General features: G+C 41.2%; 51 protein-coding genes and 1 riboswitch (1 of these 52 cut by a window edge). Of the genes, 9 read left to right on the top strand and 42 right to left on the bottom strand.

Features of this window, described 5'->3' with window-relative positions; genetic code table 11:
- The 4 genes from LI074_RS00755 to LI074_RS00770 all read right to left on the bottom strand — a co-directional run.
- A protein-coding gene (locus LI074_RS00755) for an MATE family efflux transporter (protein ID WP_173697594.1) crosses the window boundary here: on the bottom strand, positions 1-320 show its 5' end (the start). Its footprint begins 982 nt before the window's first position; the window shows 320 of its 1,302 coding nt (coding positions 1-320); it begins with the start codon at positions 318-320; its stop codon lies beyond the left edge, outside the window.
- A gap of 189 nt (positions 321-509) precedes the next feature.
- Positions 510-1,874 carry an MFS transporter gene (locus tag LI074_RS00760; RefSeq protein WP_173697612.1) on the bottom strand — a complete coding sequence of 455 codons (1,365 nt, stop codon included), beginning with the start codon at positions 1,872-1,874 and terminating at the stop codon, positions 510-512.
- Between the two features lie 113 nt (positions 1,875-1,987).
- Positions 1,988-3,016, bottom strand: a complete 1,029-nt coding sequence (locus tag LI074_RS00765) for a zinc-dependent alcohol dehydrogenase (protein WP_008706353.1) — start codon at positions 3,014-3,016, stop codon at positions 1,988-1,990.
- A 341-nt stretch (positions 3,017-3,357) separates the two neighbouring features.
- Positions 3,358-4,470 (bottom strand): ROK family transcriptional regulator, encoded by a 1,113-nt coding sequence (locus LI074_RS00770; RefSeq protein WP_173697595.1) that lies wholly within the window; start codon positions 4,468-4,470, stop codon positions 3,358-3,360.
- A 606-nt stretch (positions 4,471-5,076) separates the two neighbouring features.
- Here LI074_RS00770 and LI074_RS00775 point away from each other — a divergent pair.
- Positions 5,077-6,417 (top strand): MATE family efflux transporter, encoded by a 1,341-nt coding sequence (locus LI074_RS00775; protein WP_020993640.1) that lies wholly within the window; start codon positions 5,077-5,079, stop codon positions 6,415-6,417.
- 168 nt (positions 6,418-6,585) lie between these two features.
- Here the strand turns inward: LI074_RS00775 and LI074_RS00785 are convergent, their stop codons facing one another.
- The 6 genes from LI074_RS00785 to LI074_RS00810 form a co-directional block, all read right to left on the bottom strand.
- Positions 6,586-6,768: a hypothetical protein gene (locus tag LI074_RS00785; protein ID WP_173697596.1), complete on the bottom strand. Its 183-nt coding sequence runs from the start codon at positions 6,766-6,768 to the stop codon at positions 6,586-6,588.
- 39 nt (positions 6,769-6,807) lie between these two features.
- The gene (locus LI074_RS00790) at positions 6,808-9,228 is read right to left on the bottom strand and encodes a glycoside hydrolase family 3 protein (protein WP_173697597.1); all 2,421 of its coding nucleotides are present in this window, start codon (positions 9,226-9,228) and stop codon (positions 6,808-6,810) included.
- Between the two features lie 72 nt (positions 9,229-9,300).
- The gene (locus tag LI074_RS00795) at positions 9,301-9,915 is read right to left on the bottom strand and encodes an NUDIX hydrolase (protein WP_008706341.1); all 615 of its coding nucleotides are present in this window, start codon (positions 9,913-9,915) and stop codon (positions 9,301-9,303) included.
- Positions 9,916-9,955: 40 nt separating this feature from the next.
- The gene (locus LI074_RS00800; RefSeq protein WP_008706340.1) at positions 9,956-10,345 is read right to left on the bottom strand and encodes an HI0074 family nucleotidyltransferase substrate-binding subunit; all 390 of its coding nucleotides are present in this window, start codon (positions 10,343-10,345) and stop codon (positions 9,956-9,958) included.
- Positions 10,332-10,625 carry a nucleotidyltransferase family protein gene (locus LI074_RS00805; RefSeq protein ID WP_008706339.1) on the bottom strand — a complete coding sequence of 98 codons (294 nt, stop codon included), beginning with the start codon at positions 10,623-10,625 and terminating at the stop codon, positions 10,332-10,334. Before LI074_RS00805 ends, LI074_RS00800 begins: the two co-directional genes overlap by 14 nt.
- 201 nt (positions 10,626-10,826) lie before the next feature.
- Positions 10,827-11,462, bottom strand: a complete 636-nt coding sequence (locus tag LI074_RS00810; RefSeq protein ID WP_055058216.1) for an ECF transporter S component — start codon at positions 11,460-11,462, stop codon at positions 10,827-10,829.
- Between the two features lie 137 nt (positions 11,463-11,599).
- Positions 11,600-11,733: riboswitch (FMN riboswitch) on the bottom strand.
- Between the two features lie 131 nt (positions 11,734-11,864).
- Between LI074_RS00810 and LI074_RS00815 the strand changes: the two genes are divergently transcribed.
- The gene (locus tag LI074_RS00815) at positions 11,865-12,344 is read left to right on the top strand and encodes a hypothetical protein (RefSeq protein ID WP_055059016.1); all 480 of its coding nucleotides are present in this window, start codon (positions 11,865-11,867) and stop codon (positions 12,342-12,344) included.
- A 508-nt stretch (positions 12,345-12,852) separates the two neighbouring features.
- A complete protein-coding gene (locus LI074_RS00820) occupies positions 12,853-13,302 on the top strand; it encodes a DUF5684 domain-containing protein (RefSeq protein WP_055059015.1) in 450 nt (149 codons plus the stop codon).
- A gap of 129 nt (positions 13,303-13,431) precedes the next feature.
- Here LI074_RS00820 and LI074_RS00825 read toward each other — a convergent pair whose 3' ends face one another.
- From LI074_RS00825 to LI074_RS00845, 5 genes are all read right to left on the bottom strand, one after another.
- Positions 13,432-14,328, bottom strand: coding sequence for an SH3 domain-containing protein (locus LI074_RS00825; protein ID WP_022380035.1), 897 nt, complete (start codon positions 14,326-14,328; stop codon positions 13,432-13,434).
- Between the two features lie 815 nt (positions 14,329-15,143).
- A complete protein-coding gene (locus LI074_RS00830) occupies positions 15,144-15,737 on the bottom strand; it encodes a transposase (RefSeq protein WP_243282920.1) in 594 nt (197 codons plus the stop codon).
- Entirely contained in the window at positions 15,698-16,192 is a 495-nt protein-coding gene (locus tag LI074_RS00835) for a hypothetical protein (RefSeq protein ID WP_022380033.1), read from the bottom strand. Before LI074_RS00835 ends, LI074_RS00830 begins: the two co-directional genes overlap by 40 nt.
- Before the next feature lie 396 nt (positions 16,193-16,588).
- Positions 16,589-17,875: a GntP family permease gene (locus LI074_RS00840; RefSeq protein ID WP_008706328.1), complete on the bottom strand. Its 1,287-nt coding sequence runs from the start codon at positions 17,873-17,875 to the stop codon at positions 16,589-16,591.
- A 12-nt stretch (positions 17,876-17,887) separates the two neighbouring features.
- Positions 17,888-19,312, bottom strand: coding sequence for a serine hydrolase domain-containing protein (locus LI074_RS00845; protein WP_008706325.1), 1,425 nt, complete (start codon positions 19,310-19,312; stop codon positions 17,888-17,890).
- A 265-nt stretch (positions 19,313-19,577) separates the two neighbouring features.
- On the opposite strand from LI074_RS00845, the gene LI074_RS00850 reads away from it, so the two are divergent.
- Positions 19,578-20,411, top strand: coding sequence for a MurR/RpiR family transcriptional regulator (locus LI074_RS00850; protein ID WP_020993643.1), 834 nt, complete (start codon positions 19,578-19,580; stop codon positions 20,409-20,411).
- A 449-nt stretch (positions 20,412-20,860) separates the two neighbouring features.
- Here the strand turns inward: LI074_RS00850 and LI074_RS00855 are convergent, their stop codons facing one another.
- From LI074_RS00855 to yedE, 3 genes are all read right to left on the bottom strand, one after another.
- Positions 20,861-21,103 (bottom strand): DUF3343 domain-containing protein, encoded by a 243-nt coding sequence (locus LI074_RS00855; RefSeq protein ID WP_008706323.1) that lies wholly within the window; start codon positions 21,101-21,103, stop codon positions 20,861-20,863.
- Positions 21,100-21,306, bottom strand: coding sequence for a sulfurtransferase TusA family protein (locus tag LI074_RS00860; protein ID WP_022380030.1), 207 nt, complete (start codon positions 21,304-21,306; stop codon positions 21,100-21,102). Before LI074_RS00860 ends, LI074_RS00855 begins: the two co-directional genes overlap by 4 nt.
- Positions 21,307-21,394: 88 nt before the next feature.
- The gene (gene yedE, locus LI074_RS00865; protein ID WP_022380029.1) at positions 21,395-22,477 is read right to left on the bottom strand and encodes a YedE family putative selenium transporter; all 1,083 of its coding nucleotides are present in this window, start codon (positions 22,475-22,477) and stop codon (positions 21,395-21,397) included.
- Positions 22,478-22,769: 292 nt separating this feature from the next.
- On the opposite strand from yedE, the gene LI074_RS00870 reads away from it, so the two are divergent.
- Both LI074_RS00870 and LI074_RS00875 read left to right on the top strand, forming a co-directional pair.
- Positions 22,770-23,933 carry an aminotransferase class V-fold PLP-dependent enzyme gene (locus LI074_RS00870; protein WP_173697598.1) on the top strand — a complete coding sequence of 388 codons (1,164 nt, stop codon included), beginning with the start codon at positions 22,770-22,772 and terminating at the stop codon, positions 23,931-23,933.
- A gap of 204 nt (positions 23,934-24,137) precedes the next feature.
- Complete coding sequence (locus tag LI074_RS00875) at positions 24,138-25,034, top strand: selenium metabolism-associated LysR family transcriptional regulator (protein ID WP_055060097.1); 897 nt, start codon at positions 24,138-24,140, stop codon at positions 25,032-25,034.
- 3 nt (positions 25,035-25,037) lie between these two features.
- Here LI074_RS00875 and LI074_RS00880 read toward each other — a convergent pair whose 3' ends face one another.
- From LI074_RS00880 to cobI, 4 genes are all read right to left on the bottom strand, one after another.
- On the bottom strand, positions 25,038-27,839 hold the full coding sequence (locus LI074_RS00880; protein ID WP_172679317.1) for a two-component system response regulator: 2,802 nt from the start codon (positions 27,837-27,839) through the stop codon (positions 25,038-25,040).
- 269 nt (positions 27,840-28,108) lie between these two features.
- Positions 28,109-28,840, bottom strand: coding sequence for an ABC transporter permease (locus LI074_RS00885; protein WP_008706312.1), 732 nt, complete (start codon positions 28,838-28,840; stop codon positions 28,109-28,111).
- A gap of 73 nt (positions 28,841-28,913) precedes the next feature.
- Positions 28,914-29,756: an ABC transporter ATP-binding protein gene (locus LI074_RS00890; RefSeq protein ID WP_008706310.1), complete on the bottom strand. Its 843-nt coding sequence runs from the start codon at positions 29,754-29,756 to the stop codon at positions 28,914-28,916.
- Positions 29,753-30,448 carry a precorrin-2 C(20)-methyltransferase gene (gene cobI, locus LI074_RS00895; protein WP_008706308.1) on the bottom strand — a complete coding sequence of 232 codons (696 nt, stop codon included), beginning with the start codon at positions 30,446-30,448 and terminating at the stop codon, positions 29,753-29,755. The genes LI074_RS00890 and cobI overlap by 4 nt, the downstream gene beginning before the upstream one ends.
- 245 nt (positions 30,449-30,693) lie before the next feature.
- On the opposite strand from cobI, the gene LI074_RS00900 reads away from it, so the two are divergent.
- Positions 30,694-31,212 (top strand): hypothetical protein, encoded by a 519-nt coding sequence (locus tag LI074_RS00900; protein ID WP_022380025.1) that lies wholly within the window; start codon positions 30,694-30,696, stop codon positions 31,210-31,212.
- A gap of 81 nt (positions 31,213-31,293) precedes the next feature.
- Here LI074_RS00900 and LI074_RS00905 read toward each other — a convergent pair whose 3' ends face one another.
- The 12 genes from LI074_RS00905 to LI074_RS00960 all read right to left on the bottom strand — a co-directional run bounded on the left by LI074_RS00905 (position 31,294) and on the right by LI074_RS00960 (position 44,691).
- Entirely contained in the window at positions 31,294-32,604 is a 1,311-nt protein-coding gene (locus tag LI074_RS00905) for an alpha-L-fucosidase (RefSeq protein ID WP_173697599.1), read from the bottom strand.
- A 127-nt stretch (positions 32,605-32,731) separates the two neighbouring features.
- Positions 32,732-35,233: a transglutaminase domain-containing protein gene (locus LI074_RS00910; protein WP_173697600.1), complete on the bottom strand. Its 2,502-nt coding sequence runs from the start codon at positions 35,231-35,233 to the stop codon at positions 32,732-32,734.
- Entirely contained in the window at positions 35,233-35,979 is a 747-nt protein-coding gene (locus tag LI074_RS00915) for a copper homeostasis protein CutC (RefSeq protein WP_119243228.1), read from the bottom strand. Before LI074_RS00915 ends, LI074_RS00910 begins: the two co-directional genes overlap by 1 nt.
- A gap of 97 nt (positions 35,980-36,076) precedes the next feature.
- Positions 36,077-36,838: a DeoR/GlpR family DNA-binding transcription regulator gene (locus LI074_RS00920; protein ID WP_173697601.1), complete on the bottom strand. Its 762-nt coding sequence runs from the start codon at positions 36,836-36,838 to the stop codon at positions 36,077-36,079.
- A gap of 101 nt (positions 36,839-36,939) precedes the next feature.
- Positions 36,940-37,914 carry an ABC transporter ATP-binding protein gene (locus LI074_RS00925; RefSeq protein WP_173697602.1) on the bottom strand — a complete coding sequence of 325 codons (975 nt, stop codon included), beginning with the start codon at positions 37,912-37,914 and terminating at the stop codon, positions 36,940-36,942.
- Positions 37,915-37,917: 3 nt separating this feature from the next.
- On the bottom strand, positions 37,918-38,907 hold the full coding sequence (locus LI074_RS00930) for an ABC transporter ATP-binding protein (RefSeq protein WP_022380021.1): 990 nt from the start codon (positions 38,905-38,907) through the stop codon (positions 37,918-37,920).
- Positions 38,908-38,919: 12 nt separating this feature from the next.
- Positions 38,920-39,819, bottom strand: coding sequence for an ABC transporter permease (locus LI074_RS00935; protein ID WP_020993648.1), 900 nt, complete (start codon positions 39,817-39,819; stop codon positions 38,920-38,922).
- 13 nt (positions 39,820-39,832) lie between these two features.
- On the bottom strand, positions 39,833-40,753 hold the full coding sequence (locus LI074_RS00940; protein ID WP_022380019.1) for an ABC transporter permease: 921 nt from the start codon (positions 40,751-40,753) through the stop codon (positions 39,833-39,835).
- Between the two features lie 212 nt (positions 40,754-40,965).
- The gene (locus LI074_RS00945) at positions 40,966-42,576 is read right to left on the bottom strand and encodes a glutathione ABC transporter substrate-binding protein (protein WP_020993649.1); all 1,611 of its coding nucleotides are present in this window, start codon (positions 42,574-42,576) and stop codon (positions 40,966-40,968) included.
- A gap of 391 nt (positions 42,577-42,967) precedes the next feature.
- A complete protein-coding gene (locus LI074_RS00950) occupies positions 42,968-43,828 on the bottom strand; it encodes a mechanosensitive ion channel family protein (protein ID WP_055060087.1) in 861 nt (286 codons plus the stop codon).
- A 307-nt stretch (positions 43,829-44,135) separates the two neighbouring features.
- The gene (locus tag LI074_RS00955; protein ID WP_020993650.1) at positions 44,136-44,429 is read right to left on the bottom strand and encodes a DUF1294 domain-containing protein; all 294 of its coding nucleotides are present in this window, start codon (positions 44,427-44,429) and stop codon (positions 44,136-44,138) included.
- Between the two features lie 28 nt (positions 44,430-44,457).
- Complete coding sequence (locus LI074_RS00960) at positions 44,458-44,691, bottom strand: HPr family phosphocarrier protein (protein ID WP_020993651.1); 234 nt, start codon at positions 44,689-44,691, stop codon at positions 44,458-44,460.
- A 163-nt stretch (positions 44,692-44,854) separates the two neighbouring features.
- Between LI074_RS00960 and LI074_RS00965 the strand changes: the two genes are divergently transcribed.
- On the top strand, positions 44,855-45,748 hold the full coding sequence (locus LI074_RS00965) for a LysR family transcriptional regulator (protein WP_008706289.1): 894 nt from the start codon (positions 44,855-44,857) through the stop codon (positions 45,746-45,748).
- 87 nt (positions 45,749-45,835) lie between these two features.
- On the opposite strand, the gene LI074_RS00970 is transcribed toward LI074_RS00965, so the two are convergent.
- From LI074_RS00970 to dapF, 8 genes are all read right to left on the bottom strand, one after another.
- Positions 45,836-47,995: a Tex family protein gene (locus LI074_RS00970; protein WP_173697603.1), complete on the bottom strand. Its 2,160-nt coding sequence runs from the start codon at positions 47,993-47,995 to the stop codon at positions 45,836-45,838.
- A 179-nt stretch (positions 47,996-48,174) separates the two neighbouring features.
- Positions 48,175-49,455, bottom strand: a complete 1,281-nt coding sequence (locus LI074_RS00975) for a M28 family metallopeptidase (RefSeq protein WP_173697604.1) — start codon at positions 49,453-49,455, stop codon at positions 48,175-48,177.
- A 185-nt stretch (positions 49,456-49,640) separates the two neighbouring features.
- Entirely contained in the window at positions 49,641-50,723 is a 1,083-nt protein-coding gene (locus LI074_RS00980) for a DUF975 family protein (protein ID WP_173697605.1), read from the bottom strand.
- A 14-nt stretch (positions 50,724-50,737) separates the two neighbouring features.
- Positions 50,738-51,946: an aspartate kinase gene (locus tag LI074_RS00985; protein ID WP_062808119.1), complete on the bottom strand. Its 1,209-nt coding sequence runs from the start codon at positions 51,944-51,946 to the stop codon at positions 50,738-50,740.
- Positions 51,947-52,109: 163 nt separating this feature from the next.
- Entirely contained in the window at positions 52,110-53,324 is a 1,215-nt protein-coding gene (locus LI074_RS00990) for a homoserine dehydrogenase (protein ID WP_161233615.1), read from the bottom strand.
- Positions 53,325-53,330: 6 nt separating this feature from the next.
- Positions 53,331-53,786 (bottom strand): ACT domain-containing protein, encoded by a 456-nt coding sequence (locus LI074_RS00995; protein ID WP_008706279.1) that lies wholly within the window; start codon positions 53,784-53,786, stop codon positions 53,331-53,333.
- Between the two features lie 168 nt (positions 53,787-53,954).
- A protein-coding gene (prfB, locus tag LI074_RS01000) for a peptide chain release factor 2 (protein WP_096788358.1) occupies positions 53,955-55,065 on the bottom strand; the annotation gives its coding sequence in 2 pieces (ribosomal slippage) (positions 53,955-54,989 and positions 54,991-55,065; 1,110 coding nt in all).
- A gap of 237 nt (positions 55,066-55,302) precedes the next feature.
- Positions 55,303-56,151: a diaminopimelate epimerase gene (gene dapF, locus LI074_RS01005; protein ID WP_055054012.1), complete on the bottom strand. Its 849-nt coding sequence runs from the start codon at positions 56,149-56,151 to the stop codon at positions 55,303-55,305.
- Positions 56,152-56,768: 617 nt separating this feature from the next.
- Here dapF and LI074_RS01010 point away from each other — a divergent pair.
- Positions 56,769-57,629 (top strand): helix-turn-helix domain-containing protein, encoded by an 861-nt coding sequence (locus tag LI074_RS01010; RefSeq protein WP_008706276.1) that lies wholly within the window; start codon positions 56,769-56,771, stop codon positions 57,627-57,629.
- The last annotated feature ends 42 nt before the right edge of the window (positions 57,630-57,671 follow it).

Here is a 57,671-nt window from a genome sequence, read left to right on the forward strand (position 1 = left end):
AATGCTTTGTCCGGAATAAAGATTCCGATCAGCATAAATGGAACTGCAGCCAGTATGCTCCAGGTTACTGACTGTACAAAATAATGTTCTGTATTTTTTCCTTTTGCCCTGCTTATGGCATACCTGGTAGCGGAACCAATCCCGATCATAGCCCCAATCGCATAGATCAGTCCATAAACCGGCAGGATCAAATTGAGAACTGCCAGTCCGTCAGCACCGGAATATACAGATATAAAGAAAGTATCTGCCAGAACATAAACGGAAATCCCGATCATTCCGGCAACACTCTGGGTTACATATCTGGTGAATCTTTTCAGCATAATACTCCGCTCCTTCGTTATATTGTCAGCATTGTCTTTCTTTCATCTGCAGACTTATCTCACCATTATACCCATATAAAACAAAAATGCAACCACAAAAACTCCAGACATAAAAATCTCCTTAAGCAGATTTTTTAATGCTGTTCAAGGAGACTCTGTTGATATTCGCAATTCACTTCACGACACTCTTTATTTTACCCGATTTTTTTTCAGGTCTTCTACAATTTCATTGTAACGTTTTTTATTCAGGCGATAGAAAAACAGTACAATTGCTGTCACTATCCATAAAACTCCCGGAATTGTAGTAAAGGAATGTCTCATAATACTGAGGACAGCCGGATTCTGTACCTGATTTGCCACATATCCATATTTTCCAAGAAGTGCTGCAAGTAGCGCAGTTCCTATTGCCATGCCAATTTTATTTCCCAGTGACACAAATGCATATTGAAAACCATCATTCCTTAAGCCCGTTTTCCACTCTCCGTATTCTACGCAGTCGGGAATGATCGCATAGATTGCAGTGTTAAATCCAGAAAAAAAGAATTGTGTAATTCCTGCAAGTGTATAGAACGCTGCCGGTGTTTCTTTTACATTGAAGAAGAACATACAGAGCATGGAAATTCCGGTAAAAAGGGCAAAAATAGATGCAGTTCTTCCTTTATTATTCAATTTTCGGAATACCGGCTGGAAACATGCAGCACCGATAATGGATGGAATGATAATACACATGGAATATGTAGTATAGTAGGATGCATTTCCCTCTACATAAGTGAAATAGTATAAAACATCTGCATTTCTTCCATAAAGTGTAAATCCGAATAACACCTGTCCGATTAATGCCAGAATATATGGGCGGTTCTGCATCACTGCTCTTAACTGCACTTTTATGGATATTTTGTCTTTTTCCGGCATAATCACCTGCTCTTTTGTTTTTGCGAAACAGAAGAAATGACAGGCTGCAAAAATACATCCGTATATGATTGCTACCAGTAGGTATCCGATTTTAGCACTTTGACTGCCAAGTTTTCCAATCAGTGGAACTGTAATGATATTGATAATTCCAATTGCAACCATTGCAGATACTGAACGTGATGTATTAATCTTTGCACGTTCATCGATATCCTGTGTCATTGCTCCACAAAGGGTGCCATACGGGATATTTACACAAGTATATCCAAGTACCAGCAGACAGTATGTAATTACCATATAGATAACCTTTGATCTGTCCGACCAATCCGGATGTGCCCAGAATGTCATAATCAGAAGCACGGCCGTGATCGGAGCTGCAATGAGAAGCCATGGACGATAACGTCCCCATTTTGTTTTGGTTTTATCTGTCAGTCCACCCACGATCGGATCATTGATCGCATCCCAAAATCTCGAAAACAGCATCAGGGCAGAGACTGCTGCCATACTAATTCCAAATACGTCTGTGTAAAAAATCATGAGAAAATTACTGACGAACATCCAGCTGAAATTACATCCTACATCGCCAAATCCATATGCGATTTTACTGATCAACGGAACTTTTGCATTTTCGTTTTTACTCTCCATAATTCCTCCTGCCTGCTGCCATCTTCCGTCTTTCCGTTTACTCATGTCTTCTCTACAGCAGTCTTTTTTATTATATCTTTGTCTTACATAATACTTATGATCAGCAGGGTATTTTATTTTTCCTGCACATTGATAATCACTTTCATTGTAGTCTCACGGTTATCGTCAATGTACTGGTATGCTTTCAGATAATCTTTAAATGCAAACGTCTTAGAGATCAGCGGTCTTAAATGCACTTTTCCTTCATTCACCAGTCTGATTCCGTCTACATAATCATCATGTCTGTACATCATTGTGCTCTTGATATCAAGCTCATGATCATTTGCAACTGCCAGATCGATCTCAGCCATTCCTGCAAAAACTGCAACCAGCACAATCACGCTTCCTTTTCTTGCATATTTGATCGCCTGTCCCATTGTAATGTTATTTCCTGCACAATCATAGATAACATCTGCCTTATCCGGTCCAAAGGCTTCTACCATTGCTTCCCCAAAATTTTTATTTCTTGTGTTGACACATACGTCAATTCCACACTCTTTTGCTTTTTCCAGACGGAGATCACTGACATCTGTGATCATAACTTTAGCTGCTCCCATCCCTTTTGCAGACTGCGCTACCAGATTTCCGATCGGACCGGCTCCTATCACCACAATATTCATTCCTGTTACATCGCCCATCTGTTTAACACCATGAACAGCTACTGCCAGAGGCTCAATCATTGCGCCCTCTTCATATGACATATCTTCCGGTATCGGTGTTACTTTTGATGCATCAACTGCAAAATATTCGGATGCAGTTCCTGTTGTCTGGAATCCCATTACTTTCAGCTCTTCGCAGAGATTGTATTTTCCGTGACGGCATGGATAACAATGTCCACAATATACCTGTGGCTCAATTGTTACTTTCTGTCCCACATGAAATTCTGTTACTGCATCACCTGTTTTTACCACTTCTCCTGATACTTCATGTCCCTGGGTTACCGGATATTTTGTAAAAGGATGTTTTCCGTGATATACATGGATATCAGAACCACAGATACCAATATTCATAATCTTAACCAAAACCTGGTTGTCTTTAATCTCTGGTACGGGAACCTCTCTGAAAATAATTTCTCCTGGATTTGTCATAACCTGCTGTAACATAATATTTTCCTCCTTATTTGTTGAATGTACTTTGAACCTCTAGTTGTTTATTAACTTTTATTAAATGTTTTATTAAAGTAATTACATTATTATTCAAATATATAACTTTGTCAATAAATATTTAATAATATTTCTCATTTCTACCAGTTGCACAAAGTATAGATTTTATTTTTATGCAGATGTTACTATAACACTCCTCATAATTATCTGCTGAATTCCCGCACAACAACAAAATACCCTGATCACAACCTTTCTTTGTTGTAATCAGGGTATTTTTATATCCAGATATTTGTTTACTATGGTATATCAGCAGATCATCAGTGATTCAATAATGCCATCGGCTATATCTTTCCGATAAAATCCTGCAGGAAATGCTTTGCTGCACCTACAGCTGATGCTTCTTTCTTATAAGAACAGTTTTTCAGATATCTCAGATCATGATCAAATCCATTATACTTCATTACTTTTTCCCCAAGAGGTATCATATAATCTGAGAGATATCCACCCATTTCACCTCCAAGAATGATATCCATATCATATGCCATGCGCAGATTTGAAATCAGAACTGCAAGATAATCAAGATACTCTTCCCATTTTTTCTCTGCCTTTTCATCATTGTTTTGAAGCAGCTGCATAAACTGTTCCACAGAATCCTTTGACTCACCAACAAGTGCGCCTGCAGCGCAATAAGCATCTGCACAACCTGATTTTCCACAATAACACTTGCGGCCCTGAGGTACAAGTATCATATGTCCAAATTCTCCGGCCTTCTGATTTTCTCCGGAAAACAAATTTCCCCCTATGCAAAATGCACCGCCAAGAGTCTGATTCAACGAAAGGTAAATTGCATTCTGATAGATGTTCATATCTTCTGCCATCATTGCCGCATTGGCATCATTTGAAAAATAAACCGGGACAGAAAATGCCTGTTCCAGGAAACTGAGACTATAGTTTTCAAGTTTCAGTGCGTGGGATTTTATCACCAGTTTCTGCTCCTGATTAATGATTCCCGGAATAGAGATTCCAACACCCAGAAGCTTTTCTTTCTGTTCTACATCATTCATATGATCCAGAAATTTTGCCGCAAAATCTGCCACCTGACTGCAATATGACATATCAGGTACAAATTTCAGACGGATCCGCTCTGATTTTACAATCTCATACTTCAGATTTACCAGCACCATTCCCAGATGATTTGCAGTAATCACAATTCCCATTGCATAACGATAGGATGGATTGATTCCAATACTTTTAGCCTTTCTTCCTCCTGTGGATTCATATTCTCCAGTTTCTATTATGATACCTTTTTCCAATAAATCTTTTACATTAGACAGAACTGTTGGCATACTCAGATTCAGTTCTTTGGATATTTCCACTTTTGATGTGGATTCTCTATTTATAATATAATTTACGATTTTTGATTTCGTAGCAAATTTCTTTTCCAGTCCGCTCATTCTGTTTCTACCTTCTTTTATTAATGTATTTATAAAAGAATGATACCTGTTATTGTCATATTTGTAAATAGCCATTGTCTCTGCAGAATATGTTGCTTTTTGCAATTGAGGCAGGGGACTTAACTTATTCAGCTGATTCAGTTAATATATCTACAATAACAGAGTTACTGTTCGCTCCGTTCTCAGTAACACGCTTCGCGATGCACAGAATTTATGCTAATCGCATAAATTCGCGCTGTATGTCTCGGGATTTTGGCATGTTCATGCCAAAACACCTCGCGGGATAGTGGCGTGTGAACAGTAACATAACAGATAAATTTATATCATTCTGATGAAATATTATATTTCATTTTTCACGTTAATGATATAAAATTATCGTAACTGTTCAGTACCTTCACAGTTACGAGCCAAAATGCATTAAAAATCACTTGCGGTGATGGCATTTTGGCTTGTATGTCTCGGGATTTTGGTACTTACGTGCCAAAACACCTCGCGGGATAGCAGACTACTGAATAGTTACAAATTATTAATGTAAATATCAGGGCATATTCGAATAATCATTTCTAAACTTTTTCAAATATGCTCAGGAAAGGAACTTTTATACTAATGAAAACCAAGATTCAGGATATGACCTCCGGTTCACCGGGACGGTTGATCATTCTTTTCGCAATTCCCCTGATGCTGGGAAATATCTGTCAGCAGCTTTATACAATGGTGGATACCATGGTTGTTGGCCAGGTTGCAGGTGTGGAGGCTCTTGCCGCACTGGGTGCTGTTGACTTTCTGATGTGGGTTGTCACAGGAATATCCACAGGACTCACTCAGGGATTTTCTATTCAACTCTCCCAGTATTATGGGGCAAAGGATTTCGAAAATCTGCGTAAATCTCTGGCTCACAGTTACCGGCTGACCGCATTCATCGCAGCCGGAGTATTGATTCTCAGCCAGTCATTTGCCTCGCTGGTATTAACAGGGCTGCATACACCTTCCAATATTATCGGAATGTCCCTGTTATATCTGCGCATCATTTTCTGTGGAATCCCCGCCACAGCAGCCTATAATATGTTTGCCTCTGCCCTAAGGGCTATGGGAAACAGTAAAACACCGCTGACCGCAATGATCATCGCATCTGTGCTGAATGTCTCACTGGACATCCTTTTTGTGGCAGGCTTCGGATGGGGTGTGGCAGGAGCAGCAATCGCAACTGTGATCGCACAGAGCTTCTCCGCTGTTTACTGTTTCCTGATTTTACGCAGAATTGATATCGTTCATCTGACCAGAGCAGATTTTATGCCTGCCTCCGGCATGAATGCCCGCCTGATGAAGCTTGGTATTCCTGTTGTATTTCAGAATATCATCATCGGTGTGGGCGGTCTGGTAGTCCAGTATGTGATCAATGGCTACGGTTTCCTTTTTGTGGCAGGATTTACAGCTACAAACAAGCTTTATGGTCTGCTGGAAATGGCTGCTATTTCCTATGGATATGCCATCGTTACCTATGTGGGTCAGAATCTGGGAGCCAGAAAGATTGACAGGATCAGAAAAGGCGTCCGCAGCAGTATGCTGCTTTCCCTGCTTACCTCACTGATCATTTCTGCTGCCATGTTTTTATTTGGAAAAAATATTCTCTCACTTTTCATCTCAGGTGAACCGCAACAGACACAGCAGGTACTTGCAATTGCTTTTAAATACCTCTCTATTATGGCTGCCATGCTCTGGGTTTTGTACTTCCTGTACGTGTACAGATCTGCACTTCAGGGGCTGGGAGATACCTTAATGCCTATGGTAAGTGGTATGGCTGAATTTGTCATGCGTATCAGTGCTGCACTGATCCTTCCCCATTTTATCGGACAGGACGGTATTTTCTTTGCAGAGATCGCAGCATGGAGCGGAGCCACTGTGATCTTATGCATCAGCTATTATGTACGGATGCATAAATATCATTAAAACAAAACAGGCACATAGTCCCGGATATCCAGTATATGTGCCTGTGAAGCGTGTAAAATTATGTAAGATTCTTAATCCATTTATATTTCTTATAATGTTTATAGACCACCGGCAGTTTAATGATCTCGTCCAGATTGAGTACAAAGTAGACAACCATAACCGGCAGTTTCAGGATAAATGCGCAGATGCATCCCAGAGGAACAGTGATACGGCTGACATGGCATCCTGGCTTAACTTTCCCAGCATGATCGCATCACATGCTCCGACCAGGGCTGTCATGAACTGCTGAAGTGCGATCGGAAGTGCCAGCCTGACTATTTCTTTTCGTAAACTTCGTTTACGCTCATCCATTATCTTTTTTGCTCCTGTTTAAAATATTAGTGATACTCATCAGTCAATTTTCAGAATCATATTCAGGATTCTTCTTGCGCTGAGACGGATCTCTCCTTCGGTAATAAAGCCTTTTTCGTATGCTTCTTTTATGCGTTCCGGATATCCTGCTGCCATCTTGATATCGTTTCCTGCTTTTGTCTCACGGTAGTGTTCTCCAAATGTCCACCAGTCTGTTGTAACCAGTCCGTCGAATCCCCATTCATCCCGGAGAATACCTGTCAGGAGTTCTTTGTTCTCTGAAGCGTGGATGCCGTTGATCAGGTTATAGGAGGACATAATTGTATATGGATGAGCCTCTTTTACAATGATCTCAAACTGTTTCAGATAAATCTCACGGAGTGCTCTCTCTGATACTCTGGAATCAGAATCCTTACGGTTTGTCTCCTTATTATTGGCTGCAAAATGCTTCACACTTGCTCCGATATGCTGAGACTGGATGCCTCTTACCATAGCTGCACCTGTCTTTCCTGCAAGGTACGGATCTTCAGAATAATACTCAAAGTTACGGCCACAGAGCGGGCTTCTGTGAATGTTGCAGGCAGGAGTAAGCCAGATACTGATATTATTTTCTTTTACTTCTTCCGCTCCTGCTTTACCAACTTTCTCTACCAGTTCTTCATCCCAGGTGCTGGCAAGAAGTGTGGCACATGGCCAGGCAGTTGTGTTCACTCCGCATTTCGGAAGAATACGAAGTCCGGCTGGTCCGTCTGCAGTCATCACATTCGGGACTCCGTATTCCGGAAGATTTCCCATTCCAAATGTATTGGCACATCCTGTGTTTGGCTGTCCGCCAAGGAGATTGATACAGTCATCCAATGTCAGGACATCCATAAACTCATCCAATGTCATTTTACCATCTGCTACATCAGAGAAGCGAACTCCCTTGGAATCAAGAAAATCAAGAAAGTCTATTCCTTTTTGTCCTCTTGTATCAGGGCATGGAAGACCGATGGCATATTTATCCTGTCTCGGAAGTCCTTCTTCTTCCACATATTCACGCTGTGGAAGTTCCTCATAAGAACCGTCCGCAAGCATACGTTTCTGAAGATGATATGGTGCTGCCTTCCGGCTTAACTGCTCAGTTACTGTATCTTCTTTTACTACATATGTAAAGTCAATCTTCGCTGCATCTCTTACGTTTGTACCAATATAGATTGCATATTCTCCTGCTTCCAGAACATATGCAGACTTGCATACTTTGCCCAGATCATCGTAAGACGCCATCTGATTTACAGGAAGTTTCAGGGTAAGAATCTGTCGTTCACCCGGCTGAAGAATGCTGGTCTTTTTGAATGCTCCCAGCACTTTCGCAGGCTTTCCGAGTTTACCCTGTGGTGCTCCGTAATAGAGCTGGATAACTTCTTTTCCCGCTTTTTTTCCGGTATTGGTTACTTCAGTAAGAACTGTGATCACACCGTTTTCTTCGGAAGCACCAGTCACCTTCCAGTCAAAATCTGTGTAGGAAAGTCCAAATCCAAACGGATAATTTACTCTCTTTGCTGCACCCGGAATTGTCTCAAAGTAACGGTATCCTACATAAATATCTTCTGTGTAATCCACATAGAATGCAGACTCATGGAAGTTTGCTGTGGATGGATAATCTTCCAGATCTTTTGCATAAGTATCGGATAATTTACCGGATGGATTAACATCACCACAAAGTATATCTGCTGTTGCAAGACCACCTTCCATACCGCCCTGCCATGCCATCAGTACTGACTGGATCTCATCACAGTCTCTGAACCATTTCGTGTCCACGATACCGCCAACATTCATCACTACGATTACATGTGGGAATGCTTTCTTTACTTTCTCTACCATGGCATTCTCTGCATTTGTCAGGCAGAAATCACCGTTTTCAAAAATCTTCGCTGACAACTCGGAGTTTCTTTTTTCCTCTCCGTCAAGAACGTATCCATCCTGTGCTGCTTCACATTTTCTGTCCCATCCTTCGCCTGAAAAACGGCAAATGGTAATTACTGCAGTATCTGTATATTCTCGCGCTTCATTCAGAAGTTCATCCGGAAGCTCCGGCTCAACTGTCATACCTGGTACTGCACCATCTGCGTATTGTTTCTGAATATCTTTTTCATAATATTTCGCAAGTTTATCGAAAACTTCTACTTTTCCCTCATCCTCTTTAATCTTCATGCCCTCATAAAGATTACGGATATATTCTACAGTTACATCGCCACTTCCTCCGCCGCCTTTTACGTAGTCTACAGTACCCTTACCAAAGAGTGCGACTTTCGTCCCTCTCCGAATCGGAAGTGCATTTTTCTCATTTTTCAGAAGGACCATTCCCTCTCCTGCTGCCATTCTGGAAAGTGCAATGTGTTCTTTACTTCCTGTAACTCTCCGTCCATCTTCTCCCAGCGGAAGCACAGGCTGGAAGAAGCTTCTCTGCCATTTTGCCATTATCTTAATTCTCCTTTAATTCTCCTTAGTCAAGCAGATAAAATCATCCGCTTCGCTACTTGCTTGATTTGGTTAAAGTTCTTCCTTCAAAAATGCAAAAGGTTCTTCATCCTGAAGGAAATGCATAAGCTGATATGCACACATGATCGCTACATTTTCTTCACGCAGAATCCTCTTTACTTCTTCTCTGTCAGCAAGTACAACTTCAATTTCCTCTGTGTCTTCCTGTGCATCTTTACTGATTTCACCTTCCGCATATCCATAAACAGTTGCGCAGGATTCATCTGTCATGCCAACCGTTGTGAAATAAGGTTTCTCAAATGCAGGATCTACTTTCAGAGGTGTGAATTTCAGTCCTGTTTCCTCGTACATTTCTCTTACTGCACCCTCATGGAATTCTTCGTTCGATTCTACCAGACCTGCCGGGAATTCGTAGATATATCCGCCAATTGCGTATCTGTACTGACGTACTAATACAACTCTGTCTCTCTTTTCCCCATAAAGACTGTAAATGATCACGCCATCCGGAGTGTTTTTACCTGTTTTTATCTTTAATTCGTTAATACTCTTCGCACGGGATGCCACGAAATATGACACAGGAGTGTTGTGAATGCTTGTTGCATTTAAATGGTACAAATTTAAAAATTTACAATCTGTCAGTTTTTCAATATTGTGTATCTGTCCCATAATGGATACTTCCTTTCGCTTTCTATACCTTCGCTGATTATTACAGCCAATTTTCTTCTATCTCTGTTTTTAGTTCGCAAAACATCTGATAAAACTCTTCTTTTGCATCAGCTATAATTCCTAACGCAATTTTCTGATTGTAAGAATGTGTAACATTATTTCTTGCCTGCAATGCACGAAGCCACTGCTCCTCATCTCTTATCATTCCTGCTTTATAGGCAGTCTTCAGAATGATTTTCGGTGAACCTGTTGCTCCCTCTGCATATCCATGAATCTCCAGTATTTCTTTCATCATTTTCCATGACTGCTCAAAACAAATTTCATACAATCCTACGAGTCCGGTAATCACTACATTATCATATGGTTCTTCATAATTATAAATATCTTTCATGTTAGACAGTGCATTGCAGAAATTCTCATATTTTCTCATACAAAATCCTCCCTTCCTTCTCTATAGATTCTCTTAATTCATCCTGCATGTCACGATCAAGATTTACAATATCATACTCCAGAAGAGTACTTGTCTCTTCATCCACATCTAACGCAAACCTTGCAAAATCTCCTCCTGTGACTGCAATATCTATATCACTTGTTCTTCTGAAATCCCCTCTTGCTCTCGAACCAAAAAGAATTACTTTTTCAATATCATATTTTTGCGCAAGGTTTCGGATTTCTTCTATAACTTCCGGTCTGATTCCTGTATCATTCATTTTATAAACCTCACATTCCGATGTTTATATCGTCTGTTTTATCTTACCATATTATCGTATCTTTTTTAAGTCTGTCTGACAATTTCCGTAATTATTTTTTACACATAAAAAGAAGAACAGCCGCAGATTTTTCATCATACGGCTGTTCTTCTTTTTTATTTATTGTACTGCCAATTTATTTATTCTTTATCAGATATAAAATCAATCTCCCTTGAGCACCACGCGGATTCTCTTATAAATCAGGAATACGATCAGGGATGTCAGAGCATATTTGAATATGTTGAATGGGAAAATGATCATTGCTGCAAATGTAAGAAGATTATTTACAGAACTGTGTACTGCACTTCCCATTTCGATAAATGCTTCTACCGGCATTCCAAAAGCCTTTCCGTATGCCGGAAGTAACACGAATGCATTGATAAAGCATGCAACTACTGCTGTAAGTACGGTTCCAACTGCCATTCCGATCACTGCATGTTTTCTGCTCTTAACAGATTTATAACGGTAGATCAGACCTGCCGGGACTGCAAATGTACATCCAAAAATGAAGTTTGCCACATCGCCTACACCTGCTGTCATAGAGCCCTTTGTTACCAGATGCACAAGAATTTTCACCAGCTCGATCAGTACACCTGCGATCGGTCCCATTGCAAATGAGCCAACCAGTACCGGGATTTCTGAAAAATCCAGCTGATAAAAAGTCGGTGCCAGGAAAGGAAGCGGAAACTCCAGATTCATTAAAATTCCTGCGATAGCGCCAAGCATGGCTATCTGTGTAACGGTTCTCGTCTTACTCCTTGCCATCGCATTTCCATTTCTTAATACCTGTTCACTCATACTGTTTCTCTCCTTTGAAATTATTCTTTGTTTAAAAGAAAATTCCACAAGCTTTTTATATAATGAAGATTTTCTTCAACATATAAAAAAACCCCGGATCATATATCCGGGGTAATGAGCACGTATGGTAAATATCGCGTGTTCTTCTCTCATCCAGACTATACTGTCGGTCCTGGAATTCCACCAGATCAGCCGCCGAAGCGGGTCGCGGACTATAACCGCCGGTAGGGAATCTCAGCTGATGCTGATCACCACAACCCCGAAGAATTTTCTTTTATTTGCGTCTGATTATACTACATACAGATATCTATTGTCAATACAACTATTCCATTACGCTCCTCTATTGACTTTGCTTTTCCAGGCTATTATAATAAATCCAGAAAACGAAAGGAGGTTTTCAATATGAAAACATGGACAAAGAAGTTCCAGAAAATGTTAACACTGATACTTGCCATCTGCCTCGTTACCGGCTGCATGGGATTCTCAAATGTGCAGGCAGCTACCGGAAAGTCAGGTACAACCTACTATGATACCTGCATAAATGGAAAAAAAGGCGGAACAATAACAACCAATGGCACAAAATACTATATGTCAGGCACAAGAAAGGCTATATGTAAGGGGAACACTCTGACAATGTATGCGTCATTTAATACTTCCAAAAACGGAATATTAAACAGCCAAAACAAAAAAGCATATATAAAATACGGAAAACATACATTTAAACTTACTTCCAAGACCAAATACTATTTTTCCGGAGGTGAAGCTCCCAACGATTATTGCTCAAAATCCGCTTTCATGTCTACCATGAGAAGCATGAATGGATTAGGTCTGCGCATTAAGGTAACCAATGGAAAAGTTGTTGAGATGTCTTTCAATTCATGATACCACAAAACCCGCAAAGCTGGAAATTCCCACTTTACGGCTTTTGTTTAACTTGTCATTATTTTTTCCGAAACCATTCTTTTTTCTCTGTTCTCACAACCCATCCCTGAGAAGATTTTCATCTTATCAGGCACTTTTCATAAGTCAGACGAATATTTGTAATATTAAAGCAGGAGACTCACTTCATTGATAAAATTTTACTCTGCCTGATCAATATTATCAACCCTACAGCCCGCTAATACAACCATTCCAGGATTAGAAAAACAGGAAATCACTGCCAGACAAATGAAAAATATATAATATCCCGGTATTTTGTAGTTCATAAGTATTGCTGCCATAGTTTTCACCTCGCTTATGTACAATCTTCTTTGATAATTGACGAACTACTGAGAATATGCTTTAATGGATTTAGCATAAATACTTCAGGAGAACAAACATAGTTCTCAACTATGCTTCTACACCAACGATACATGTATCATATCTCACAGAAAGAAATGGGGGAACACAAATGGGACTTATAGCTATCAGCAGCATGGTATTCTTAGGTGGTATGTATCTGATGATTGCATTCGCATGGTGGCTTCTGCAGATTATTGCCAACTGGAGAATCTTTACCAAAGCAGGGGAGGCCGGATGGAAAAGTATTATTCCAATATATGGCGATTATATTTCTTATAAAATCGCATGGCAACCTGCATATTTCTGGCTGACATTGGTTCTTGGAATCGTATCTTCCTGCTTACAGGGAACTCTTGAAACAAACGACAGTTTAATGATCTCCATGATCATCGTACTGATCAAAATCATACTTGCCATAATCAGCATTATGTACAGTGTTAAGCTTGCAAGAGCCTTCGGCAGAGGCACAGGATTCGCCATTGGTCTTATCTTCTTACCGCCAATCTTCATGCTGATCCTTGGCTTCGGCGATGACAGATATTATGGGGCAGATAAATAAGTATATATTAAATGGAAAATCCCCGGAACTTACGTTCCGAGGATTTTTACATATATACAGATTACAGTTTATTATAGAATTCTGTTGTCAAAATATTCTTTTACCGTTTCACAGCAAAAATCAGAATTGTCAGTCCACTGGAGCAGACAGATAACTTGCCAGACAATATCCAGATGAACCTTGATAATACACAGAAATAAATCCGTTTCCGGCATCTCCGAATGTAGCAACGGCTGTTCCCAACGGAATCTGACAAATTTCAGCAGCATTTACATCTGGATTTGTACGAAGAGTAATACTCTCATTACAGTTAATTACATATCTGGTATGTGGAATAGGTGCTCCTTCCGTCGGTTCCTGATATCTGGTGACCTGCGTCAGTGCAATCCATCCGTATGTACCATTATAATTTGTATAGCCCCATGAATTTCCATTGGAAGCCACTGCTTCCTGAGTTACAGTCAGAACTGTTCCGTTTGGAATCATGTCTGGAAGAACTTTGTCATACTCCACTCCTGCGCCACAGCGCATGTTTACACCGCCATCAGGAGCTGTTACTTCTACATCATAAGAATTTCCATGGGTTGGAATATCTCCCGGTGCAAGTAGTGCTATCTTATTAGCAAATTCTGTATAGTTTTCATTTGCATTAAGCTCCCTTGATTCTAGCAATGTTTGCACAATATCTTTTCCACTCTTTGTAATTCGTGTTATCTCCTGATATCCTTGATATCCATACAAAAAATACATTCCATTTCCATCTGGGGCTGTATAAAATAGTCCCTGTCTGCCTACATTTCCAATATAGCTCACATATTTTCCATCTTCCAATGTATAAATATCATTTACCCAATCAGCAAGGCAGGTGCCATGTGATATAAGCAACTCTCTTATTCCGTCCTGATCAATATCATATAAAGCCACGGAAATGCTAAAATCTCCGGAAATGGCTCCTGCATCTGCTATTACATTTTCGTATGCTGCGTACTCTGTCATATCTTTGTAATTCGTTGGATTTGATGCCATTACCTCGACATTTTGTCCTAATATTGAACTGGTTGTAATCAACAAACTGGCAACAATTGATATTTTAACTAAATTTCTATTCTTTTTCATAGCTATACCCCACTTTCACTCGTATACAATTCTGTTATTTACATCAAATTCATTACATTTTCAAGATGATCTGTAGTTCCATCACTTTCCCTTCTATTTGTTATCTTTTCTACACCCAAAACAGCATTAATATATCCATGTTTACATCTTATACTCTTTATTATACTTTTTCTTTTTCAAATACTCAATCATTAATCACCATTGAATAACTAATTGTTTTTTTCTTTCGTTACTGTTCAGACCCAATGTCATTAACTTAAGCAATTTGCTAATACTGCATTGATGAAAATATCAGCAGAAGGATTTGATTATGATAAAAAAGGGGATATTGAGGGATTAAGATACAATGTTTTACTGAAATTTGGGTATAACAAAAAGACAAAATCAATATTTAACATTGAAATTTGTCTAAAGATGAAATATAGTAATATATGAGTTAATGCTAATGTCTATAACAAAAACTCATCGGAAGTTTAAACCTATGCTGGCGGGCAAAGGTTCTTCCAGGTCTGATCGGCTCAATATTTCGAGCGATCAGACCTTTTACATTTATCTTTGTTATCCCATCGTGAATCCTAAAAAAATCCCTGCATGTTTTAAGCGCGGATGAATAATTCGCCTGATATTCATAAGCACGATCTTCCCGATCAATAGTTACATTTATGATTATGCTGGAACTGAAATTATATAGAATAACTCTTGCCCATACTTCCTGCACAATATAATCATATTTTTTTTGAGTGAAACGTTTTCAGACACATGGAATATTTTAAATCTCGGAAAGAGTTTTCCTCCTGCCATCTCAGATGATAAAGAGCTTTGAAATCTTCAGCTTTAAACTCTTCTTCTGGAAGATTCGTAGCAATGTTTTCATAAGAGCCATCATCAAGCTGTATGCGTAACAAACGTAAAGCAAGGTCATATTCCGTTCTTTGATCATTGAGATAATCCATCGGAGCATTCTGATAAATGTATCGGTATGAAGAGAATAGTTCAGGTCTGGAATATTTGCTTACAGCTTTAGACCTCGTCAGTATAAGAGAGATATCTTCATCAAAAGCTGGCAGGGTATCAACCGGATATCCCATCATTCCGGAAGCTCTTTTATCGTTACATCGGATAAGGAAGTACTGCCCCTTTTCAATCACATGGGCAAAGTTGTTGTAAGAAGTATAACCTCTGTCCCCAAAGAAAATGACTTTGTAGTGTTCAGGGATATCTGCAGAATCAACCATGGAACAAAAAGCAGAATACTCATTTCGCTTTCGGGCAGGCTGGACTAAAATATCAGTAAAACGCTTATCAAGTAAAGAAAACATAGCATTGATATGGATCTGATATGGATCTGGTTAAATCCTCTGGTAGATTTACCATTTGGTTCAAAATAGGTATCCTTATCTTCAGGGTTAAGGAAAATATCACAGGAAGAACCATCGCAGGCCCAGAATTCATATTTACCGTTATATAGTTTTTTAGGAAGTTTCCTGTTAAAAGCAAGAAGAAGATTCCGAAAAGCATCTTCCCTGATCTTTTTACGCTGTCTGTAAAAAGCCGCTTTGGAAGGTGCATCGATAGTACGTCCGAAAAAACGGTACAGTTCTTCCCTGATACAGTCAGCTTCCATAGTCAGAAACATCAGCATATAATCTTTAAAACCAAGTTTTCTGTTTCTGATAAAATCAACTCCGGGTTTGACAGCATATTTTTCCGGTGTTTTGGAAAGATCATTGATAGCAGCAAGTAAAATAGCTTTGATAGAATCTGAATAGTTCATAAATAAATACTCCTTTGATTAAGTAATTAAAAATAACAGTGCCTAATCAAAGGGCGTTATTACTGATTGATCAGTAATAACGCCGCATATTGAGGAGTATTTGTCAAGTAATATTTTAGGAAATATCAAGCAGGTATCAGAGAGAGCATTGCCCGTTTAACAAGCAACAATCTCTTAAGTTAATGACATTGCCTTTGAACAGTAACAAAAATATCGTACAGGGCTTTCTAATATATAATGTGTTTGCTGAATCCATTACAAGATAAGGTTGTGATATGCAAGAGACAAATCATCCTCATTTGCGCAGGAACAGTCGCTACTACCTATATCTTACCTTTCCACTCTCTGTGGAATTTTAATGACTCTTTTGCATACTCTATAGTAATCTGTTACTTCTTAATAAAATGCAATTCCAAGAAATACTGCAAATGCCAGTCCAATCAATGTAATACATACAGATGTGATAAAGATCGGTTTGTAGCTTTCTTTATGTGTCATACCACAGGCAGCCAGGCAGGTAATCACCATACTGTTATGCGGCAGTGTATCCAGACCATTGCATGCAATTGCAGCTATACGGTGTAAAACTTCAGGATTTACTCCCAAGTCCATATATTTTTGTGCAAATACTTCCATAGCGATTCCGATACCACCAGAACCGGAACCAGTTGCTCCAGCAATCAATGTGGTAGCACTTGCAAAAGAAATCAGTGGGTTTCCACCAAGGTTTGACAGCATATCTATCAGATTCTGGAATCCCACAGTTGATTTAACAACATAACCAAATCCAACAACTGCTGCAGTATTCATAATTACCATGCTGGCACGTTTTACACCGTCATCGATCAAATTCAGTTTTTTCGGAGTAGTATTCCAATATAAAATCACACAACAGAAAGAAGCTAAAATAATTGCAATATTTACATTTACCTTAAATACATTTAACAGAACAAATAACAGAACCATCGGAACCACAGATCTCCATGGTTTTACAGTCTCCAATTCTTCAAATGCTTTCATTTTTTCTGCAATATCAGGTGTAATTACAAATCCGTCATTATTTTTCTTTGCTTTTCTGAATTCATACTCCAGATAAATAATACACAGAATACTGCTGAAGACACCAGTTGCAATACCAAGACCGGAAGCTGCCATAGTATCTGTACCAAGATACTGTGTTGGAAGCACATTCAATATAGAAGGAGAACCCGGGAACATGGAACTGTTATACGCCAGAGAAGTATAAATAACACCCGGAATCAACCATCTTGGCAGATTTTCCTGTTTAAATACGCACAGGAAGATCGGATAAGCGATAAACATCAATGCCCATCCATTCACACCTATATATCCTAAGATCAGCACTGCAAGCATACAACCATAAATTGCTCCACGTCCACCCACTTTAGAATAGATCATTTTTGCAAATGCTGCTGCAGCTCCAGATCCTTCCATTATAGATGCAAATACGGTTCCGGTTGCAAAAAGCAAAAAGTTATTCTTCAGGAAATCAGAAAATCCTGTAAAATATGTATCTGTAATTGTATCCAACACAGACAAACCACTGAATATTGCTAAAATTGCAACACATATTAATGTTCCCACAACTGGGTTAAATTTACGATAGCAAATAATAATCAACACAACAAGTGCAACAATAATTCCCAATAAACTCATATCCATAGTTTTATCCCCCTACTGTATGTTTCCTGAAAGTTCAACCGGTACAGCTCCGCCAAGTTTTACGCTTGTGATAATCATTCCGTTTACACTGCCATCCTGGAAATGCAGCGTATAGGTATCGTAACCTGACATATTTAACCAGTACTGCTTTATAACCAATGTCTTATCATCTTTGAATGCATAAGAAAAGCTATTAAGAAAATGATGCGGATCATCAAATACAGCTTCCTGTGTAATCCAGTTTTCAAATCCAGCCTCTACACTTACCTGCTTGTCCTTCAGGTAAAAATTAATCAGCAGTACATTTTCTGTTTTTCTATTAATCTTTATGCTTTGAATTTCCCGGTCATTTTCTTCAAAGGAGAGTGTTTTATCAAACCATTTTCCTTCCAAACAGGAATTTTTTGCTCCTTCCGGATATGGAAGACACAAGTCATCCAGATATTTTTTCAGTTTTTTCTCTCCATCTACATCTGTTTCCAATGTTCCTCTCTCTGTCGGTATAAACAACTTTTCATTTACGATTTTGCTAATCAAACGGTTCGGATTTCCATTCGTATCACTTGCTCCTGCTGTGATTGCAACTGCCAGTTTTTTCTCTGGATTAACCACGATCACATTTCCGAAAGCTCCATAAACGCCGAAGGAATGATCAGCAGTGATCCAATACTGATATCCGTATCCACAGACTGGATATTTTTCTTCTGGAGTATCAATTTGTTTTCTGGTTGCTTCTTTAAGATATTCTTCCGGAATAAGTGTTTTTCCGTTCCATTTTCCCATATTGGCAAGTAATATTGCAATTTTCGCGATGTCGGGTGTTTTCAAATACAACCCCCATCCTCCGACTGTATTGCCTTCTGGGCTTTCCAACCATTCGATATCGGTAATACCCATTGGTTTCAAAACACGTTCTTTCATCAGTGCAAGCACATTTTTATGCATGGTTTTTGTAACCAGTGAAGACAACATATAGCTTGCTCCTGTATCATACTGAAAGACAGTTCCCGGATCATGAGGTAATTTGTATGTAAAATAATGTGTGATCCAGGAATCTGTCACTCCACGAAAACAGGTGCTTAATCTGCAGGAATTTGCTGCCATTGTTAACAGATTACGAACTGTCAGCTGATCGATTCGTTTATCATATTCTTCCGGCAAATACTCTTTAAAATAATCTATCACCAGATCATCCAGATGTAATTTTCCCTCGTCGATTGCAATCCCTACTGCAATACTGTTCATACTTTTCGAAAATGAATGAAGCATCTGCATAGGTTCTTCCGTATATGGTTGAATGCATTTTGAAAAAATCACATCGTTATCGCATACTACAGATATAGAATGAATATCTTCGACGAATGTCTCCAGTTCCTGTACCATACACAACAGATTATCTGAAGATATTCCATAGGCTTCTGGTTTATTTTTTATCATTTTGTGCTCCTTCTTTTAATATTATTGTATTAAATTCTTTCTAAACATTCACGTGAAGTATTTTCCACTATACTATCACAAGTTGTTTCTGGAAACAATTGATAGAATCGTCAAAAATTAATGTTCTGTTTTGGTAGAATTAAACAATTTATTTGTTTTGTTTTATGAATCATTTGATTCTTTTTCGAATTATAACATTCTCCATTGAATTAAAAAAATTTTTTTGCTATACTTGTCATATGATATTTTATTTATGGAGGTTACAATGAGCCTGGATCAACTAATCTATGAAAAAATCCCTTCACTATCGGCAGGACAACGAAAAGTTGCAGAATATATTTTAAATAATAAAGATGAATTCAGCTATGCAACACTAGCTAAACTCAGTAAGGATATTTCTGTCAGTGAAACAACTGTTATTCGTTTTGCTTATTCTCTTGGCTTTGACAGTTTTTCTGCCATGCAGCAAAAACTTCGTGAAGAAATTCTTTCTGTACCACAGCGCAATGTAGAGGGACAAATTCAAAATCAGACATTTTATCAAAAAGTTTTTTCCAGAGAAACGCAGGCACTGCAAGACTGGATCTCACATATAAATGAAGAGCTTCTGGACAAGACCGTAGAAGCTCTTCTGAATGCAGATCATATTCTGGTAACCGGAGCACGCTCTTCTTATCATGCTGCCAACTGGTTTGGGAATCGTCTGAACCTTTTACTTGGTAATACTCACATTATCCAAGAATTTTACGATCCTCGTTTTGATTTATTAAATCATATCACAGATAAAACTGTTGTCATCAGTATAGCATTTGCCAGATATACCAAATGGACGTATCGTTATGCGGATTCTGCAAAAAAAATGGGTGCAACCCTTGTCTCCATTACAGACAGTGTTTCCTCTCCTTTTTTTAATATTTCCCATTATACGATTCTTGCTGCTCCGGTAAAAGACAGTATGGGATTTAGTTCACCTATTTGTATGTATTGCTTATTTGATGCGATTATATCTAAAATCCATGATGAGCGAAAAGATATGATAGTAGAACGTTTAAAACAATATGAAGATACCTATCGGGATTTTGATATGTATTATGAGTAAAACAAAAGATGCTATAAAATTAATAGCTGGATACGTGCTAATTGTCTTGGCAATCTTGATGAAGTTTATTGCATAAAAAGCAAAAGACAGCAAATTAAAATAGGATATCATCTTTTTCTACAGAACCCTACATGACAGCAGACAGGACTTTTACCAATATCTTGTAAATAAAAACCGTCCATGGAAATACTATAGCAATCCTCGTAAATAATGCATTTAAGACAGTTCAGCAGAGTGCGAAAGACAAGGAAGATCTCTGCAGGCGTGCTGACGCACGGCTAAGATATCTGACGCAGAATTTCACACTCTGATGGGCTGGATTAAGATGCATTATTTTAGAGGATTGCTATAGTACAGGATTGAAATAAAATTGCGCGTCAAACTCTCATCATTGAAAAATAACGAAAATGCGACGCGCAGTTATTCAAAGGATGAACTGAATGGTACTTTTATTCTTCATCCGCATGATAAATCCCCACATAGCCCTGCGGTTCTACTCTGACAATCTGCTCGACTTCCTCTGTTTTCTCCGGGAAGTCCGCTTCTGTATGAAATCTCACACAGGTTCCGCAGGAAGAGCTTAAATCTCTTGGGACAGGCATGACTTCTGCACTCAGATTCATTGCCTGGCAGTTTCTTCGAAACTGAATAGCTCCATAATGGGAATAGAAGGTTGCTATATATGTGATCATTTTGTAAGTTTCAGCAGGATATCATCTCCCTGCTCTGTTGCCTGTACCTGATATCCCTGATGTGTTGCAAATCTGGATACATTTTCTTTTGCAACTACGTTATCAACCAGGATCTCATATTCTTTATCTCCGGATTCCATTGCATTCTTTGCACGGATCACTGGTTCCGGACAGGATAAACCTCTTGCATCTACTTTCTTCATTCGTCTCTCTCCTTTTAGAGTGTGTCTAAAAAATACTTTCCACAAAGTGAGCGTATTGATTGCTGAAATAATGTCTGCATTCCAACAATCAGGCTTCTTCTTTTCTCATGGAGTTCACTGCCGCAATTACAGCAACTACCACAATCCCAATAATAACTGCGATCTTTCCGTTTGCTGTAGGACCTTCACCGGAAGATGCCAGTCCGAAGTTATGGGCAAAGGCAGCACCTGCCATCAGACCGAGAACGGTCACAGCGGAGTCTGTATTTCCCTCGCCTGCAAGGATCAGCTGACGAAGCGGGCATCCACCGAGGAGAATACATCCAAAGCCTGCCAGATACATTCCCAGTGCGTTCCACAGTCCGTCTGTATGTGCGATCGGCTGTCCCGCAAATCCCGGATTGAAATAGGATGTTCCTGTAACTGCACCGAGGATCAGATTCATTACCAATGCTGTCACAAGAATTGCAGCAAAACCGAACAGTAATTTATATTCTTTGAAAAGTACCGCATCACGGATACCGCCGACCATACACAGACGTGTTCTCTGAGCCAGGATACCAACAATAATTCCTGCTGCCAGTGCAATAATGATTGCAGCATGTTTTGCTCCAGGTCCACCTTCCGGTTCTGTGAAATGGATAAATGCAGGTGCAGCTGCCAGTAACAGCAGCATCACGATCTGGAATGCCGGATAAATACTGCCTTCCAGCTTCGGCATCTTATAAGAACGTTTCAGTGTGTAACCTTTCTTCAGGAAAACAGTTCCTGTAAGAATACCGGCTACAAATCCAACAAGTCCAAACAATGCATTTCCGTCTCCGCCTGCCAGACGCAGGATCATACGGAATGGACATCCGAGGAACATCAAACATCCGATCATAACAAATGCACCAAGTGTAAATCTGGTCACAGGTGCAGAACCGCCTCTTGGACTGAACTCTTTCTTAGCAAGTGAAATGATACATGCTCCAAGCACCAGACCAATGATCTCCGGACGGATATACTGAACTGCTGCCGCTGAATGAAGTCCCAGCGCACCTGTGGTATCTCTCAGGAAGCAGGCAATACAAAATCCCATATTTGCCGGATTTCCAAAAAACACCAGAATTGCAGCGATCAGACCGATCACGCCTCCTGCCAGAACTATGGTTCCCTTTTCGTTTTTCATTTATTTCTTTCCTCCTTTTACACTATTTACTCTCAGCGTCTTTATTGCACTTGCTTTTGTGAGAGTACATCACTGACTTTTTTTGTTGTCAGCGCAATTTCTTTGTATCTATTTTATCATTTTTATGCTGAAATCACTAATTCATTATAATCGTATTTTATAGTTATTTATAGAAATCATTTATAAGTTGTGCTATACTACAGATAAGATATGATGTTAGGGTCAAAAAGTATTTTTTTCCTGACTTGATATCCACGAATTGCTATATATAAAAATCGGGGGATTTGTTGCTATGAATAAAATATATCTGGATCAGGCCAGTACGTCTTTTCCAAAAGCACCATCTGTGGCACAGACAGTTTATGATTATCTGTCAGGCTCTGCTGTGAATGTGAATCGTGGAGGATACCGGGCAGCTTATTCTGTGGAGGAACAGATTTTTGAAACAAGAGAACAGCTTCTGAGGCTCTTTCACTTTACTTCCGGAAAGGGTAAGAATGTTATTTTTACAGAAAATATCACTGCCAGTCTGAATGTTCTTCTGAAAGGACTTCTGAAACCCGGCGATCATGTACTTGTAACTGCCATGGAGCATAATGCAGTGATGCGTCCCCTTGTACAGCTGGAGAAACATGGAATTTCTTTTGACAGGATCCCATGCGCTTCTGACGGCAGTCTTCTGCTTGATAAAGCGACCGCACTCCTTCGTCCTGAGACTAAGCTTGTGGTCTGTCTTCATGCTTCTAATGTATGCGGAACTGTCATGCCAGCACAGGAAATCGGAGATTTCTGCAAAGAACATGGGCTTCTTTTTATTCTGGACACTGCACAGACGGCAGGAACCATTAACATTGATATGGAGAAATGTCACATAGACGCACTGGCATTTACAGGTCACAAGGGACTCAGAGGGCCACAGGGAACAGGTGGCTTTCTGATCCGCAATAAACTGGCAGCGCAGATTGAGCCTCTTATCAGCGGTGGAACAGGAAGCGCCTCTCATTCTGAAGAAGTACCGGCATTTCTTCCTGATCGTTTCGAGCCCGGAACTCCCAATATACCTGGGATTCTGGGACTTCATGCCGCACTCTGTGATCTGGAGAAACAGTCCATGGAAGAAATCCGCCAACATGAATTAATGCTGACACAATACTTTATAGATGGTATCCTGAATCTGGATCCTGAAGAAAAATTTCTGCGTATTATCGGTAAAAAAAATATTGAAAACCGTTGTGCAGTTGTATCCGTCCAGACCTTACATATGGACATGGCTCAGGCCGCCTTTGAGCTGGACAGTACTTATGGAATTATGACAAGAGTCGGCCTTCACTGTGCACCAAACGCACATAAAACTCTTGGAACATACCCGGAGGGTACTCTCCGTTTTTCTTTCGGACCTGAGAATACAAAGCAGGAACTGGATATTGCTTTAGATGCATTATCCGCATTACTATAACAATCCTAGTGTACCAACAAGTTGATTTCTTGAACAATCTTACGTCTAAATTTCTTATTTCCGCGTTGTCGTCAGTCGCCGTAGCCACCGCTAGCCTCTCTCCTCCGCCTTGAAATAAGAAAATTTATCCTGCAAGATTGTTTCAAGAATCAACTTGTCGGTACACTCGTACATCGTTTTCGTACATAAAAGGAGATTTTCACAATGGAATTTAAACAGTTAGAAGCATTCGTCGCTGTCGTGGACTACGGCAGCTTCTCAGAGGCGGCCCGCCGCCTCTATCTGACACAGCCTACGATCAGTGCGCATATACGTTCCCTGGAAGATGAACTGCATATGAAACTGATCATCCGTACTACAAAGAAAACAACGATCACAGCCAAAGGCTACCAGCTTTATGACAGTGCAGTCCGTATGCTGGAAATCAGAAATAACCTGCTTGAAAATTTTACAGGTGCCCACAAACATATGATAGATCTGGCTGCATCTACCATTCCTTCTTCTTATCTTTTGCCGGAACTGCTTGCTGCTTTCGGAAAAACGCACCCTGATGTTTATTTTCACTCCATACAGTCAGACAGTTCTGAATCCATCAGCCGGGTACTGGACGGAACTGTAGATCTGGCTCTGGTAGGCCAGAATACACGTGATGAGAGCTGCGTGTTTATTCCTTTCTGCCATGATGAGCTGGTTATTGCAACTCCTGTAACAGATCACTATCTTGCACTCAAGGACAGAGAAACACCCGCTGTTTTTCATGATTTCCTGAAAGATCCTATTATCCTCAGGGAAAAGGGCTCCGGCACAAAAAAAGAAATGGACCTTTTTCTGGAGCGCACAGGCATCACAACAGGCAATCTGAATGTGATTGCCCGCATGAATGACCTGGAAAGCATCAAAAAGTCCATTGTTAATGGTCTGGGAATCTCTATTCTTTCATCACGCTCTGTCAATGACCTGCAGAGGACAAAGCAGATTCTTGTCTTTCCGCTGGAGGAAGCTGCCCATAAGCGCAGTTTCTATATAGTCTACAGCAAAAACAGGATTCTGAACCCCCATGTAAAGCAGTTTGTACAGTTTATGCGAGACTATTATATGTAACTGTTATCTGCCGGCATCCAGCAGTTTCACAAACTCTTCCTCCGGCATCGGTTTGTAAAAATAATAACCCTGAATATAATCACAGCCGTTGTCTCTTAAGAACTCGACCTGCTCTTTAGTTTCAGCACCTTCCGCTATAATCTTTATATCCATAGTATGTGCCATTTCAATGATGAAGCGGATAATACTGCGTGTTTTGGTATTGGTTTCTATCTGCCGCACAAAACTCATATCAATTTTCATAATATCAAAGTTGTAATTCTGGAGCATTCCAAAGGAAGAATATCCGCTTCCAAAATCATCCAGGAGCAGCAGAATCCCTGCTTCTCTTAATGCCTCCAGAGTTGCATTTCTGTCTGCCTCAATGGCAGCATAGGAGGTTTCTGTAATCTCCATTCTGCACAGACCGGACGGCATGGAAGCATCTGCACATTTCTTCTCCAGCCAGTTCATGATCGTCTCATCATAGAAATCCATCCATGACAGATTAGTTGATACCGGAACTGTGATCTTATCGGACTGATAACGTTTCTTCTGAAATTCATTAACCGAATCCAGCACATACAGATCCAGTTCGGAAATATGTCCGCTTTCCTCCAGTGCAGGAATAAATACACCCGGCGAAATAAATCCCTTTTTCGGGTGGAACCACCGGATCAGAGATTCTGCTGATGCAATCTTTCCGGTCATTGCATCCACAACAGGCTGAAAATATACTTTGAACTGTCCCTGCTCAATCCCTTCCTCCAGTTCACCTGCTAATGTTGCTTTATCTATATATGTATTCTTCATGGAAGAATCATAAATCTTATATGACTGGACAAACTCATCTGTAATATATCTCTGGGCAATCTTTGCCCTGTCAATCATTCCATTCACAGACATTTTTTTCTTTTCAAGCATAAAAATCCCACATTTGACAGACAAATGAAGTGTTTTTCCTCCCCGGGTAAGTTTCTTCTGACACATTCCGGTAAGCATATCCAGATTGAGATTCTTACGTTCTACCAGACAGATAAAATGATCTGCGTCCTCACGTGCCGATACCAGAGGCTTCAGCTCTGATTTCCGGACATCTTCGTACACTTTGCGCAGCATCATATCTCCGATTTCTGTTCCAAAAAGCTCATTGACTGCCTTGAAATTCTTAATATCGAAAAATACAACCGCATATCCGGTTCTGTCTTCACTTTCTTTCAGGATCCGTTCCACATGACGGATAAAACCCTGTCTGTTATATCCGCCCGTCAGAATATCCTGTTCAAATTTCTCCGTAATATCCTCAACTGTAGCTACAATAATGTCAAAAAATTTATTGAGGTAAAAAAATGTATAGTTCTTTAAACATTTCTCCCCTTTTTTATTAAACTGATGAACAGAGAAAGAATATCTATCTTTCTCCTGCAGTTCTTTCCGAATGGTATCAAGACGCACACATTTTTCATATACGGATTTCTCATCATCCGGAACAAATTTCTTCATAACTTCAGTAACATAACCGGAATAACTGATCTCTTCTGCCAAAACCATCTCCATGGCACAGATACCCGGATGATCCAGTCTCACACAGTCTCTCTGCCCGTCAATAATCTCTATTCTGTCAAAATTCTTTCTGTACAGCATATGCGGAATCTGCTCTGAAAAATAGTTCTCTGTAATATCAGAAAAATAGATCAGTGCTTCCAGCCTGTCATAAGAAACGTTCCGGACCATCTCAACTGTGGTTCTGATCATCCTCAGACTGATTCCTTTTGCGGCATACACAGGACATTCCCATTGGATCATATCTTTTCCCTGTGTCAGACACTCCCTCAGATTATCTACACAAAATACCTTTCTGTACTGAGTTCTCACTTCTCTCTGCGGAATAGACTGACTGATCCGTTCAATATAAGAATCCAGTGGTTCATTTACATCTTTCAGCTCCAGTGAAGCAATCCTGCTGTTTGCCATAATACAGCTTCCATCCGAAATATTTACTGTAACTGAGGCAAACGCATCTTTTGCATGACGTATGATCTTATCCAGCTGTTTCAGATATTCATCATTGATATCCCGGATATACATCATGGCAATCTGGTCATCCGGTTTATATTCTGCACTTCTGATGACTTCCATACATACCCAGCGGTACTCCTGTTTTATCAGAGTTCTGTAGTTCAGGTAAATGCGTTCTCTGCCTTTCGCAAGTTCTCTTCTCAGATTATCTATACTGCAGAATTTCAAATATTCTTCCTGATCCTCTTCATAAATATACTTATAATCAGCCATCATTTTAAGGCTTTCAGAAAGACTTGGAAGCATGGAAACAGTACTGTCTTTTCCTCTTATAACTGTATAAGTATCTGTCGAGAGATTAATCTTGAGTATCCGGTGAAAAATAGATGATAACATTTTCATCGCATCCTGCAGGTCTCCCGTCATCTTATCATGCAGCGCAATCGTACTCTCAACACGATGAAAGACCGTCATTGCATCAAAGGGACGTGTGAAGTAATCACTTGCTCCAAGCCCATAAACCCGACGGATGCTATCTTCGGAAGTCTCTGATGAAATACAGATAACAGGCAGCATATCCAGCCATTGCTTTTCCTTCATAACAGCAAGTACCTGATAACCATCCATTACCGGCATGATCAGGTCAAGGAGCACCAGCTTAAAATCCTTATGGCATCTTTCAAGGATTTCAACTGCCTGCTTTCCATTTTCAGCTTCACAGATATCATATTTATCTTCCAGCATACAGGAAAGGATTTCTCTGTTTAATTGTGAATCATCAACGATTAATATCTTTAGCTTACTCATATAATGTATGCCCTTTCTTCTGTTATTATGGCTGTGTGAAAATTTAACCGGACAGATGTCAAAAACAGCTGCTCGGTTATGCATAATTCAAGTATATCATTCAAAGGATAAAAGTCAATAATTGGAAATATCGTTTTATCGCTGTTCACCGGTAATAATCGGATATACTACCAGTATATGATTCCCTGTTTTCTCTTTACAAAAATTCACATTGATATATAATACATAAACAGATCAAGGAGGAGCACAGGCTCCTCCTTGTCAGTCAGTTACAGATTTTTCTTCTTATAAATAAACCATGATGCTGCTACAGTAAACACCAGCAGATAAAGAAGCAGAATCCCAATACCAGTGTAATTCACCGCCTCACCTGATGAAATGCTTCTCATCAGATGGCTGGTCTGGGATAATGGCAAGGCTGATACAAACTTGCCTACAAATCCCGGAAGTTTCTCTGTTGAGAAAAAGGTGTTACACAAATATGCCATAGGCATAATGATATAATTGGAAAACCTCGGCACGTCTGCGTGGTTTTTTGCCAGAAAGGAGACCACCACGCCGATGGCTGAGAATACTGCTCCGTTCAGGAACATCACCAGAAAGGACCATCCGTTGAAGATCAGTCCTGTCTCAATAGGTGCTGTAAGAAGCAGTATGATTCCTCCTGCATACAGACCGCGCAGACTTCCCCCGATGATCTGTCCGGCAATAAACTGCCATAATGGTGTGGGGGAGATCATCACCTGATCAAAAGCCTTCTCATACAGTCTCTGTACGTTTAGGTTCTGCGCAATAGCGTTGAAGCTTCCGTTCATAGTTGTCAGTGATACCACACCCGGAATCAGAAAGTTCAGGTATGGCTGTCCATGAGAAGTGGTCTGGATTCCCATTCCGAATACGATCAGATACATTAGCGGTGCAATCATTGCCGCCAGTGTGATTTTATAGAAATCCCGGCGGAATTCTACCCACTTCTCCCATAATATTGTTATAATTCCCATACATTTTTCTCCAGATTATTCTAACTTTTTTCGCAACCTCCGCAGGGGACTTCCCTGATTCAGTTAATATCTGCTATTTTGAAATCAAATGCTTCCCGGCTCTTTCTACAAAGACATCTTCCAGTGTTGTCTCGCGAAGAGACGCCTGCCCTGTAAGCTCTTCCAGATACCGGATTGCTTCCTGTCGTGTATGGAAATAGTGATTCTGTGTTCCATCTGCTGTCATCTCGTCCACTGCATAAGCACCAAGACTCTCAATCAGTGCTGACGGAGTACTTACCTCCTCCAGCTTACCATGATCCATCAGTGCCACACGATTACAGAGACTCTGTGCTTCTTCCATATAATGAGTAGTCAGCAGGATCGTCAGATTTTTCTCATTAAGCTTACGCAGAAGATTCCACATCTGTCTTCTGGAAAGAGCATCCATACCTGCTGTGGGTTCATCCAAAAGCAATATCTCCGGATCTGTCAGTAATGCCCGACAGACCATCAGCTTACGCTTCATTCCACCGGAAAGCTTACGGACTGTACGTTTGCGAAACTTCAGCAGGTCACAGAACTCCAGAAGTTCTTCTGTTCTTTCTTTTATCTGCTTTCGCGGCATAAAATAGAGCCGTCCCTGGTATTCCATAATCTCATCCATATTCATATCCTGACGCATAGAATATTCCTGGGTGATCACACTGATTTTTCTTTTCAGATCAGGACGTTGTCTCGTAAGCTGCTGACCGTCTATGAGGATTTCTCCCTTTGTCGGAAGAAGAAGGGTTGAGAGCAGGCTGATGGTCGTTGTCTTGCCTGCTCCGTTCGGTCCAAGAAGGCCAAAAAATTCCCCTTTTTCAATTTTCAGGTTCAGGGAATCCACAGCTGTAAAATTGTCAAAGGTTTTTGTCAGATCTCTGGTTTCGATCATAATCCTCCATCCTGTTCCTTTGCAATGATCAGAGAATAATAGCCTGCATCATCCGGAATTTCTTCTACACTGTTGTAAATATGCTCATCCGGCATTCCACAGTTCTCCACCATACGGATATTGCGTCCGCTTTTTGCCAGAATTTCCTTTACCTGATTCATCTTTTTGCCGGATTTCATCAGCACATAGGTTCCCGGCTGATCCAGTTCACTGTCAAGACGGTGAACTGCAGGCTGTACATGAAGGGGCTGATTCCACTCTGTAAGCGGGATATTCAGGCGTGCTGCTGTTGCGCAGAAGGAAGTGATGCCACTTACCAGTCTTGTCTCATATCCATCCGCTTCTACTCTCTTCTGTACATATGAAAATGTTGAATAGATAGTCGGATCTCCAAGTGTCAGAAATACTACATTCTTACCTGTATCAAGTGCTGCTTCCAGCGCCTTGGCTCCTTTTTCATGGTTCAGTTCCAGTTCTGCCTTATCATGTGTCATTGGCATATAGATTGGCAGGAGTTCTTTGTCTGCAAGCTCAGGTACTGCCTGTACTGCGATCTTATATGCAACTGTTTCACGCACCTCTGCGCCCGGTACCGCAATAATATCATTCTCTTTGATCAGACGCACTGCCTTTAATGTCATAAGTTCCGGATCTCCAGGGCCAACTCCTACTCCGTATAAAATTCCTCTCATTACCATATCCTCCTATGATTTGCATATACATTTTTATGATATCAGAATTGCAGAAGCTGCTTCGCAGCAAAGCAATTCACAGATATTCATTTATTGTGCTCACTGTTCACTACGTTCTCAATGATGTTGCGTGCGGACAGTACCTTTTATTATACTAAAACAGGATAACTTTTTCAACAAAGTATTGACAATTAATTTCAATTGTGGGATGATGAAAATTATCGAATTTAAGTGAGGAAAGAAATATGAGAAAGATTTTTGCAGTTCTGGCAGCTTTGATCTGCTGTCTGTCAGTATGGACTTCTGTTCCTGCTGCACAGGCTTTCACTCTTGATAAAGAAGATGGGGAGTATTCTATCCAGGTAGAGCTGGAAGGCGGAAGCGGCAAAGCCAGTGTCACTTCACCGACTTTGATCACTGTGAAAAACGGCGAAGTAACTGCCGATATCCAGTGGAGCAGTTCTAATTATGACTACATGATCGTTGACGGTAAAAAATATCTCCCTGTCAATGAGGAAGGAACGAATTCTGAATTCCAGATCCCGGTTACCATTATGGATGAGAGCATGCCGGTAATCGCAGACACTACCGCCATGGGTACCCCTCATGAGATCAATTATACCCTGACTTTCTATTCCGATTCCATCGGTTCCAAAAGCCAGATGCCACAGGAAGCAGCGAAACGTGTTGTTGCTGTTGCACTTGTTATTATCGTAGGCGGTGGGATTCTGAATTATTTCGTAAACAAGAGAAACCGATGCTGAACCAGGCAGACACCTGCATCTCAGTTCGGTTAAGAAATACAAAAAAGCTGCCATACGGCAGCTTTTTTGTATTCTATAGCTTTATTCAGCCATCTCCACTTCCAGCACATAGTCTACAGGATCCGGCAGTACAGGATCCGGACCAAGGTCAACAAATGCGATATCCGGATAATCGCTGTGCACCCATAAAGTAGAGATCGGCACTTCATGTCCGTCATCCAGGGCACGTACTTTCACAATCTTATTCTTATCAAATCCAATCAGCGGCAGTGGTCCTAATGTATTCTCATAAATATGGACATAATACTTGTTTCCATTTCTGGTGATACGTCCGTAATCCGGTTTCGGGATATCTGCTGCCGGAGCGCATCCATAGATACTGTCATGGTTCTTATCCATCCAGCGTCCGATTTCCGCCAGGATCGCGGAGGATTCTTTCGGGAATTTACCTTTCGCATCAGGTCCTACATTCAGGATCATATTTCCACCTTTGGAAACACACTCTACCAGCTTCTTGATCAGCATGGAAGCTGGTTTGTAATAGTAGTCATTTGCACAGTAGCCCCAGTTATTGTTCATGGTGAAGCATGCTTCCCATACCATCGGATTCCCTTCTTTGTCACAGATTCCTTCCGGCGGGATGATCTGTTCCGGGCTTATAAAATCGCCATGATACGGTGTCGGATCGCATTCATACAGAGATCCTCTTCCCTCACCACTGACTTCCAGACGGTTATCAATGATGATTCCCGGCTGTAATCTGCGGACCATATCTATCAGTCTTGTTGCTCCCCATTTCTCGCCTCGCATATCGTCATAGGAAAAGTCAAACCACATAATATCGATTTTTCCATAATTTGTGCAGACCTCTTCCACCTGATTGTACATATACTCTATATAACGAGAAAAATCTCTGTTTTCATTACTGCATTCCGGATGGTTTCTCATAGGATGGATGCGGTCTCCGTAATGAGGATAGTCCGGATGATGCCAGTCAAGTAAGGTGAAATACAGACCGACTTTCAGACCTTCTTCGCGAAGAGCTTCCACATATTCTTTGATCAGATCTCTTCCTGCAGGTGTATTGGTAACTTTATAATCTGTGTATTTACTGTCAAATAAACAGAAACCATCATGGTGTTTTGCAGTCAGAACCACATATTTCATACCTGCCGCCTTTGCCTCTTTTGCCCACTGTTTCGGATTATAGTCTCTGGCATCAAATTCTTTCATAAACGGAAGGTATTCTTCCTCAGGCATCTCCTCTGTACTGCGTACCCATTCTCCTCTTGCAGGAATAGAATATAATCCCCAGTGGATAAACATTCCGAAACGGGCATCCTGATACCATTTCATACGTTCTTCATATTCTTTTCTGTTAAACTGATACATGATTTTTATCTCCTTTATGTAAATGCAAATTCAATATCCAATCCTTTACATCTATACAATAATGTAATCCGGCAATACCAGAAGATGCTCACAGGTGTCATCTCCGGGCATCTTATTTATCGCTCTGTTACATTAATCTAAGCAGCATATCCCCGGTTCCTACATTGTAACCGCTGGTCGCATAAATCCCATTCAGGGTTCCATTCGTCACAATAATCAGCGGAAGTTTGTCCGGATCTACGTACATACGCCTTCCCAGAGTATTGATAATCTCTGAGAAATCATCATAATAAATCTGAATATTTTTTAACTTTGCAAGTGCTTTGGACAGTGTCGGTGTCTCCAGTGCTTCTTTGCTTCTCACTACAAAAATAATCTGCTCTGCATATCCTGCGAAAGCCTCTTCCTGCTCCATCATTTCATTTAAGATATGCTCAGTAGGCTCTTTTTCTTCTTCCAGAAACATCAGGATATGTTTTCCGTCTGCTGTAAGGTCAGATGCTTTCAACTCTGTACCATCCTCAGTTTTCAGCATAAATTCCGGCATGGAAATATTCTCCAGCATATCCTCCAGATCTGCTTCCCTGAGTACCAGCTCAATCTCCTTTGTCTCTCCGGGCTGAATTTCAAAATGATATTCATTTGCAAACATATTTCCATTTGGGAGTCTGTTTGAAGTAAGAATCCTGTAGTTTCCGGATTCCAACGGCAGATTCAGGATCTGATCTTCGAAATTCTCTGCTCCCAGTTTCAGTGATGTATATCTTCCATTCTCCAGTTTTGCAATACTCCAGTTCTGGAAATATTTCCACTGTACAGTCTCTCCTGCTTTCAGGATCAGAGTACAGTTCTTCTCTGTTCTTGCAAGCACAGGAACGAATCTTCCGTTTTCCATATATTCCATAGAACGATCATGTGGATTCAGTCTTGCCGCTACTCCAAGAGTTCTCGCTATTGCAACAAACAGGATTTTCTTTGACAGGAAGCTTCCTGTACAGGTCCTTATGCATCCTGCCGGTGTTGTGATCACACTGGAACGCTCTTTCTCCGGTCTGGAAACAATTGCCTTCTCGATCAGATTCCAGATTCTGGAAGGATCATCTCTCAGCTCCTGTTTCTCAGCTCTGGAAAAATGCTTCTTAATCTCTCTTCTGTATTTCTGAAGAACTTCATCATCTACTCTTGGATTTAACACATAAGATACAAAGGTATCCTTTTTCATCATACCATGATATGGGATCGACAGTTCCAGATGTTCCTCCAGAACGTCACTGATACAGTCTGTTCTGTCTTTCTCTGTGAGAACCCCCAGGAGATCTTCTCTGTATGAGGCAGCAATGGCTTCTTCTATCCTGTTTACCTTTTTTCCCAGGAAACGTTCACATTCCGGATTTGACCAGTTTCTTACTTTCTGCTCTCTGTGTACATTGGCTGCTGCCAGACGCTTATTTCCCTTCGCCTTCTGTTCTAAAGTCGGCATGTCTGTGTTTACAGGTGCATCATGAGGAGCAAATATATCTGCTGCTGTCCATTTTTCTGATTCGCCGTCATTTCTTTTATCCTGCGGTACCAGACAAAGTTCACAGTTATCTTCTTTCTCAGTGTTCATAACTGTTTCCGCATAGAACCACTCGCCGTCAGAACACATTCTTGCGGAAATATGCAGACTTCCAAATCCTGTTGTCAGTCTGGCAGTTCCCTTACTGTCTGTTTTCTTCTCTGCAATCGGTGCATACTCTGAATAGTTCAGTACCTCAAAGGAAACCTCAGCTCCCTCTGCGGGTAACCCCTGCGTATCCTTTACTGTTACTGTAATTTCTTTGGTTACTGCATACCTCTTCAATTCATTCAGCATGGTCACCATACCATCTGTGCCGATCACCTCACCTTCCGGGATTTTGGCGTCAAACACACGTGAATGGATCATCATTGCTCTGGAAGAAGCGTTTGTAAACCATCCTTTATTCAGGATTTCTTCGGGCTCACAGGCTCCGAGGAAGTACCATTTGCCGTCACACCAGATCTCTACCCAGGCGTGATTGTCATCGCAGTGAGACCACTTCGGCGCATATACCTGACGGGCAGGTACGCCTACGCTTCGCAGTGCATTTACAGTGAATACAGACTCTTCACCACATCTGCCATTTCCTCTACGGTATACAGAAATCGCAGATAAAGTACGGTCATCTGTACAATGATAAGTAGCTTCTTCGGCACACCAGTAATTCACTTCCAACGCTGCTTCTCTGAAGTTCATTCCCTGTATTCTGCTTCCGATCTCTGCGCGGAAATAAGTTCTGCACTGTGCGATCTCCTCCTCATTTACTCTGTGAAACAGCACATAATTCAGGAAGATTTCTTCAGGAAGGTCTGCAACCTGCGGATTCTCTTTCCAGAGCCTCACACCATTCTCCGCATAGTCCAGAAATACTTCAAACGGATAATTGCCAATGTCACTGTACGGCATAAACGCATATAAATATTTACATGCAAGTGCCACTTCCTCTGTACATTTCTGTAATTTTTCGTCTACAGGCGCAAAAACCCGGGGCAGGCTCTTTGCCTGCTCCAGGTAGTTCTCTTCAATTCGGCCCCTGTTCTCTTTTAAAAAAACTCTCGGTTCTGCCATTATAATTCCTCCAGAACTTTCTTTGCGGCACGGATATTATCTACATCCGTACGCCATATCTCATATTCGCTCAGCATCGGAAGTCCCATATTGACTCCATCCTTGCGAAACTGCATCTCACTGTCAATGACTCTCTTTCCTGTCATATGATAAGCCCTGACTCCTGTAAGCGGATAAAGCTGGCGGATCACTTCTGCTCCCACGCCGCTTCCTGCCTGGATCGTGATACGTCCCAGACTCTTCTCTACCAGTTCCTTCAGCAGATCTGCCCCCTGCAGACATACATTGCGCTGGCCTGAAGTAAGGATCGTATTGATTCCCAGTGAGATTGCCTGTTCCATTGTTTCTATTGGATCCACGCATACATCAAAAGCTCTGTGAAGGGTCACTGACATATCCCCTGCCGCCTCCATCAGTTCTTTCATCTGTTCCATGTTTAATGTGCCATCCGGTTTCAGCACCCCAAATACAACACCTTCAGCACCCATTTTCCTGAAATCTTCTACTGCATGCTTTATCATGGAAAATTCTGCATCTGTATAGCAGAAATCTCCAAAACGCGGACGGATCAGGGCATGGATCCTGATATCCGAACGCTTTCTTATCTCATCAAAAAGCCACGGTCCCGGAGTGGTTCCGCCGATGATCAGGTTGCCGCAGAGTTCCAGCCTGTCTGCGCCTCCCTCAACCGCTGCCATAGCAGATTCTACAGAATCTACACAGGCTTCCAAAATATATTCTTTCACGTACTTGCCTCCATCTTTTTCATTTAAGCCAGACAGATCATCCATTCTGCTGACTGATTTAACCAGATCAGATAAGTCCCCCGAAGACCTACCTGTATCAGAACAATTTCACCCCTGCTCTCTCCAGTGTACTCACGATCGTATCATCTGGAAATTCATCCGTAACAATTCCGCTGATATCATCAAAGTATGCATATTTATAGGAATCGTTGAAATAGAATTTATCCTTTTCCATAACAACATATTTATGTCTGCTGCTGTACACGGCTGCTTTCTTTGTCAATCCGTCCTCTACCCCCAATGTAGTAATTGCACAATCAGTCATATCCACACCGCAGCTTCCTATAAATGCACGGTCAAAGCTATACTGCTTAATCACTTCTATCGTTGCAGCTCCCATAAATCCGTTTACTGTCTGGTACATTGTTCCCCCTGTACCGATTGCAGTAATAGACGGATTTGTGGCAAGGATCTGCAGGATATCTATCATATTGCTCACCACTACCACACGCATATTTGACGTGGCAAGAAGCTTTGCCAGCTCGATATTTGTGGTAGAAATATCAAGGAAAATCGTTTCGTTATTCTTAATCAGTTTAAATGCTTTGGCTGCAATTGTTCTCTTTTTGTCAAGGTTAAACTGGCGTCTGTCTACTACGTCTCTCTTCAGCGGATAATCCTGTGAAAGGATTGCGCCGCCGTAGGTTCTCTTTAACTTACCGGCGTTTTCAAGAATCTTAAGATCTTTTCGGATACAGTCTTCTGTGACCTGAAACATTTCACTCAATTCCTTAACCTTGATTTTTCCGTTTTCACGAAGACATTTCTCTATTGCGCTTTGTCTTTCCTCAGTAAACATAGCCCCTCTTTCCTCATCCATTCATGATGACCTGTATCTCTCAGTGAATCCTGTTTTCTTCACTGTTCATCTTCAGGTGTAATATTGTTATTTCGGAATTCCTATTCTGTAAGTTTTGGATAATGACATTTTACAATATGACCCGGTGCAATTTCAACAGGTGTCGGCACCCGTGTCTTACATTTTTCTGTACAATGTGGGCAGCGTGTATGGAATAGACATCCACTTGGCGGATTACTCGGACTTGGAAGATCACCTTTTAAGGTAATACGCTCTTTCTTCACTTCCGGATCCGGGATCGGAACTGCGGAAAGAAGTGCTCTTGTATATGGATGTCTCGGGTTTGCATACAGTTCTTTCTTTGGAGCTGTCTCTACGATCGTACCCAGATACATAACACCGATTCTGTCTGAAATCATCTCAACGACACTCAGGTCATGGGAGATGAACAGATAGGTAAGATTAAAGTCTTTCTGTAACTGCTGCAGAAGATTTAATACCTGCGCCTGGATAGAAACATCAAGGGCAGATACCGGTTCATCTGCAATGATCAGCTTTGGCTGCACTGTCAGCGCTCTGGCAATTCCGATACGCTGGCGCTGACCACCGGAGAATTCATGCGGGTAACGCTCTCCATGAGACGGGCTTAATCCTACAGTGCCGAGAAGTTCATGTACTTTCTTAAGGCGCTCTCCTGCACTCATGTTTGTGTGGATCAGAAGTGGCTCACCGATAAGATCCTGAACTTTCATTCTCGGATTCAGGGAACCGTACGGATCCTGGAAAACCATCTGAATATCAGAACGCAGCGGACGCATTTCTTTCTCGGAAAGTCTGGAGATTTCTTTTCCTTCAAACCAGATCTCACCGGAATCCGGTGTGATCAGATGATCGATCAGTTTACCTGTCGTAGATTTCCCGCATCCGGACTCGCCTACCAGCGAAAAAGTTTCACCTGGATAAATATCAAAAGATACATCATTTACCGCATGGACAAATTTCTTCTTGCTGAACATTCCTCCGTTTGCCTGGAATGTTTTCTTCATATTCTTTACTGATAATAACGGCTCGCTCACAGGTTACGCCTCCTTTCCGGTTTTGTTGAGCAGATGACATCTGCATTTTCTGGTACCTGCTTCGTTGATATCTGCAAGCTCCGGTTCCTGTTGATGACAGATATCCATTGCATATTTACATCTCGGTGCAAACTTACATCCTTTCGGCATTACGGACAGATCCGGTACGCTTCCCGGAATGGACGGAAGAGATTCCACACCACTTCCAAGTTTCGGTACAGAACCGATCAGACCCTGTGTATATGGATGTTTCGGATCTGCAAAAAGTTCCTGCACAGGCGCTTCTTCTACAATTCGGCCGGCATACATAACAACAACTCTGGAACACATTTCAGCAACAACACCAAGGTCATGTGTGATCATCAGAATACCTGTATTCTTCTTTGCCCTGATGTCCTCCATCAGCTCCAGGATCTGTGCCTGAATGGTAACGTCAAGGGCTGTAGTCGGCTCGTCCGCAATAAGAAGCTCCGGCTCACAGGACATTGCCATAGCGATCATAACACGCTGGCACATACCGCCTGAAAGCTGGTGCGGATAACTCTTTAATGTCATATCCGGTTCAGGGATACCTACTGATTTCAGTACTTCGAATGCTCTGTTGTGCGCTTCTTCTTTTGAGAAATTGTTATGGAGCAGGATTGCTTCTGTCAGCTGTTTCTCAATTCTCATACATGGGTTCAGAGAGTTCATCGGCTCCTGAAAGATCATGGCAACTTCACGTCCTCTGATCTTTCTCATACCTTTTTTATCTTCTTTGAGAAGATCCTTGCCATTAAGCAGGATCTCACCGTTGGAAATCTTACTGTTGCGTGCCAGAAGTTTCATAATGGAAAGGGAAGTTACGGATTTACCGCATCCGGACTCTCCTACCAGACCAAGAATCTCACCTGGCTGAATGGAAAAACTTACATTATTAACTGCTGTCACCCATGTTTTATCTCTTTTAAACTCCGTACGGAGATTCTTTACTTCTAATAATTTTTCTGCCATGGTTTCTTCCTCCTAGTTCATCTTTGGATCCAGGGTATCTCTGAGACCGTCGCCCAGCAGGTTGAATGCCAGAACTGTAAGGAAGATCAGAATACCAGGGAACAGTACCATGTGAGGAGCTGTATTCAGATAGTTACGTCCTGTGGAAAGCATGGAACCCCAGTCAGGCTCTGTAACGTTTGCACCGAATCCCAGGAAGCTTAAGGATGATGCAGCAAGGATTGCAGTACCTACACGCATGGTAAAGTTAACGATCATAGACTGGATCGTACCAGGGAAAATATGTACAAACAGGATTCTTGTGTTTGAACATCCCAGGGAACGGGCAACCTCTACATAAGGAGCCTGCTTTACGGAAATCGTCGCGCTTCGTATGATTCGTGCGAAGGACGGCACTGTAAATACCGCAACTGCGATCATAACGTTTACCATACCCTGTCCGATGATGGCAACAACTGCGATAGCCAGCAGGATATCAGGGAAAGCGAAAAGTACATCACAGCATCTCATAATCAGGGAATCGATAATTCCGCCGTAGAAACCTGCGATCAGTCCAAGAACAACACCGATAGCCGTACCAATGATCGTCGCTGTCAGCGCGCATGTAAGAGAAAGTCTGGTACCAACCATCAGACGGGAGAAAACATCCTGTCCGTATTCATTGGTTCCCCAGATGTGAGCTGCGCTTGGCCCCTGCATCATAGCTGTGTAATCCGGTGCCTGCGGATCATACGGAACTACATACGGTCCGATGATTGCCATTAAGATAATAAAAACTATAAATGCCAGAGAAATCACTGCTGTTTTTCTCTTCATAAATTTCTTGACAAATTCTTTGAACTTGCTCTGTGCCTTAGGGAGTTCTTCGGCAGCAGCAAGGTTAATGTTTGATGTTGTGTTCTTATCTGCCATCTTCTCTCCTCCTCTACTCATAACGTACTCTTGGGTTGATCACGCCATAAAGAACATCTACGATCAGGTTGATCAGGATATATTCTGTAGCAAAGAACAGAAGTAATGCCTGAACAACTTTGTAATCTCTCATCTGGATGGAGTCTACCAGAAGACGTCCAAGTCCAGGAATGGAGAATACTGTCTCTGCCATAACAGATCCGGAAAGGAGACCACCGATCTGAAGTCCGGCTACTGTTACGATCTCGATCAGAGAGTTCTTAAATGCATGGCGCATAACAACCAGTGATTCAGAAAGACCTTTGGCGCGTGCGGTACGCACATAGTCCTCACGCATGGTCTCAAGCATGGAAGATCTGGAAAATCTGGCAAGTACGGCCATGATTCCTGCTCCCATTGTAAGTGATGGAAGAATATAGCTCTTCCAGGTTTCCAGTCCACTGGTCGGAAGCCATCCCAGGCTTACTGAGAAAAGCTGGATTAATTCCAGACCTAACCAGAAACTTGGAACAGATATACCTGCGATTGCTATGATCATACCTACATAATCAAGAATTCTGCCATGAAATACGGCAGCGATGATACCGATTGCAATACCGATGATCGCAGCCCATATCATGGATGAGAATGTCAGCATGATAGTTGGTTTCAGTCTTGGTGCGATTGTCTCTGCTACGGTTTTACCGTTTTTGATAGAGTTTCCCAGATCTCCTGTAAAAAGACCTTTCATATATTTGCCATACTGTACAAGTAGTGGCTCATCCAGTCCCAGCTGTTCACGTACAACTGCCACATCTTCCTTTGTTGCATCCTGACCGGCTACCAGTCTTGCCGGATCACCGGGAATCATATGGATAAACATAAATACTACGAATGAGATAACCAGAAGCAGCGGGATCGTGCTTATCAAACGTTTACCTAAATAACGTCCCATATTTTTCCTCCTTATCATTTTCTTACCTGTTGTTTATATTTGATGCTTTATAGTCGGAGAACTGCCATAGTGAATCTTATGGCAGTTCTTCGGTTTGAACATCTTTGTCCTGTATTCACACTGCTGTATCGGCAGTATTTTATGGAATTGCTGCAATTTCAGATCAGGCAGCCAGATTTATGTTCTTCGCAGCCTGTTCTCAGACAAATTACTTACTGTGCTAAAGTTGCATTTGCGAAGTTAAATGCTCCGTCCGGAGATACATATACGCCAGACAGATAAGATTTTGTAGAATAGATGATCTGGTCATTGCCAAGGAATAACCACGGGCATGCTTCCCATGCGATCTTCTGAGCATCGCTATAGTATTTAGCCTGTTCTTCTTCGTTAGCTGTTGCAAGACCTTCATCCATATCTTTATCAAAATCAGCATCGTTGAAATATGCTGTGTTTGCACTTGTAGGAGGGCACATTGTGCTGTAAAGCAGGGAACGTAAAGAACCATCCATTGTGAAGTCAGATGCAGACCAGTTTACATACCACATATTGATCTCAGCATCTTCTTTGTCAACATAAATCTTGTCACTTACAGTTGCAGGCTCCATTGGCTGAACGTCAACTTCGATACCGATCTGAGCAAGCTGCTGGGAAATAAATGTCATACCTTTGATTTCCTGTGTTGTGTTATCGCCCCACAGAGTAAGTTTGAATCCGTCTTCGTATCCGGCTTCTTTCATAAGTTCTTTTGCTTTGTCTACATCATATGTGTAAGCTTCCTGCTCTTCATATCCGCCGATGATAGATGGAACTACAGATGTAGCCGGTTTTCCGTATCCGGAATACATTAACTGGATGTATGCATCTTTGTCAATCGCATAGTTCATAGCCTGACGTACTTTTACATCAGAAAGCTGTTCCAGATCCATGTTCAGAGTTACATATCTCATGATGTTAGAGTCTGTTGTAAGGATATTTACATCGTCTGTTCCTTTGATTGCTTCGATCTGGTCAGACGGTGTAGGATAGATGAAGTCTGCTTCACCTGTCTGAAGCATAGCTGTACGTGCACCTGCTTCCGGAACCTCTTTGATTGTTACAGTGTCAACGCCCGGTTTGTCTCCCCAATAATCATCATTGCGCTTAAAGCTTGTGTGGTCTCCCTCTTCCCATTCTGTACATACATATGGGCCGGTTCCGCATGGATGGTTCATGATATCATTGCCATACTCTTCAAGAGCTGCAGGGCTGATGATACAGAACTGTGTCAGACGGTTGATAAATGGTGCCCATGCCTGTGTCAGTTTGATAACCAGTGTGTAATCATCCGGTGTTTCAATGCTGTCTACACGAGGTGTTTCAGATCCGTCTTCGTTAGTTACGATAAATGTTCTTCTTTGACGAAGGTTGTTGTCTTTGTTAACTACACGATCGTAGTTTGCTTTAACTGCTGCTGCATTGAAGTCTGTTCCGTCCTGGAATTTAACGCCCTGACGAAGTTTGAAAGTATAAGTAAGAGAGTCATCGGAAACTTCCCATGATTCAGCAAGTTTGCCTGTTAATTCCTGGTTCTCATCAAAAGAAACCAGTGTCTCGTATACACCACGTGTAGCAGAGATTGCGTTTGTATCCGGAATGTTTGCCGGATCCATGGAGCTTACGCTTCCTTCGATTGCGATCACCAGATCATTGTCGGATGATTTGGAATCTTCATTTGTGGCTTTGAGAATATAGCCGTCATCATCTGCTGCAAATGCTGTAGCGGACATGGAAACTGTCATTACTCCTGCAAGAGCTGCTGCCATAACTTTTTTGTACATTTTCATAGTTTTCTCTCCTTTTCTTTCTGTACATTGTTACTTAGTTACAATCACGAAGTTAATTTTGGGTACAAAAAAAGTGTTTTTATATTTTTGCGTCTTTGCAATGTATAAAAATCGTGCAGCAATCCATTTACTTACATGCGCCTTTGCATCTTCATAAAAACACTTAGTTGTTTAACTTGACTCCAGTATAGCAATCTGTTGTCCTATTGTCAATTATTTTGTCGTATTTTATATTATTTTGGTGGTATTATACCAATATCTGACAATGAAATTGGTATAAATTACTATAAATTAAGGATTATTTATTCTTGTTTGGTATTATTTGGCTATAATCTGTACAAACAATAAGTCCTCTAAACCTTATAGTTGGTTCAGAGGACTTATGTTGTTATCATATCTGTTTCTTCACATGAACCTGCAGCTGATTGTACGGGATTTCAATTCCGTTTGCATCAAACGCTTCTTTGATCAGTTCATTAAGCCGCCACCTGGCAGGCCAGTATTTCTCCGTAGCCACCCACACACGCAGTCCCATGACCACTGCGCTCTCTCCAAGCTCATCTACAAACACCACCATTCCCTGGTCGTCTTTCGTATCTTCATCATTATGAAGGATTTCTTCCAGGATTGCTTTTGCTTTCTTAATGTCTGAATCATAAGAAATTCCTACTTTGATCTCCAGCTTACGAAGATCTCTGGCAGTTACATTTGTAATAATGCTGCCGGACAGCGTTCCATTTGGGATTACAATGTGTTTGTTATCTATGGAAATCAGAGTTGTATAACAGATTTCTATTTTGTATACAGTTCCTTCGCACCCATTCTGCTGTGCGATAATGATATAATCCCCCACTTGAAATGGTTTAAAGATCAGAAGCATGATCCCGCCCGCGATATTTGCAAGACCGCCCTGCAATGCAAGACCTACCGTTACACCAGCAGTACCAAGCAGTGCTGCAATAGAGGATTCCCTTACACCAAAATGAGTGGCAATGCTAAATACCAGCAAAATGTAAAGTACAATTCTCAACAGCGACCCTGTAAACTGGATCACACCTTTGTCTACAGACGCACGCTCCATGGACTTCTTTATGAAAGAAACAAACCACTGGATCACTTTGCGCCCGCCCACAAATACCAGCAATGCCATTACTACTTTCAGTCCCAGTTTCGTCAAAGCCGGAAGATAGTCTGAAAAATACTGCTTATAGCTGTAATATAAACTTTTTGCCTCCTGAATTTCCTGGTCCAATATTTTTCACCTGCTCTCTTATATTTTTGTCATGTATTATTTTTCTGCCCTTCTTTCATTTAACAGGCAGCTTTTCATATAATATCAGGGTTAAAAGATGTCTTTCCCCTGACTTGATATCTACGAATTACTCCGCTGCTTTGCAGATTCCGCAATTCTCATATAAGAGTAGCATAACATACCTCATTCTCTGTAACAATCAATTTTATTCGGGCAAAAAAAGAAAGCGGACAATATATCCGCTTTACTGACACAGGATTTCACGCTCTGATGAGCTAAAATCAATATGCATTATTTATAAGGATTGCTATAAGCGCAGAATAATACCCTCATTTCCCGAAAACAGAAAATAAATAATTAGTTGAATAATCAGTATCGCTGGAACTCCTGTCTTAAATTTCGGCTTTCTTGTTTTATGATGAAATACCTTCATACCGGCCAGAGCTCCCACCGACCCTCCGATCACCGCCAGAAATATCAGCTGCGCTTCCGGTATGCGCCACTGTCCGGCTTTTGCCCTGCTTTTATCCAAGCCATAGATAAAAAATGTGACTACATTAATGATAATCACATAAATATATAGAAGATTTGTAGATGTCATCTGCACCTGCGAATTCCTTTCTTTAATCTTAACATGCCAGACCTGCTATCACTGATTCAAAATCCTCATCATAACCATCATATTTAAGTTCCAGAGGTTCTTCCACATCAAGGCTTAATACTCCGAGAATAGATTTGGCATCAATAAAAATTTTTCCTTTAGATACAATGTCAATATCAAATGGACATCTGACTGCCGCACAGACCAGTTTCTTTGCTGCCTCTACGTCATTAATCTTAATTGTCTTATTTGCTGTTGTCATATTCGGTAATCTCCCTTCCCTTTTGGTCTCCGTCCTATTGTCAGGACTTTTATATTGATTTTTTGACCCAGTCGTATTATACTGATTCACACATTGATATACAAACGTTATTTTTCTATATCAGATATTCTATTTTTATATAGCATAAGGAGCCGACTGTATCATGATTCTTGATTATTATCGTATTTTTTACTATGTTGCCCAGTATAAGAGTTTTTCCAAAGCAGCCGACGTTATGGGAAACAATCAGCCTAACATTACCCGGTGTATGAACATTCTGGAGAATGAACTGGGATGTAAACTTTTTATCCGTTCCAATCGCGGAGTACAGCTGACCATTGAAGGAGAAAGACTTTTTGAACATGTATCAATTGCAATAGAACAGCTTGTATCAGGAGAAAATGAACTTCTCAAAGATAAAGGTCTGGAAAGCGGACTTGTAAATATTGGTGCCAGTGAAATCGCACTGCGTTTATTCTTGCTGAACGAACTGGAAGTCTTTCATCACCGTTATCCACATGTAAAGCTGAGGATTTCTAATCATTCCACACCACAGGCAGTTCAGGCACTGGAAAACGGTCTGGTAGACTTTGCAGTAGTTACCACACCTGTCGCCCTGAAAAAACCGCTTCAGAGAATTCCCCTCTATTCTTTCCGCGAGATCCTTATAGGCGGAGAGGAATATGCGGAAACAGCTTCCAACAAACACTGTCTTCAGGATCTGCAGGATATCCCTCTGATCGGGATTGCTCCCGGAAGCAGTACAAGAGAATTATATACACAGTATTTTATGCGCCATAACCTTCCCTTCTCACCTGATATGGAAGTGGCAACTACTGACCAGATCTTCCCTATGGTGCAGCACAACCTGGGAATCGGATTCTTCCCTGAAGAGCTTGCTGCTGAACATATTGCTCAGGGGAAAATCGTCCAGATTCCCATTGAAGAGCCTCTTCCTGAACGAAAGATCTGTCTGATCCGCAATGTAAAAAGGCCACAGAGCATTGCAGCACGCAGCCTTGAAGAACACCTCACATCACACCGGGAAACAGAATAACTGTTACTGCAGACAGCAGTACCCCAAAAAACAGGGATCACTCCTGCAGATATCCGGTCTGCAGTGGTAATCCCTGTTTTATTGATGTTATTTATTTAATCCTTTCATGGATAAGCTGATACGTTTTTTCTTCATATCAACTCCGATTACTCTTACATCTACGATATCCCCTACACTCACCGCTTCCAGAGGATGTTTGATAAATCTCTCTGTCATCTCGGAAATGTGCACCAGACCGTCCTGATGTACACCGATATCTACAAATGCACCGAAATCAATAACATTACGGACAGTTCCCTTCAGCACCATTCCTTCTTTCAGATCTTTCATTTCAAGAACGTCTGAACGAAGGATCGGTTTCGGCATGTCATCACGAGGATCTCTTGCCGGTTTCTCCAGTTCCTTTACAATATCACGAAGTGTGATCTCACCGATTCCCAGTTCTGCTGCCATCTTCTTATAGTCTTTTACCTGCAGGGAAAGTCCAAGGAGATTTCCTGCCACAACATCATTTGGCTTATATCCAAGTCTTGAAAGAAGTGCAGATGCTGCTTCATAGCTCTCAGGATGTACACTTGTTGCATCCAGAGGATTCTTTCCACCTGAAATACGCATGAAACCTGCACACTGTTCAAATGCCTTCGGTCCTAATTTCGCTACTTTGAGAAGTTCTTTTCTGTCTGTAAACTGACCATTCTCTTCTCTGTAAGCTACGATATTTTTGGCAATTGCTTTGCTGATACCGGAAATATACTCAAGCAGAGATGCAGATGCTGTATTTAAATCTACACCAACTTTATTTACGCTGTCTTCTACAACGCCGCTTAATGCTTCATCCAGTTTCTTCTGGTTCATATCATGCTGATACTGACCCACACCGATAGATTTCGGATCGATCTTAACCAGTTCTGCAAGCGGATCCTGTACACGTCTTGCAATGGAAGCCGCACTTCTCTGTCCTACATCAAAATTCGGGAATTCCTCTGTAGCCAGTTTGCTTGCAGAATACACAGATGCTCCTGCCTCATTTGTGATAACATACTGCACCTTTTTTTCCGGGATTTCTTTGAGCATATCTACGATCACCTGCTCGGATTCACGACATGCTGTACCGTTTCCTACTGAAATAAGGGATACACCGTATTTTTCGATCATACCTTCCACTGTATCCTTGGCAGCACGGATCTTTTTCTCAGTAGTCGGAGCTGTGGGATAAACAACTGTTGTATCCAGAACTTTACCTGTTGCATCTACAACTGCCAGCTTACAGCCTGTACGGAACGCAGGGTCCCATCCAAGTACGACTTTGCCTGCGATTGGAGGCTGCATCAGAAGCTGTTCCAGATTCTTGCCGAATACATGGATCGCACCGTCTTCTGCCTTATCAGTAAGGTCACTGCGGATTTCTCGCTCGATAGCCGGTCCGATCAGACGTTTGTAACTGTCTTCTACAACTGCTTTCAGAATCGGAGTTGTATTCGGGTTATCTTTTTTGATCACTCTCTTATTCAAATAACGAAGGATGTCTTCCTCCGGTGCATTTACTTTAACAGTGATAAATTTCTCTTTCTCACCACGGTTTAACGCAAGAATACGGTGTCCTGCCAGTTTCCTGATCGGCTCCTCGAATTCATAATACATCTCATATACAGACTGAGTTTCCGCATTCTTTGCTGTGGAAGAAATACTTCCGTTCTTTGTTGTCAGGTTACGGATGTAGATACGATAGTCTGCTTCATCGGAAATACGCTCTGCAATAATATCTTTAGCTCCGTTCAATGCTTCTTCAACATTCTTAACACCCTTTTCTTCGGAGACATACGCCCTGGCTTCCTCTTCTACCGGCTTGTCTGTCATCTGCAGAAGAATGATATCTGCCAGTGGTTCCAGCCCTTTCTCTTTGGCAATTGTCGCACGGGTACGACGTTTCGGGCGATATGGTCTGTATAAGTCCTCTACTACAACCAGTGTCTGGGCATCCAGAATCTGTTTCTTCAGTTCCTCAGTCAGCTTGCCCTGGTCTTCGATGCTCTTTAATACCTGATTCTTCTTATCTTCCAGATTTCTCAGATACGTCAGTCTCTCAAAGAGTGCACGAAGCTGCTCATCATTAAGGGAACCTGTTGCTTCTTTTCTGTATCGGGAAATGAATGGGATGGTGTTGCCTTCGTCAATTAATTTGACTGCGGCTTCTACCTGCCATTTCTCCACCTTCAATTCCTGTGTGATTACCTGAATAATATCCATTAATTTTTTATCTCCTCTTGTTGCTTTTCAGAATGCAGATGCGTGTAACTGACCCTTGCATCCACATTGTTTTTCTTCTATAGCATAAAAAACGCTCTTGTGATAGGGTATCAATCTGGCGTTCATTTGTCAAGTGTGGGATTGATTCTGCCAATATGATACATACTGCCGGAATAACATTAGCCAAAATATTCATCCAGCTGTCTGATAAACTCTTCCGGCACTTTCCGTTCAAACGGAAAAATTTCGATGTTTCCCAGTCTGTCCGCGATATATCCCAGTAAGATCGCGCTTCTCTCCAACGACCAGTCCGACAGAAGTGCAATGGTATCATGACGTGTATGCATGCCAAATCCATCCCTGTTTAATGTCATAGCCGGAATACCTTTCCACGCAAAGGTGTTAGAATCGCTTCCCCAGATCTGATTCTTTGTAGACATGCCGATTCCTGTCTCATGAGCCATATATATGATCATATTGCAGATTGACGCATCACCTGTCACTCCTACAACCGTTCCGCCCACAAGCTGTCCCGCAAGGTCTACATTCATATTGAAACGATGAACCTGCAATTCTGACTCATGTTCTTTAATATAGTTCTGACTTCCAAGCAGACCTTTCTCTTCTGCACCAAACCATACGAATTCCATTGTTCTGCGTGGTCTGTGTTCTTTGAAATATCTGCAAAGTTCCATGATGATCGCGGCACCAGACATGTTATCGTAAGCACCAGGACCCTCTGGTACGGAATCATAGTGTGCAGTAAGAGTCAGGATCTCCTCTGCTTTATCTGTTCCTTTGATTCGTGCCACTACATTTCGGGATGTACGTGTCACTGTCTCCTGTTCTACGGACAGGCAAGCCTTAGCTGCCCCTCTTGTCACTAGTTCGACAGCATCTTTATAATGAATGCTTACACCCGGAATTCTGTTATCGTAATTTGCCGCTTCTATCCCGGCTGCTTTTTTCTCTTCACCTGGCAGATTCTTCGGTAAGCTGTATGCACGCGGTGTCAAATCTACGCCCTCGTCCAATGGGGAACCGGCAATACTGATAAAACCGGCTACACCTGCTTTCACCAGTTTCTGGTACAGTTCCTTTCTTACCGGGTCATTTACCATAACAATTTTTCCTCTGGCATTTGCGAGGCTGATCTCATCAGCATTCTCCACATACAAAAAAGATTCATTCCGTCCATTCTCATCTGTATTGGCACATCTTCCATATCCGGTTACGATGTATTCTTTTGCATATGGTTCCGTTATCGTAAGCTTCGCCTTTTTTACCTGAAAAGTTTCAAAACAAAACTCTTCCAGATGGTTCTCCACACCAAAACTATTCAATGTTTCCTGAATAATCGTTGCTGCTTTTTCCTCTCCTACAGTTCCTGCCTCTCTGATATAATCAAACTCCGCCAGAAACTCCATCTGACGTTTTCCACTGATTTCATTTGTGTTCATAATTGTAAAAACCTTCCTCAAATATATTTATGCTACCAGCAATTATTCTTATTATACCATTTACGTATAAGCTTTTTCCACCATTATAAATGAGAAAATTCAGTAAAACCAAATTAATAAAAATAAAAAAGACCTTTATCAACATTTTTACATTGTGTCAGTTAAAGGTCTTTCATATTATGATTTTATTTCAAGCTATTGAAGTATTCATCCCATGGTTTTGGTTCGTTATCTTCTTCCTCTTCCGGAATTGTCTGACTCTGCAGGCTGTCCTGTACTTCTTTACTCTCTGAAGAATCATATGGGTTATCCTGTGTCGTTCTATTATTTTCCACAGAACCATACAAACTATCCTGGGTATTCTCACTTGCTGCATTATTCCGCACTTCTTTGTTCTCATCCGAAGCCACTGATGAATCACCTGTCACACTCCAGAACTGCTGCGGATGCGTCTGATCTTCCTGTGGCTGTTCGTTCTGTGAATAGCTGTCAAACATGGGATTCACATAGTCTCGTGCCACACGTTCTTCTTCCTCTTTCTGCACTTTAAGCTCCCCTGTCAGATCACGATAGAACATTATTTCTGTCATGGCCATATATGGAAATATCCACAAAAGTGCAATATAGAATGTAAAAACAGAAAGAAACATCAATGGGATAAAGCTTATCTTCAGCATCAGATATCTTCCGAAGTTTCCATGCATCATCTCCAGACTCTCTTTCATAGCCTCTGTACTTTTCAATTCCAGCTTATCTGCCAGAATATAATAAGTCATCTCCAGAGGAATGACCAGAATCTGATAAACAATCATTCCTACGATCATCAGAACAGCACCTGTATACAGCCAGGTGATCAGCACCTCCACAGAAGCATCTTCACCCGGAAGATTCGCATTACTGTAAATCGTATAGGGCAGCATGGTAAGCAGATTCAGTACTGCCATAAAAAATCCGGCAACGATCACTCTGTCCGGGTGATGTCTGTAAAAATAAAACAGATCATTTAATGAATATGCTTTCCCTCTGGCAATATTCAGATACATATAATTCATACCTGCCGCGACCACATTGATCAGCAGAGTCAGAATAAATGTAAATGCATACGACAACACAATATCAATTGTTTCCTCTCCCGGAAATAAAGCCGAGGATATCATGCTGCTGATCAGAGCCAGTGCCTGAACTGCAACAAATGCCAAGATCAGTATCCCATATTTTCCTGACATGGCCTGCTTCGCATAGTTTTTTAATTCACGTCTCGATGTCATGTAATTCTCCTAAATCAGTCTGCCAGACCAAAGGCATCATGTACTGCATTCATTGCGCGCACGCCGTCCTTTTCATTGATCAGAACTGTCACACGAATCTCGGATGTAGAAATCATATTGATGTTTACACCCTCATTATAGAGGCTCTCAAACATCTTTGCAGCTACTCCGGGATTACTCATCATTCCTGCACCTACGATGGAAAGCTTCGCAATATTTCTCTCAGAATGAAGCTCTGCAAATCCAAGTCTTGCCTGATTTGCATCCAGAACTGCAACTGCATCATCCAGATCATTTCCATCGACTGTGAAGGAAATGTCCTTTCTGCCCGCACGTCCGATAGACTGCAGGATCACATCTACATTAATATTCTTCTTCGCAAGGGTATCAAATAATTTAAAAGCTACACCCGGCTCATCCTTTAATCCGATTACCGCAATTCTCACTGCATCTGTATCCAGCGCAACACCGCTGATCAACATTCTCTCCACTGTAACTTCCTCCTTTACCACAGTTCCTTCACTGTTGTTTAAACTTGAACGTACCACAAGCGGCACGCCATATTTCTTCGCCATCTCCACAGAACGGTTGTGAAGCACACCTGCCCCGAGAGTCGCAAGGTCAAGCATTTCATCGTAAGTGATCTCTTTGAGCTTTCTTGCTTTCGGAACCTTACGCGGATCTGCTGTGTAAACACCATCTACATCTGTATAGATTTCACAGGCATCTGCATGAAGAGCAGCCGCAAGAGCAACCGCTGTTGTGTCAGAACCGCCTCTTCCAAGAGTCGTATAATCATCATACTTGTCAACTCCCTGAAAGCCGGTAACTATTACAATCTTTTTGCTGTCCAGCTCTCTTCTGATACGCTCTGTATCAATTCTTTTTAAACGTGCATTTCCATGACTGCTTGTCGTATGCATGGAAACCTGAAAAGCATTCAGGGAAACCGCAGGAACTCCCAGTTTATCCATCGCCATTGCCATCAGTGCAACAGACATCTGTTCTCCGATGGTAAAGAGCATATCCATCTCTCTTTTCGGCGGTTTCTCATTGACATCCCTTGCCATAGTGATCAGTTCATCCGTATATTTCCCCATTGCGGACAGAACGACAACCACGTCATTTCCTTTTCTGTACTCTTCTATACAGCGGTTGGCAACATTAAAGATACGTTCTTTATTTGCAACCGATGTACCGCCAAATTTCTTGACAATCAACATTGTTTTACTTCCTCCATAATAAGTTTACAGGAAAGAGAAGATTCTCATATCTTCCCTTTCCTGTTCTGTTTACAGTAATCACTGTACAAATATTTATCTGAAGTATTGTATCAGTGTCCACCTTATCAGGCACACTATATGATACACGAAATCTGTCAGTTTATCAATCTTTAACTCGAATCTTTGCAAGTACCTGATCTCCGATCTGAGCCAGTTTCTCTTCAAATGCTCCCTGTGTCATTTCATCAGTGATAAATGCACATTCCTGTGGAAGCTGTCCCAGGCTGATGATCTCAACATCACCAAATACCTTCTTCGCTTCTTCTGTTGCTTCTTTTTTGATTCTCACAAAAAATCTTCCTGTCACTTCATCCAGTGGTTTCAGTACTGCCGGAGTGCTGTTCCAGTTTGTCACAATATTAACATGGAGATGTTTTGCGGCATCCACAATATCACCAACTACAGCACTTGCTGTAGGCAGTTTACCTGCACCGCTTCCATAGAACATGGCATCTCCAAGCATATTTCCATGTACAAATACTGCATTAAACACATCATTTACACTGTAAAGAGGGCTGTTCTGGCCGAGCATAAACGGTGCTACCATTGCATAACAGGTTCCGTCTGCCAGTCTGCGGCTGGTTCCAAGAAGTTTGATGGTTCTGCCAAGCTTCGCAGCATACTCCATATCTTCAGGTGTGATCTTTGTAATTCCCTCTGTATAAATATCTTCAAAATCAAAATATCTCTCATAAGCAAGAGAGGAAAGGATTGCGATCTTACGGCATGCATCATATCCTTCCACGTCAGCGGTAGGATCTGCCTCTGCATAACCCTTCTGCTGTGCTTCCTTTAATACAGTGTCAAATTCACAGCCTTCTGTGCTCATCTTATAAAGCATGTAGTTGGTAGTTCCGTTCAGGATACCTGTCACTTCGTCAATCTCATCTCCTGTAAGGGAAGAATTGATGACACGAATGATCGGGATTCCGCCGCCACAGCTTGCTTCAAATAAGAAGTTAATGCTCTTTTCCTTTGCAATATCCATCAGCTCGCGGCCATGCTTTGCAACCAGAGCCTTATTGGAAGTGCAGACATTTTTTCCTGCCAGAAGTGCCTTCTTTACAAAAGTATAAGCAGGCTCCACACCGCCCATAACCTCTACTACAATATCTACTTCCGGATCACTGACGATCTGTTCATAATCATGGACCAGAACCTTCTCTACCGGCTGTCCCGGAAAATCACGAAGATCCAGAACATATTTTACATGAAGTTCCTGTCCCGCACGTCTGGAAATGCTCTCTTTATTTTCATTTAATACTTCAAATACGCCGCTTCCAACTGTGCCATATCCTAAAATTGCTACATTGATCATTTTCTTTTACTCCCTGCCTAATATTTTCAGATAATGAATTCCTTCATTCTGTTCAATCGTCTCTACCATTGCTTCTGCATCTCCCTCGCCCGGAAGAATGTCCACACTCAGAGTAAGTGTGGCAATCCCATTGATAGGAATACTCTGATGAATGGTGAGAATGTTTCCATGAAACCGTGCAATCGTCTGCAGGACAACCGACAAAAGCCCCGGTTCATCATCCATCTGGATAATAAAGGTGATCGTCTTTCCCCTTGTCTCTTCATGAAATGGAAAAATATCATCTTTGTATTTGTAGAAAGAGCTTCTGCTGATTCCTGTGCGCTCTGCTGCATCCTGTACAGTGTCCACTTTGCCGGAGTCCAGAAGCTTCTTTGCCTCCACCACCTTCAGCAGGACTTCCGGAACTGCTCGTTCCCTCACTACAAAATATTTCTTTTTCTCTGTTACTGGTTTCTGCATATCAATTTACCTGTCCGTTCTTTAAAGACATTTGTTTTTACACACTGGATATATTATCACACCACACAAAAATACGCAAGAAATATATTCTGCTGAATCATTGTGTAAAATCATTATGCCTCAACACGAAAAAGGCTGTCCTGATTTCAGACAGCCTTTTTTATTCTTTTATTTCTTCAGTGCGATCCATTTCAGATATGCATTGATGAAAATATCAATTCCTCCGTCAAGTACTGCATCCACATTTCCGGTCTCCTCGTTTGTACGATGATCCTTTACCATGGTATATGGCTGCATAACATAAGAACGGATCTGATTTCCCCATCCGATATCTGTCACCTCACCGCGGATACCAGAGAGTTTTTCCTCTGCCTCCTGCTGCTTGAGAAGATACAGCTTGGCTTTCAGCATCTGCATGGCTTTATCTTTATTCATGTGCTGAGAACGTTCATTCTGACACTGTACCACGATTCCGGTAGGATAATGTGTGATACGGATGGCAGATGATGTCTTGTTGATATGCTGACCGCCGGCACCACTGCTTCGATAAGTATCAATACGGATCTCATCGTCATTGATCTCTACATCCAGATCCTTCTTGATATCCGGCATAACATCACAGGATACAAAAGATGTCTGTCGCTTACCTGCTGCATTGAAAGGAGAAATACGCACCAGACGGTGAACTCCCTTCTCTGATTTCAGATAACCGTAAGCATTTGTTCCGTTTACCTGGAAAGTAACCGATTTGATACCTGCCTCATCGCCGTCCAGATAATCCAACACTTCCAGGGTAAATCCTTTCTTATCTGCCCAACGACTGTACATACGGTAAAGCATACCGCACCAGTCACAGGCCTCTGTTCCGCCTGCACCTGCATTCAGCTTAATGATAGCATTCTCACTGTCATATTCTCCGGAAAGAAGTGTCTTGATACGGATATTGTCAAAATCCTTCTGAAACTCATCTAGCATTTCCTGAATCTCAGGAATCAGTGCAGGATCGTTCTCCTCATATCCCATCTCGATCATGGTTTCCATATCTTCCATCTGTGTAACCAGATTCTGATAGGTCTCCATGTCATCTTTCATGTCTTTTAATTCTTTCATTTTCTTCTGGGAAACTTCTGCATCATCCCAGAAATCAGGCGCTTCCATTTCGCGCTCTAATTCTTCGACCTTCTGCTCTTTGTTAGCCAGGTCAAAGTGAATCCCTCACTTCCACTAATGGTTCTGTATAAGTCGCAAGAATGCTCTTGAACTGGTCTAATTCAACCACAGCTTCACCCACTTTCTTATTATAAATATTCTCTGTCGGACTCCCTGTGGATAACCGACTGAATTGCTATAGATTATAGCAGTCCTAGTAAATAATTCGTTTAAAATAATACCATATCTTTAAGCAAATTACAAACAAAGAATTACCCACAGCGTGAAATGATCATTTATCATAACAATCATTTCACACTGTGGGTAATCATACTTTACACTGAATTACGCATAAAGTCTGTGTAATTTATGAGAAGAAGCTCTCTGCAACACTTATATCTGCAATATATCCCACTGTTCCTGTCATATAGATAGTTCCGTCCTCTTCCATATCGATCTGTATCATTCCGCCCGGCTGATTTACATTAATACGGGATTCCACCAGTCCCAGCTTATAGGCTGCCGCTGCCGCCGCACAGCTTCCTGTTCCGGAAGCCTTTGTATATCCGGAGCCTCTTTCCCAGATTTCAATCTCCAGATTTCCCTTGTCGACCTGACGGCAGATCTGCAGGTTCATTCTCTCCGGAAATTCATCTGCATTCTCCACATAAGGTCCCAGATTCTTTACAGCTTCTGCACTTACATTGTCTGTAAAAATAATGCAGTGTGGATTACCAACTGTCAGGCAGGTAGCCTTGTATTCTTTTCCATGGAATACGAAATTCTCCTTAATTACTTCACGAACTTCACCGGAAACAGGGATATCGCTGGAGATAAAAGATGGTTTTCCTATGTTTACTTTAAATTCCGTTGCCCGGCTGTTCAGGCATTCCACATGAATCGTGCCTGACATAGTTTCAATGTCAAATTTTTTCTCAGTAATATATCCATTATCCATCAGATATTTGGCAAAAATACGCACGCCGTTTCCACTGATGGCAGATTCACTTCCGTCTGCGTTAAAAATACGCACACCCAATTTCCCATCAATTTCTACCGGTCCATAAAGCACACCGTCAGCGCCAAGCCCAAATCCTCTCTGGCAGAGAAGTGCAATCTTCTTTCCCTGAAGCTGTACCTGATTTTTCTTCGGATCAAGAATCAGATAATCGTTTCCAAGTCCCTGATATTTACTCATAATAATTGTATTTGCCATAACCATATCTCTCCTTCTGATTTATAATCCCGGATACTTCCCGCTTTTGTATCTGCATTGATAATCAATTGTCGGGCAATCTTTCCAACTCACTTCGCCACTTGTCTGGTTAAATTTTGTGTCAGGTAATTTTCTCATATCACATCCTGACTTTATATTCATTATATTTTATTGTTTTTACCATGTATATAGAGTAAAATGCTTAAAACATTGCAAAAAATGCTCTGTAGGTATTACAAAAAAGACCATTATATCAGTTCTCTGATATAACAGCCTTACAGCAGCATCGCTCCTCTCTGTTCAGTTTTCTATTTCTTTACCCTATTTCGAAATAGTTACAAAGTTTTTACGATTACTTTGTAATTGCATGATACTATTATCGTGTAATAATGTCAATATCTTTGTAGCATATTTTCTCAGAAATTATAAAATATATTCGTTACTATTTGTTACATTCTTAGTAATAATTGTACATTTACGCATTAAATGATATGATTATACCATGAATCAAACTTTTCCCTCCGCTTATTGCTTTCCACTGCTTATTTCTTTTCACAATCTCCACAGGGGACTTGCTTGATTCGATTAAATAATCATTGCAGATATCGGAGGCAGATATGTTATTATCAGAACAGTTCTATCAGACAGAAAAAACAGGATACCTGAACGAACAATTCCGACTTTTTCATCTTAAAGACCAGACCAGAAAGGAATTCTCTTACCATTATCATGATTTTCACAAGGTAGTTATCTTCATCTCCGGCAAGGCTGCTTATCATATAGAAGGAAAAGCTTATCAACTGAAACCATGGGACATTCTTCTGGTAAACCGCCATGCCATCCACCGCCCGGAGATTGATCCATCTGTTCCATATGAACGTTTTATTCTCTGGATCCAAAACGATATTCCCTGGCAGGAACTGCTGAAATGCTTCCAGAAAGCAAATGACCGAAGCTATAATCTGGTACGTCTGAACTCTGCTCTTCAGGAAAAGATGAAAGACATCCTGTTTGAACTGGAAAATTCTGCAAAATCCGATGAATATGGAAGAGAAATCCTGACACAGTCACTTTTTCTCCAGTTTATGGTTTATCTGAACCGTATCTTTCTGGAAAAGCAGTACATTTTTGATAAAAAATCCTACACCTTTGACTCGCAGATTGCCAGTATCCTTCAGTATATCAACCACAATCTGAAAGAAGATCTATCTGTAGAAACGCTTTCTGCCAGATATTATGTAAGCAAGTACCATCTGATGCGGAAATTCAAACAAGAAACCGGCTATACCCTTCATAATTATATTGTAAACAAGCGGCTTCTTATGGCACGTACTCTGATCTCAAATGGAATGCCTGTGACAAAAGCAGCACAGGAAAGCGGGTTCGCAGAATACAGCACTTTTTCCCGGGCATACCGTAAACAGTTCAAAACCAACCCCAGCGAAGAACTGCCTCATTATAGCAATCCTCTAAAATAATGCATCCACTACCTTTACACAACAATTCCATAACACAAAAAA

It is taken from the genome of Blautia sp. MSK18_10 (assembly GCF_020553185.1).
Classification (GTDB): Bacteria; Bacillota; Clostridia; order Lachnospirales; family Lachnospiraceae; genus Blautia_A; species Blautia_A wexlerae.

Excerpts from the sequence above, each read along its gene's own strand:
- LI074_RS00975 (WP_173697604.1), bottom strand. The coding sequence starts at position 49,455 with ATGAACACAAATGAAATCAGTGGAAAACGTCAGATGGAGTTTCTGGCG.
- LI074_RS00840 (WP_008706328.1), bottom strand. The coding sequence starts at position 17,875 with ATGGATATGAGTTTATTGGGAATTATTGTTGCACTTGTTGTGTTGATT.
- LI074_RS00980 (WP_173697605.1), bottom strand. The coding sequence starts at position 50,723 with ATGACATCGAGACGTGAATTAAAAAACTATGCGAAGCAGGCCATGTCA.
- yedE (WP_022380029.1), bottom strand. The coding sequence starts at position 22,477 with ATGAAAAACGAAAAGGGAACCATAGTTCTGGCAGGAGGCGTGATCGGT.
- LI074_RS00825 (WP_022380035.1), bottom strand. The coding sequence starts at position 14,328 with ATGGCATCAAATCCAACGAATTACAAAGATATGACAGAGTACGCAGCA.
- LI074_RS00995 (WP_008706279.1), bottom strand. The coding sequence starts at position 53,786 with ATGCAGAAACCAGTAACAGAGAAAAAGAAATATTTTGTAGTGAGGGAA.
- LI074_RS00785 (WP_173697596.1), bottom strand. The coding sequence starts at position 6,768 with ATGGATGAGCGTAAACGAAGTTTACGAAAAGAAATAGTCAGGCTGGCA.
- LI074_RS00765 (WP_008706353.1), bottom strand. The coding sequence starts at position 3,016 with ATGTTACAGCAGGTTATGACAAATCCAGGAGAAATTATTTTCAGAGAG.
- LI074_RS00900 (WP_022380025.1), top strand. The coding sequence starts at position 30,694 with ATGAGAAAGATTTTTGCAGTTCTGGCAGCTTTGATCTGCTGTCTGTCA.
- LI074_RS00835 (WP_022380033.1), bottom strand. The coding sequence starts at position 16,192 with ATGAACTATTCAGATTCTATCAAAGCTATTTTACTTGCTGCTATCAAT.
- LI074_RS00770 (WP_173697595.1), bottom strand. The coding sequence starts at position 4,470 with ATGAGCGGACTGGAAAAGAAATTTGCTACGAAATCAAAAATCGTAAAT.
- LI074_RS00860 (WP_022380030.1), bottom strand. The coding sequence starts at position 21,306 with ATGAAGAAAGTAGATGCAAGAGGTTTATCCTGTCCGGAACCAGTGATC.
- LI074_RS00885 (WP_008706312.1), bottom strand. The coding sequence starts at position 28,840 with ATGGGAATTATAACAATATTATGGGAGAAGTGGGTAGAATTCCGCCGG.
- LI074_RS00905 (WP_173697599.1), bottom strand. The coding sequence starts at position 32,604 with ATGTATCAGTTTAACAGAAAAGAATATGAAGAACGTATGAAATGGTAT.
- LI074_RS00790 (WP_173697597.1), bottom strand. The coding sequence starts at position 9,228 with ATGGCAAAATGGCAGAGAAGCTTCTTCCAGCCTGTGCTTCCGCTGGGA.
- LI074_RS00810 (WP_055058216.1), bottom strand. The coding sequence starts at position 11,462 with ATGAGTGAACAGGTATTAAGAAATGGAAATGCGATGGCAAGGAGTAAG.
- LI074_RS00890 (WP_008706310.1), bottom strand. The coding sequence starts at position 29,756 with ATGATCGAAACCAGAGATCTGACAAAAACCTTTGACAATTTTACAGCT.
- LI074_RS00920 (WP_173697601.1), bottom strand. The coding sequence starts at position 36,838 with ATGTTTACTGAGGAAAGACAAAGCGCAATAGAGAAATGTCTTCGTGAA.
- LI074_RS00940 (WP_022380019.1), bottom strand. The coding sequence starts at position 40,753 with ATGGGACGTTATTTAGGTAAACGTTTGATAAGCACGATCCCGCTGCTT.
- LI074_RS00775 (WP_020993640.1), top strand. The coding sequence starts at position 5,077 with ATGAAAACCAAGATTCAGGATATGACCTCCGGTTCACCGGGACGGTTG.
- LI074_RS00830 (WP_243282920.1), bottom strand. The coding sequence starts at position 15,737 with ATGTTTTCTTTACTTGATAAGCGTTTTACTGATATTTTAGTCCAGCCT.
- LI074_RS00965 (WP_008706289.1), top strand. The coding sequence starts at position 44,855 with ATGATTCTTGATTATTATCGTATTTTTTACTATGTTGCCCAGTATAAG.
- LI074_RS00845 (WP_008706325.1), bottom strand. The coding sequence starts at position 19,312 with ATGATAAAAAATAAACCAGAAGCCTATGGAATATCTTCAGATAATCTG.
- LI074_RS00945 (WP_020993649.1), bottom strand. The coding sequence starts at position 42,576 with ATGAAAATGTACAAAAAAGTTATGGCAGCAGCTCTTGCAGGAGTAATG.
- LI074_RS01010 (WP_008706276.1), top strand. The coding sequence starts at position 56,769 with ATGTTATTATCAGAACAGTTCTATCAGACAGAAAAAACAGGATACCTG.
- LI074_RS00760 (WP_173697612.1), bottom strand. The coding sequence starts at position 1,874 with ATGGAGAGTAAAAACGAAAATGCAAAAGTTCCGTTGATCAGTAAAATC.
- LI074_RS00870 (WP_173697598.1), top strand. The coding sequence starts at position 22,770 with ATGAATAAAATATATCTGGATCAGGCCAGTACGTCTTTTCCAAAAGCA.
- dapF (WP_055054012.1), bottom strand. The coding sequence starts at position 56,151 with ATGGCAAATACAATTATTATGAGTAAATATCAGGGACTTGGAAACGAT.
- LI074_RS00875 (WP_055060097.1), top strand. The coding sequence starts at position 24,138 with ATGGAATTTAAACAGTTAGAAGCATTCGTCGCTGTCGTGGACTACGGC.
- LI074_RS00855 (WP_008706323.1), bottom strand. The coding sequence starts at position 21,103 with ATGATCACATATATAGCAACCTTCTATTCCCATTATGGAGCTATTCAG.
- LI074_RS00910 (WP_173697600.1), bottom strand. The coding sequence starts at position 35,233 with ATGGCAGAACCGAGAGTTTTTTTAAAAGAGAACAGGGGCCGAATTGAA.
- LI074_RS00795 (WP_008706341.1), bottom strand. The coding sequence starts at position 9,915 with ATGGGACAGATACACAATATTGAAAAACTGACAGATTGTAAATTTTTA.
- LI074_RS00970 (WP_173697603.1), bottom strand. The coding sequence starts at position 47,995 with ATGGATATTATTCAGGTAATCACACAGGAATTGAAGGTGGAGAAATGG.
- LI074_RS00990 (WP_161233615.1), bottom strand. The coding sequence starts at position 53,324 with ATGATCAATGTAGCAATTTTAGGATATGGCACAGTTGGAAGCGGCGTA.
- LI074_RS00800 (WP_008706340.1), bottom strand. The coding sequence starts at position 10,345 with ATGAGAAAATATGAGAATTTCTGCAATGCACTGTCTAACATGAAAGAT.
- LI074_RS00955 (WP_020993650.1), bottom strand. The coding sequence starts at position 44,429 with ATGACATCTACAAATCTTCTATATATTTATGTGATTATCATTAATGTA.
- LI074_RS00935 (WP_020993648.1), bottom strand. The coding sequence starts at position 39,819 with ATGGCAGATAAGAACACAACATCAAACATTAACCTTGCTGCTGCCGAA.
- LI074_RS00960 (WP_020993651.1), bottom strand. The coding sequence starts at position 44,691 with ATGACAACAGCAAATAAGACAATTAAGATTAATGACGTAGAGGCAGCA.
- LI074_RS00820 (WP_055059015.1), top strand. The coding sequence starts at position 12,853 with ATGGGACTTATAGCTATCAGCAGCATGGTATTCTTAGGTGGTATGTAT.
- LI074_RS00930 (WP_022380021.1), bottom strand. The coding sequence starts at position 38,907 with ATGGCAGAAAAATTATTAGAAGTAAAGAATCTCCGTACGGAGTTTAAA.
- LI074_RS00815 (WP_055059016.1), top strand. The coding sequence starts at position 11,865 with ATGAAAACATGGACAAAGAAGTTCCAGAAAATGTTAACACTGATACTT.
- cobI (WP_008706308.1), bottom strand. The coding sequence starts at position 30,448 with ATGAGAGGAATTTTATACGGAGTAGGAGTTGGCCCTGGAGATCCGGAA.
- LI074_RS00985 (WP_062808119.1), bottom strand. The coding sequence starts at position 51,946 with ATGTTGATTGTCAAGAAATTTGGCGGTACATCGGTTGCAAATAAAGAA.
- LI074_RS00850 (WP_020993643.1), top strand. The coding sequence starts at position 19,578 with ATGAGCCTGGATCAACTAATCTATGAAAAAATCCCTTCACTATCGGCA.
- LI074_RS00880 (WP_172679317.1), bottom strand. The coding sequence starts at position 27,839 with ATGAGTAAGCTAAAGATATTAATCGTTGATGATTCACAATTAAACAGA.
- LI074_RS00805 (WP_008706339.1), bottom strand. The coding sequence starts at position 10,625 with ATGAATGATACAGGAATCAGACCGGAAGTTATAGAAGAAATCCGAAAC.